The sequence below is a fragment of the Chitinophaga sp. genome, from assembly GCF_035761305.1.
Taxonomy (GTDB): domain Bacteria; phylum Bacteroidota; class Bacteroidia; order Chitinophagales; family Chitinophagaceae; genus Chitinophaga.
In genome coordinates this window covers 1-45,192 of sequence record NZ_DASTRI010000026.1, presented here as the reverse complement: position 1 = coordinate 45,192, position 45,192 = coordinate 1, and the positions used below count along the sequence as shown (strand labels likewise).

At 50.1% G+C, this 45,192-nt stretch carries 33 protein-coding genes and 1 pseudogene; 7 read left to right on the top strand and 27 right to left on the bottom strand.

The genetic code is table 11. The features are described 5' to 3' along the window. Both VFS25_RS02960 and VFS25_RS02955 read right to left on the bottom strand, forming a co-directional pair. Window positions 1–787 (bottom strand): nucleotide sugar dehydrogenase (locus VFS25_RS02960; protein ID WP_326460621.1); only part of this gene is annotated, 787 nt, incomplete at its 3' end. 8 nt (window positions 788–795) lie between these two features. Further along, window positions 796–3,252: an SLBB domain-containing protein gene (locus VFS25_RS02955; RefSeq protein WP_326460620.1), complete on the bottom strand. Its 2,457-nt coding sequence runs from the start codon at window positions 3,250–3,252 to the stop codon at window positions 796–798. A gap of 446 nt (window positions 3,253–3,698) precedes the next feature. Between VFS25_RS02955 and VFS25_RS02950 the strand changes: the two genes are divergently transcribed. Next, window positions 3,699–4,823 (top strand): acyltransferase family protein, encoded by a 1,125-nt coding sequence (locus VFS25_RS02950; RefSeq protein WP_326460619.1) that lies wholly within the window; start codon window positions 3,699–3,701, stop codon window positions 4,821–4,823. A 130-nt stretch (window positions 4,824–4,953) separates the two neighbouring features. Here the strand turns inward: VFS25_RS02950 and VFS25_RS02945 are convergent, their stop codons facing one another. The 7 genes from VFS25_RS02945 to VFS25_RS02915 all read right to left on the bottom strand — a co-directional run bounded on the left by VFS25_RS02945 (window position 4,954) and on the right by VFS25_RS02915 (window position 16,665). Then, entirely contained in the window at window positions 4,954–6,363 is a 1,410-nt protein-coding gene (locus tag VFS25_RS02945) for an RtcB family protein (RefSeq protein WP_326460618.1), read from the bottom strand. Between the two features lie 20 nt (window positions 6,364–6,383). Beyond that, complete coding sequence (locus VFS25_RS02940; protein WP_326460617.1) at window positions 6,384–7,442, bottom strand: AAA family ATPase; 1,059 nt, start codon at window positions 7,440–7,442, stop codon at window positions 6,384–6,386. 723 nt (window positions 7,443–8,165) lie between these two features. Further along, window positions 8,166–8,732 (bottom strand): DinB family protein, encoded by a 567-nt coding sequence (locus VFS25_RS02935; RefSeq protein WP_326460616.1) that lies wholly within the window; start codon window positions 8,730–8,732, stop codon window positions 8,166–8,168. Window positions 8,733–9,513: 781 nt separating this feature from the next. Then, entirely contained in the window at window positions 9,514–10,599 is a 1,086-nt protein-coding gene (locus VFS25_RS02930; RefSeq protein WP_326460615.1) for a PA0069 family radical SAM protein, read from the bottom strand. Window positions 10,600–10,753: 154 nt separating this feature from the next. Next, entirely contained in the window at window positions 10,754–12,532 is a 1,779-nt protein-coding gene (locus VFS25_RS02925) for a MutS-related protein (RefSeq protein ID WP_326460614.1), read from the bottom strand. 200 nt (window positions 12,533–12,732) lie between these two features. After that, window positions 12,733–14,166, bottom strand: a complete 1,434-nt coding sequence (locus VFS25_RS02920) for a glycoside hydrolase family 125 protein (RefSeq protein ID WP_326460613.1) — start codon at window positions 14,164–14,166, stop codon at window positions 12,733–12,735. A 60-nt stretch (window positions 14,167–14,226) separates the two neighbouring features. Next, window positions 14,227–16,665 carry a bifunctional YncE family protein/alkaline phosphatase family protein gene (locus VFS25_RS02915; protein ID WP_326460612.1) on the bottom strand — a complete coding sequence of 813 codons (2,439 nt, stop codon included), beginning with the start codon at window positions 16,663–16,665 and terminating at the stop codon, window positions 14,227–14,229. A 145-nt stretch (window positions 16,666–16,810) separates the two neighbouring features. On the opposite strand from VFS25_RS02915, the gene VFS25_RS02910 reads away from it, so the two are divergent. Continuing rightward, on the top strand, window positions 16,811–20,134 hold the full coding sequence (locus VFS25_RS02910) for a methylmalonyl-CoA mutase family protein (protein WP_326460611.1): 3,324 nt from the start codon (window positions 16,811–16,813) through the stop codon (window positions 20,132–20,134). Between the two features lie 563 nt (window positions 20,135–20,697). On the opposite strand, the gene VFS25_RS02905 is transcribed toward VFS25_RS02910, so the two are convergent. Further along, window positions 20,698–21,408 carry an NUDIX hydrolase gene (locus tag VFS25_RS02905; RefSeq protein WP_326460610.1) on the bottom strand — a complete coding sequence of 237 codons (711 nt, stop codon included), beginning with the start codon at window positions 21,406–21,408 and terminating at the stop codon, window positions 20,698–20,700. Between the two features lie 112 nt (window positions 21,409–21,520). Next, the gene (locus tag VFS25_RS02900; RefSeq protein WP_326460609.1) at window positions 21,521–23,173 is read right to left on the bottom strand and encodes an amidohydrolase; all 1,653 of its coding nucleotides are present in this window, start codon (window positions 23,171–23,173) and stop codon (window positions 21,521–21,523) included. Between the two features lie 49 nt (window positions 23,174–23,222). Between VFS25_RS02900 and ligA the strand changes: the two genes are divergently transcribed. The 3 genes from ligA to VFS25_RS02885 are packed head-to-tail and all read left to right on the top strand — an operon-like array spanning window position 23,223 to window position 26,646. Then, entirely contained in the window at window positions 23,223–25,388 is a 2,166-nt protein-coding gene (gene ligA / locus VFS25_RS02895) for an NAD-dependent DNA ligase LigA (RefSeq protein WP_326460608.1), read from the top strand. Between the two features lie 10 nt (window positions 25,389–25,398). Beyond that, window positions 25,399–26,202, top strand: a complete 804-nt coding sequence (locus tag VFS25_RS02890) for a class I SAM-dependent methyltransferase (RefSeq protein WP_326460607.1) — start codon at window positions 25,399–25,401, stop codon at window positions 26,200–26,202. Window positions 26,203–26,205: 3 nt separating this feature from the next. Further along, on the top strand, window positions 26,206–26,646 hold the full coding sequence (locus tag VFS25_RS02885) for a nucleoside deaminase (protein WP_326460606.1): 441 nt from the start codon (window positions 26,206–26,208) through the stop codon (window positions 26,644–26,646). Between the two features lie 395 nt (window positions 26,647–27,041). Here the strand turns inward: VFS25_RS02885 and VFS25_RS02880 are convergent, their stop codons facing one another. Next, window positions 27,042–27,983 carry an SPFH domain-containing protein gene (locus VFS25_RS02880; RefSeq protein WP_326460605.1) on the bottom strand — a complete coding sequence of 314 codons (942 nt, stop codon included), beginning with the start codon at window positions 27,981–27,983 and terminating at the stop codon, window positions 27,042–27,044. 341 nt (window positions 27,984–28,324) lie between these two features. Next, a complete protein-coding gene (locus tag VFS25_RS02875) occupies window positions 28,325–29,029 on the bottom strand; it encodes a LuxR C-terminal-related transcriptional regulator (protein ID WP_326460604.1) in 705 nt (234 codons plus the stop codon). 121 nt (window positions 29,030–29,150) lie between these two features. On the opposite strand from VFS25_RS02875, the gene VFS25_RS02870 reads away from it, so the two are divergent. Continuing rightward, on the top strand, window positions 29,151–29,312 hold the full coding sequence (locus VFS25_RS02870) for a hypothetical protein (protein ID WP_326460603.1): 162 nt from the start codon (window positions 29,151–29,153) through the stop codon (window positions 29,310–29,312). Between the two features lie 211 nt (window positions 29,313–29,523). Further along, window positions 29,524–30,132 carry a superoxide dismutase gene (locus VFS25_RS02865; protein ID WP_326460602.1) on the top strand — a complete coding sequence of 203 codons (609 nt, stop codon included), beginning with the start codon at window positions 29,524–29,526 and terminating at the stop codon, window positions 30,130–30,132. 83 nt (window positions 30,133–30,215) lie between these two features. On the opposite strand, the gene VFS25_RS02860 is transcribed toward VFS25_RS02865, so the two are convergent. From VFS25_RS02860 to VFS25_RS02795, 14 genes and pseudogenes are all read right to left on the bottom strand, one after another. Then, window positions 30,216–31,010 carry a DUF1080 domain-containing protein gene (locus VFS25_RS02860; protein ID WP_326460601.1) on the bottom strand — a complete coding sequence of 265 codons (795 nt, stop codon included), beginning with the start codon at window positions 31,008–31,010 and terminating at the stop codon, window positions 30,216–30,218. A gap of 19 nt (window positions 31,011–31,029) precedes the next feature. Beyond that, a complete protein-coding gene (locus VFS25_RS02855; RefSeq protein WP_326460600.1) occupies window positions 31,030–32,415 on the bottom strand; it encodes a Gfo/Idh/MocA family oxidoreductase in 1,386 nt (461 codons plus the stop codon). A 91-nt stretch (window positions 32,416–32,506) separates the two neighbouring features. Further along, the gene (locus tag VFS25_RS02850; protein ID WP_326460599.1) at window positions 32,507–33,316 is read right to left on the bottom strand and encodes an endonuclease/exonuclease/phosphatase family protein; all 810 of its coding nucleotides are present in this window, start codon (window positions 33,314–33,316) and stop codon (window positions 32,507–32,509) included. Window positions 33,317–33,330: 14 nt separating this feature from the next. Further along, the gene (locus tag VFS25_RS02845) at window positions 33,331–35,025 is read right to left on the bottom strand and encodes a RagB/SusD family nutrient uptake outer membrane protein (protein ID WP_326460598.1); all 1,695 of its coding nucleotides are present in this window, start codon (window positions 35,023–35,025) and stop codon (window positions 33,331–33,333) included. Window positions 35,026–35,033: 8 nt separating this feature from the next. Then, entirely contained in the window at window positions 35,034–38,540 is a 3,507-nt protein-coding gene (locus VFS25_RS02840; protein WP_326460597.1) for a TonB-dependent receptor, read from the bottom strand. Window positions 38,541–38,551: 11 nt separating this feature from the next. After that, window positions 38,552–39,598, bottom strand: coding sequence for a FecR family protein (locus VFS25_RS02835; RefSeq protein ID WP_326460596.1), 1,047 nt, complete (start codon window positions 39,596–39,598; stop codon window positions 38,552–38,554). An 85-nt stretch (window positions 39,599–39,683) separates the two neighbouring features. Further along, window positions 39,684–40,346, bottom strand: coding sequence for a sigma-70 family RNA polymerase sigma factor (locus VFS25_RS02830; protein ID WP_326460595.1), 663 nt, complete (start codon window positions 40,344–40,346; stop codon window positions 39,684–39,686). A gap of 213 nt (window positions 40,347–40,559) precedes the next feature. Continuing rightward, window positions 40,560–42,227: a S41 family peptidase gene (locus VFS25_RS02825; RefSeq protein ID WP_326460594.1), complete on the bottom strand. Its 1,668-nt coding sequence runs from the start codon at window positions 42,225–42,227 to the stop codon at window positions 40,560–40,562. Window positions 42,228–42,347: 120 nt separating this feature from the next. After that, window positions 42,348–42,578, bottom strand: a complete 231-nt coding sequence (yidD, locus tag VFS25_RS02820) for a membrane protein insertion efficiency factor YidD (protein WP_326460593.1) — start codon at window positions 42,576–42,578, stop codon at window positions 42,348–42,350. An 18-nt stretch (window positions 42,579–42,596) separates the two neighbouring features. Beyond that, a complete protein-coding gene (locus VFS25_RS02815) occupies window positions 42,597–43,001 on the bottom strand; it encodes a ribonuclease P protein component (protein ID WP_326460622.1) in 405 nt (134 codons plus the stop codon). Window positions 43,002–43,022: 21 nt separating this feature from the next. Continuing rightward, window positions 43,023–43,178: a 50S ribosomal protein L34 gene (rpmH, locus tag VFS25_RS02810; RefSeq protein ID WP_012788729.1), complete on the bottom strand. Its 156-nt coding sequence runs from the start codon at window positions 43,176–43,178 to the stop codon at window positions 43,023–43,025. 187 nt (window positions 43,179–43,365) lie between these two features. Then, window positions 43,366–43,875, bottom strand: a complete 510-nt coding sequence (locus VFS25_RS02805) for an OmpH family outer membrane protein (RefSeq protein WP_326460592.1) — start codon at window positions 43,873–43,875, stop codon at window positions 43,366–43,368. Between the two features lie 55 nt (window positions 43,876–43,930). Continuing rightward, on the bottom strand, window positions 43,931–44,449 hold the full coding sequence (locus VFS25_RS02800; protein WP_326460591.1) for an OmpH family outer membrane protein: 519 nt from the start codon (window positions 44,447–44,449) through the stop codon (window positions 43,931–43,933). Window positions 44,450–44,537: 88 nt separating this feature from the next. Continuing rightward, window positions 44,538–45,192 (bottom strand): annotated as a pseudogene (locus tag VFS25_RS02795) (outer membrane protein assembly factor); the annotation flags it as partial.

The following is a 45,192-nucleotide window of genomic DNA, read 5'->3' as shown; positions in this document are numbered from 1 at the left end:
CTGGCTTATACTTCAGAAAATTCCATTTTGTAGCTGCCGCATCAATCACGTCCATGGTATCAATTCCCATCCTGTCAAATATCAGCGCCAGCTCATTTACAAAACTAATATTTACATCCCGTTGGGCATTCTCTATCGCTTTTGATGCTTCAGCTACCTTAATGCTGGGAGCCTTATAGGTGCCGGCCGTAATGATACTTTTATAAAGTTCGTCTACAATTATTGCTACTTCCGGAGTAGAACCGGAGGTGACTTTCCTGATTTTTGTAAGGGTATTCACTCTGTCGCCAGGATTAACTCTTTCAGGAGAATAGCCGCAAAAAAAATCTGTGTTGAATTTTAGGCCCGAAGCACTTTCCAGTAGTGGCACACAATCTTCTTCCGTACACCCGGGGTACACTGTAGATTCGTAGATCACCAGATCACCCTTTTTCAGCACCCGGCCAATCATTTTTGAAGCCTGTAACAGCTGTCCCAGGTCTGGCGCTTTAAAGCGGTTCAGGGGCGTAGGCACTGTTACTATATATACATTGCAACGGGCCAATATGTCAGGGTCATTAGAAAAATTCAATCCCTTACTGCGATCTTTCTGCCCACTCTCAATTACCTGTTGCAGCGCTTCACTATCCGCTTCCTGTGTGTGATCTTTACCTGCCTTTAGTTCTTTAATCCGCTCACTATCAATGTCGAATCCTATTACCTCATACTGCTTTGCAAACTCAATAGCCAGCGGTAACCCTACATAACCTAATCCAATTACTGCAATCTTATAGGGCGCCGGTTTCATAGTTATCCTTATTTAATCTTATCCAACAACGTAACGATAATCAATGCCACAGATGCCAGTCCACTTGCCATGCCAATTGCCTCCGGCCCACTCAATCCCTTCCGTTCCTTTTTAGTTGGCACATATATCTCCGCCCCGGGTCTCACTTTAGGATAACTATTAAAGAAAAGCACCTTCCGCGTATTCTTCACCTCTCCGTTTGCATACACAATATAGCTACGCCTCCTGAGTGCCTGAGAAGTAAAGCCGCCTGCGCCCCTGATATAATCTCTAAAAGTGGTTCCTTTATCAAACCGCAGCTTCTTGGGGAAGTATATTTCTCCAAACACCTGCACGGTCTGCAGTTTCTTGGGAACCTTCAGCACATCTCCTTCTTCCAGCAGCAGGTCGTACTTGGAACCAGGATTTTTTATTATCTGGTCCAGGTTAATGCCTAACAACTGTTCTTTTCGCTGTACTGCGCTCCGCACCCTTCCAATATCTGTACTGTCCTGCAGCTTGTTGTAAAATACTTCCAGCTTATTGGTTAAAAAGGCACTGTCCGATTCGTTTACAAATGTCTTGCGTAATAATACCGCTCCCTCGGGATAAGCTTCAGGCCGCAGACCACCGGCCCGGCGCAGTACGTCGGAAATGCGCTCCTGCTTGGTGTTTATAGTATATAAACCCGGATATAGCACCTCCCCGCCTATTTCCACATTTGCCTGCTCGGTATACGAAGGCGACTTGCGGATGGACACCACATCAAAAGGTTGCAGGGCAAATGCGGCATCCGGGTTGCCGCTCAGGTCTGCATTAATGTCAAACTGCCGGATAATGGCCATCCGGCTGTCAGAAGAGTCTGCACTATTGTTACGTATGCGCCGGGCTATCTCCACGTGCTTCAGGGAGGCTGCATCCCGCAAGCCGCCGGCTATCAGTATCAGGTCTTCCAGGTGCATACTGTCGGCATAGGCATATTTGCCAGGCACATTCACTTCACCGTTTATAGTTACCTGGTATTGTTCCCGCAGATCTAGTTTAGAATATACCACCACGCTGTCTTCCCGCTGCAGCGGTACAGCTTCTTGTCCGTTCACGGCTGATTGTACATTAAAGCTGATCATGGCAGGTGTGTAGTCAGCCTGCAAACGGCGGATCACACCACGTGATAAAGCTGCTTCTTCTTTTACTCCATCTGCTTTTTTTATCAGGTCACTTACTGTCATTCCAGGTTCCAACGCGTAATCTCCCGGGTGGTACACTGCACCTGTGATGGTTACACGGTTGGTAAACCTGGTGGATATAGAGTCTATATAGAATTTATCGCCGGATTTAGGCTCAAAGCTGGCTATTTCGCCGGCTGGTATGTTCACTACTTTCAGCTGCCGTTCTGTAACGCGGGTGGCGCGTATGACATCATGGTAAGCCTTATCTGTATATCCACCGGCGTAATCCAGTATCTGCTGCAGGTGCTCGCCTTCTTTGGCTTCAAAAATGGCAGGCCGCTTCACCTCACCCACCAGTTCCACACGGGTTTTGTAGGGGTTCACTTTTACTATGTCCTGGTCACGCAATACAATATTATTGGTAAGGTCGCCGTGCGCCAGGAAATCGTACAGATCAAAAGTAGCCACGGGCTGCCCATTGCGGATCACCTGTATATTACGGAAAGAACCGTTTTCTCCCGGCCCGCCGGATACAAACAATGCATTAGCCACAGTAGCCAGGCTGGGCAGGCTGTAGGTGCCCGGGCGCTCTACCTCACCAATCAGCAATACCCGTATGCTGCGTATATTTCCTAAGGAGATTTGTACAAAAGTATTCCCGGTTTTAATGCCGCCGTATATAGTGGAGAGTTGCTTGGTAATGCGGTTACGGGCTTCCTCCATGGTAAGACCGTTCACATAAACAGGCCCCAGGTAAGGAATGCGGATATACCCATCGGGCGTAACCTTTAACTGGTGTTGTACTTCTGAATAACCGTATACATCTATGATCAGCTCATCGTTGGCTGCTATTGTATAGTTAGGCGGAGTAGGCATGCGCAGGTTAGGCTCAAAAGTAAGGTTACGGTTACTGAACAGCTCTGCCCCAAATATCTTTTTACGGCGCATTTCCCGTTCATACTCCTCCTTGCTGTTAATCCGGCGCAGCTTATCATTCCAGTAATCTGTAGTGTCATTCACCATCCGATCCAGCTCTTCTGAACTGCTGCTGGTGTCACTTTTCCCTCCCTTGCCGGATAAGGTAGCATCCAATCCCAGCTGCTGTATGCGCGCTTTCAGCTTCTCTACCTCTGTTGCCGGTATTCCGTTATCTGCCGCATACTCATCTATTTCGTCAAAAGTGATATTTTCCTGCTTCATCTTGGCCACCAGCTGCCGGATCTGGCTGTCTGACAGATCATCAACATGGATCTGTTTCAGCTGATCTTTGGATATAGTAGACGGGATTTGGGCCGCCGCACAAAAACCAACGAACAAACAGAGTTGTAACAGTAATATTTTCTTGAACATGAACTATCAAATGTACTTTCTTGGATGATTCTGTAAATGCCTCCTCCTAAATCTCACCGGGTTGCCAGGTCCTGGCAAATCAGGTGCAAATCTATTAAAAATAACATATTTGCATTACGTTAATGAAAATCAGCATAATTTCAAACCCATTTTGTTTATATTAGCTAAAACCAGGGGCAGATATAAATTGCCATTTTCCGGATGTACAAGCCTGTTGCAGGCAGACGCCTATCCCGCCGGTCAACCACGGTGATGGTGCGGAGGGTGCGACGGATCTGCATCTACCGGCTGGTCCGCAACGGGCAGTGGCAGCAGGCTTCAACGCCTGAAGTCCCGGATTAGCGTATTCACGCTAATCCGGAAGCCGCAAGTACCAATATTCGTGCCTGGCTTTTACTATACATCACCAATACATGTCCAATTCACAACGTTTCCTTTCCCTGGATGTTTTTCGTGGCCTTACCGTGGCCGGTATGATCCTGGTAAATAACCCGGGTAGCTGGTCTTATGTATACCCGCCGCTGGACCATGCCCACTGGCATGGCTGTACACCTACCGACCTGGTTTTCCCCTTTTTCCTGTTTGCCGTTGGCAATGCCATGAGCTTTTCCATGAAAAAGTACCAGCAGCAAGGTAACGCCGCTACTGTTAAAAAGATCTTAAAACGTACGCTGCTCATTTTCCTCATTGGCCTGCTCCTGGGCTGGTTCCCGTTTTTCCGGTGGAACCAGGAGGGCCAGCTGGTATTTAAATCCCTGTCACAGCTGCGCATCATGGGTGTGCTGCCCCGTATTGCCCTGTGCTATGGGCTGGCAGCGCTGATCATTCATTTTCTTGGGGACAGACGGGCTTTTGTAATTGCCGGCTGCCTGCTGTTTGTTTACTGGTGGCTGGTGTTGGCATTTGGTCAGGGCGATCCTTATAGCCTGGAAGGATATGCCGGCCTGCGGCTAGATAAATGGCTGTTCGGCGCACAGCACCTGTACCACGGGGAGGGAGTGCCCTTTGACCCCGAAGGGCTGCTAAGCACCCTACCTGCCATCTGTAACGTAATATTCGGCTACCTGGCCGGCGTGTACATTCAACAAAAAGGCAAAGACTATCCCATGCTGTGCGGGCTGCTCATTACCGGCTGCCTGTTGGTTTTCATTGGCTTATGCTGGAACATGGTATTCCCCATCAATAAAAAAATATGGACCAGCTCCTATGTATTATATACGGTAGGTATTGCCCTGCTGGTGCTGTCGGTGCTCATATATGCCATTGAGTTCCGGGGCTGGAGGCAACCCGCGCCCTTTTTTGAGGTGTTCGGAAAAAACCCGCTATTTATATACATCATGTCCGGCGTAGTCATAAAGCTTTACCTGCTGGCGCGTACTGGCCCGGGTGAAAACCTGTACGGCTGGCTATACCAGCATATTTTCCGTCCTGTTGGCGGCAACTATCCCGGCTCCCTGCTGTTTGCCTTATTCCATGTTATGCTATTCTGGCTGTTAGGATGGTGGATGGACCGGAAAAAGATTTACATCCGCGTATAAACAAAGGCGGGCAAAAGAATGCAAAATGTAAAATTTTAAATACTGAATGTAAAAGTACAATGCCGCAAAATCCGGTACAATTAACGCTTACTTTTAAATTTTACATTTAAAATTTTACATTTTACATTCCTTAATCCTCTTTACTGCCGTCATCCGCCATACGTACAATCTTTGGCTGAAAGCGGCCTATCACATCTACCAGGCCGGTTTGCGCGGCCATTACCTCATTAATGTTCTTATATGCCATGGGCGCTTCATCCGGCCCTCCGCCTACCAGGGTTACACCTTGCGCTTTCAGCTGTTGCTGCAGCTCGTGCCGGGTAATAGATTGTATAGCCCTGGAGCGCGACATTAAACGCCCTGCACCATGGGAGGCGGAGTGCAGCGATCCTGCCTCTCCCCTGCCTTTTACAATATAACCGGGAGCTGTCATGGAACCCGGTATAATGCCCAGCACTCCCTTCCCTGCCGGGGTGGCCCCCTTACGGTGCACAATTACCTCCTGCCCGTTATGGATCTCTTTCCAGACAAAATTGTGGTGGTTTTCTACCCTGGCCAGCAGCCGCGCATCCATGGCCTTTATAAGCCGCCGGTGTATCTGGTGATGACTGGCGCTGGCATAGTCACCGGCCAGGTTCATGGCAGCCCAGTACTCCTGCCCTGCTGCTTTATCCAGCTCCAGCCAGGCCAGGTGCTGCGCTTCTTTGGGCAGGGGGCACAGCTCCCGCGCCAGCCGGGTATAATGGGCGGCTATTTGCGCGCCTAATCCGCGGGAACCTGAATGGGATAACAACCCGGTATAGGTACCTGCGGGCAGGCCCAGCTCATTGGCACCGGTTATTTGCACAATACCCCACTCCACAAAGTGGTTGCCGCCGCCGGAAGTGCCCAGCTGCTCCACAGCTTTTTTATGCAGGTGCCGGAGCATGGGCAGCTCACGGAACAGGGAATGTTCCAGCACCGCGTCTTCTGTTTTGGCAGACCAGGTGCCTCCTGCGCCAAAGCAGGTTTGTGCTGTCAGCTCACGCCGGAACCTGGCCGCTTCCTTTTCCAGCAATGCTATCGGCAGGTCCACTATGCTCAGGCACATGCGGCATCCAATATCCACGCCTACGCCATATGGTATTACAGCATTGCGGGTGGCCAGCACACCGCCAATAGGCAGGCCATAGCCCTGGTGTGCATCCGGCATGAGCGCGCCGGTTACCGCTACCGGCAGTCTTACCGCGTTGTTCATTTGCTGCAGGGCGCCGGTTTCAATAAAACCGGCGCCGTATATTTCATACGGCACCGGTATTTCTTTTAGCGGAATATCCTGCTCCTCCTTTGTTTCCATCAGCTTACCCGCCACTTTCCGCAGGCCATCATCCGCCAGGTAGGCCATCGGATCTTGCAACACCTGCTTCAATATCTCAAGCGCTGCCTTTTCCGAATGATGTTTGAATTCTTTTTCCATGGCGGTAATGGCTACGCTGATAGCCGGCCCCTCAGGATAGCCTATGCTGCGCAGCGCTTTACCGGTAAGTCTTAATCTGGGCATATTACAGGTTTTAGAATGGTTTAGTTTGCCCTGAAGCCTATCAGGGATGCCTTTTTTTCAAACGACTTTTCATGCTGGTTGGCAATTTCCGCAATGCTCATTGGCTGATAAATATCTGTATCAAAGCCCAGGTGGCGCGACAACTGCTGCGCTTTGGGCACCGACAGCCGGCCAAACTCGTATTGCGCTATTAACCGTCCTTTGCGCAGCAGCGCACTGTCTATCATTGACAGGTCGCTGTTAAAGGTGCAGATGACCTGTACATTGAGGCAGTCTGCCAGCAGGCCGTCTGAAAGGTTCAGCAGGTTTGACACGGTAGATTTACCGGTTAGCTTACGGTCCATGATAATGTTCTCCGCATCCTCAATTACCAGTATGCTGTTCGGGTTTTCTATCAGCAGGTCTATGAAGCCCGGCTGTGTAATGTTGCCCGCCATACCGGGCGATACAAATAGCACCCGTTTTTTCAGGCGGCCTAACAGGTAGCGCAGGTAGGTGGTTTTACCGGTACCGGGTAAGCCATGCAGCAGCACAATGCCTTTGTCGTTTTGCTTGTTCAGCCGCTTCTGAATGGTAGCATCTATGGCTGCAAAATCATCTTCGTAATACAGGTTCAGGTCCAGCCGTGTTTTTTTGATCTCCATGTTGCTAAGCTCCAGTCCATGACCGTCATCAGTAATAAGACTGATGTTATTTTTCTTATGCTGTACGCGCTTCCTGTATTTCTTTAACAGGGTGGTTACCGCCTCAATAAAACCTGCGGCCTGCCCGTTGTGCAGTATTTCGCAATAGGTTTCTCCAAACTCCACCATACAATGATGATGCATTACCATCAGCGTTATATGACATTCGTATTGCTTTTGCTTATGCTGCAGTGTAGCATATTGATAGGTGTGCTGTATGCCTGCTGCAAAGGTTTCACGAAAAGCCTTCAGCGCCCTGCGGCCGTCTATATTAAATACCATGTTCACGCTGGGAATGGCGTTAAACCGGTACATGTAAAATGGTTTGGACTCCAGCAGCCGGTTGCTGAAAATGCTGTCGGCCGATATGATCCTTTGTTGTGTATAATTGTTCATGTGTTATTGTGTTAATAGGCCGGGCGCGGGCCGTATTCGGTTCTTTACCAGTGCACTGACAGCTTTAAATGCTGCCGGCCCCTGGTAAAGATGAATACATCGTAACGCACCTGGCGTTGTTAAAAGGGGTTAATGCAAGCAGAGATGAAAAAAATATCTTACAAAAAAGCCCTACTCGTATGCACGGGCAGGGCTGTATAACGTGAACGCTTTACCGTTACATTATCGCATACCTTGCCCTGCCGGCGTTGTTGTACACAACGCCGGCCCTGCCCGGGTTAGAGCTGTATGATTTACATACAGCTTTACCGGTCAATTGCCTGTGGCGGTATATGAATGTTTGTTGCTGAAGCATATCCGGGTAAAAAAAAGCCCGGCTTTTTACGAGCCGGGCTTTTGTTATATACACAAGTTACTTTATCTCATTGCTCGCTATAACATGCCCGGCATCCCTGATGGTCCTTATTGAAGGACATCGCTGGTGCTGCTGTATTTATAATGAAACGACGCATGTTAATATTGTTTTTGTGAATGAATTTGAACGGTGCAAAGATAAACGGAATATTGCGATACTAAAAATTTTTTACCTGCTTTTTTAAAAATTTCGTTTACCCGTTACTGTTAAAAAAGCGTGCCATCTTAAATACCGGATGGCACGCACAATAAATGAACTCGAAAGCAGAAAAAAAAGGATTAACACCAACAGATGATGCTGGTCGACCGTTATATTAATTCCATACTTGTTGAGAACTGTTTTTCCAACCGCTGCAGCTGACGGATATGCCGTTCAATATGCTTGGTAAGGAAATAGATGTACTGGTATATATCCAGCTTACCCAGGTTGTTTACAGACATGTTGGTAAACACCAGCCGCCCTTCACCATTCTTCAACAGGCTAAGGTTATACATACACTGTGCAAACTGTTGTTTCAGCAGGGTCCGTACTTCCTGCATATCTTTCAGGCCCGTAGGCTCCATGTGATCGGGGCGTATCCAGCCAAAGGACTGGCTGCCTATCACATCTATCTGGTCAAATTTGTTAAAGTAATCGCCCGGTAGTATTACCGTATGGCCGTTACTTTTACGATCCAGCGCGCGGCGGGTAGCTTTGTTGATGATCAGCAACAAAAAATAATTGGTCAGGCTAATGTGCTCCAGTACTTCCCGGGCGTTCCACTGATCCGGCCCTGGCTTAAAATCCAGCAGCACCGGGTCTTTTTCAAACCACCCATCCAACTCCCTGAAATTGGTCAGTAAAGCCTCTCTTACTGTTTGAATAATATTTCTCATGGTCTACTCTATTTTGGGGTTATGCACCTTCCTGATCCTTTTTGTACGGGCTAGCACATAACGTAATTAATATTTAAAAAACAAAAATCCCGGCGCGTATTCCAACGGGCCGGGATCCTTATAACAAAAACTGTACAGTTTTGCTATAACATACCTTGCCCATCAGGTTTTTTTAACACATTTAACAAATACTGCTCCCATTGCATAAATGCATCCACTGCCAATAGTGGCTCACTTATACATCCGACAGTTGCTATGCTACTTTTTGTCTTGTGTTCAGTCATCATTTACGAACTACCCTTATGCAAAAAGTCCCGCATCTTGTCTGCGGGACTTTTGTTTTATCACTTGATAACTAGTTTGTTAACAATTGGTGCAACTTGCCCGCAACCCGCTCCTGACCTGCTTCTTCAGCTTACAGGACACCGCAGTAATAATATGTTGAGAGTTGCGTGACATTATTTTTTTATTTGCTGTAGCAAAGATATTTTTATTTTTTTATTGTGCAAAATTCAAAAGATATTTTTTTTGCAGAATTAATAATTTTTTTATAAAAGCCGGTCAACAGTCCACGGATTACAGTCAACAACAGGTTATGAACATTGCTATTATACTCCGTCATGGGCGCCGTGGTGTCTGAAGGCGCCAGCGCTTTACCTGGCCCGGGGCATTATTAGCCGGCGGTGTATCATGGGGAACCGTTTGGTACAACCTTACCGTGCAATGCCCCGCGCCAAACCGCTCTGGCGGTCTGTAGCCCGTGGTCTGCGGACTGCCCGTATCAGAAAAGCCTCAGCTGCTGCTGCGGCCTTTGAAACAGTGATGTATTCAGCTCCAGCCGCTCCATGTTCAACCCGTTCTTTTTGGTGTGTATCTTAAACTGCTGGCGTATCAGGTCTGCTACATTCCCTTCTCCGCGCATACGGCGACCAAACTCGCTGTCGTTCACCTTTCCCCCGTGCATACTTTCTATCAGGTGCCATACTTTATCGGCCCGGTCAGGGAAATTCTTATACAGCCAGTCGTTAAAAATGATCTTTATCGCATCGTTTAACCGCACAATCGTATAGCCGGCAAACTTTGCCCCATTCTGGGCCGCCATTTCCAGCAGTTGCGGCATTTCATGCTCGTTCAGGCCGGGTATCATAGGGGCCGTCATTACCCCTACGGGCACACCGGCCTCACTTAACTCTTTGACTATACGAAAACGCTGGGCGGCCGTGGTGGTACGCGGCTCCATTTTCTGCCGCAGGTCTTCCTGCAGGCTGGTAATAGATACATATACGCATACCAGCTGGTCCTGCGCCAGCTTTTGCAGCAGGTACTTATCCCGCAGCACCAGTGCATTCTTGGTAATAATGCCCAACGGCTGCTTGTATTCCAGGGCTACTTCCAGCAACTGCCGGGTGATCCACATTTTACGCTCCAGCGGCTGGTAACAGTCGGTATTGCCGGAAAGGCTGATAGGCTTGGGTACCCAGTTCTTATTATCCAGGAATTTGCGCAGCAGCTCGGGGGCATTTCTTTTTACAATGATCTTGCGCTCAAAATCCAGCCCGGCGCTTAAGCCCCAGTACTGGTGGGCATTACGCGCATAGCAGTAAATACAGCCATGCTCACAGCCCTGGTAGGGGTTCATGGAGTACCACATGCCCACATCCGGGCTGTCTACCTTATTCACCAGGGTCTTGGCATGCTCCTCAATTACCTGGGTGGGCACATCGGCCTGCCACCACTCATCTATCCCCTCCGGGTGATCCTGCGCATATTCAGTTTGCAGGAATTTATTCTTTGGATTCAGTTGCGCGCCTCTTCCTTTGTAATACGGGTTTTCCGGTGCACCACCATCCTGGAAAGGCAAAGTCATAACTAATAATTTTAGTAAAAATACTAAAAATATTAGTTATGCTCCAAATAAATCAGTGTTGATGCGCAAATATGCAGATATGCAAATGTGAAGATGAGGGGAAACAGTCAGTATCAACCCATCTGCACATTTGCATACCTGCACATCCGCACATTTAGATTATTCCCATCTGCTGCATCAGAAAAGTGGCGTTCTTATTATGCGCAATGCCTTCGCGTATACGGTAATCAAAGTACAAATGGTTGTCCTGTATGGTGCTTTCAAAGCAGTAGTTCCTGATCTGCTCCGGGTACAGCTGCTCCAGCTGCCCCAGCTCAAGGTCATGGGTGGCTATCATGCCCAGGCAGCTGTACTGTAACAGGTGGGTAATAAGCTGCTGGGAGCCGGTAAGCTTATCAGCCGAATTGGTGCCTTTCAATATCTCATCCAGCAATATAAATACCCTGCCTCCTCCCTGCAGCATCTTTACAATCTGCTGCAGGCGCAACAGCTCTGCCTGAAAGTAAGAAGTATGCCGGGCAATAGAATCTTTAATACGCATGGAGGTCATAATATGCAAAGGCGTAAAGGCAAAGCTTCCAGCGCATACCGGCGCACCGCACATGGCCAGCAGCAGGTTGCTGCCCACACTGCGCAGGAAAGTGCTTTTGCCGCTCATGTTAGAACCGGTAATGATCAGGAAATGTTGCGGGTGGCCTATTGTAATACTGTTGGTCACACATTCGCCCACAGGTATTAATGGGTGCCCAATGGCTGTTGCCTGCAGCCCGCCCGCTTCATTCACTTCCGGAAATATATAGCCGGGATGGTTAAAGGCAAAAGTGGCCAGGCTGTTCCGGGCTTCCATGCCGGCAATTACCTGCAGCCAATCCGGCACCTGGCGCTGGTAACAGGCTTTCCATTTTTCAAGCTTAAAAATGCAGTGCAGGCTGTATAGCAGCAAAGAGTTCCCGAAGGTGGCTATTACCAGGTTCAGGCTTTGGTCCAGCGCATTGCTGATGCGCGCCAGCCGGTGCAGGGCTTCCCCTGCAACAGCTGCCTGCTGCTGTTGTGCTTTTAACAGGGCGGCATCATTAAACTGCTCCTGCTTTATCAGCTGCAGCAATGCGGCAAACTTGTGCAGCACCTGCTCTTTATTGCTTAACTGACCGTGCAGCGCCAGCATTTGTTTTGACTGTGATCCCAACAGCAGCCAGTTCAGGCATAAAAAGAAAAGGGCCGGGTAATAGGCATTGGTATAGATATATATAATAATGCAGGCGATTAAACAGGCAGGGCTTATCCATATAAGGGCCCGCAGCCATCTTTTTCCCCTGAAAACAAAGGGTTCCTGCAGCCATCGCAGCAAAGCTGCCCGGTCACCGGGCGCTTCATGCGACAGCATGGCCAGGGCAGTCAGCTGTTGGCGGAACGGCACTTTGGGCGCCAGCTCTTTTACGGCTGCCTGCATTTCCTGTATGGCAGCGGCTTCCTGTAAAGGGTATTGCAGGGCATGGGCCAGCGCCTGCCGCCCCATAAGGGTGCCGGTGCGGTTTATATGCTGGTATAAAGAGGCGGGACCAAAAACATCCAGGTCGGCGCTGAAAGGGTGCTGTTCATCCATGAAATCGTCGCCTGCTTCAAAGCGCGACTGGTTCGTGTTTTGCAGGTGCAGCTCTTTTTCATTGATGCTTTGTAATGTTTGCAGCAGCTGCAGGTGATCCTTTACCCGCTGGTACCTGGCCAGGGCATATATAAAACCGGCCAGCAACCCCAGTACAGGCAGCCACCATATGCTTTCAAAATTGCGCGCAATATACTGCCACGCGCATACCAGTATGCCTGTAAAGCACACCAGGCGCACCCAGCCCAACGCCTGCAGCTGACTGCGGGCCTGTGTAACCTGTTGCTGTAAACGGGCTAACTGTTCTGTATAAATCTTTTCCGGGGACATGGGCTAAGGATGATAAGCGTAGATAAAGCAGGTAAAACAAGGGGCTGACCAAAAAGAATGTAAAATGTAAAATCTTAAAAGCTGAATGTAAAAGTAAATGCCCGGCTACTGCATTATGTTAGTTGAACTTCACTTTTACATTTTAGATTTTACATTTATGATTTTACATTCTTTCCGTCAGCCCCTTGCTCATGATCTAATTATATAGCGTATTGTCTTTTCAACAGCTCAGGGTATTCCTGGCTTACTTTCATGATCAGCTCACCAAACAGCGTGTTGGCCCAGGCAAACCAGGGACGGGTAAATTTGCTGGGATCATCCTTCTGGTAAGATTCATGTATGAAGCCCTTATTATCGTCTGTATTGCGCAGGGTGCGTATACACTCCGCTATCTCCTCCTTATTATCTGTTGTAAGCGCTTTCATAATAATGCTCATCGGCCATATAAAGTCCACACCGGTGTGCGGGCTGCCTACGCCATCCCCGTACTTGCCCTGGTAAAACCACGGGTGGTAAGTGCTCCATACAAAACGGCGGGCCGTTTGGTATAAGGGATCATTTGCCGTTGTATAGCCCAGGTAAGGGATGGAAAGAAGGCTGGGCACATTGGTATCGTCAATGAACAACCGGTTGCCAAAACCATCTACCTCAAAAGCATACATATGGCCCAGCTGCGGATGCTCTACCACGGCATAGGCTTTAATGGCGCGGTCTACCTCATTGGCAAGGTCGGTACATTCTTTTGCAAAAGCCGCATCCTTCCATACGGTGGTGCTGATCTCTGCCAGCTGCCGCAGCGATACAACGGCAAACATGTTGGAAGGCACCAGGAAGGGGAACACCGTAGCATCGTCAGAAGGACGGAAGATAGATACAATAAGCCCTACCGGGGAAATAGGCGAGCCATAGCCGCTGTTGGCTACTGTATCTGACTGTACAGGCGTTACACGCTGGAACTTGTAAGGGCCTTTACCATCCTTACGCTGCTGTTCCTTAAAGGTTTTTACGATAAGGGCGGAGGACTTGCGGTAGTTATCGTCCAGCACTTTGGTATCGCCGCTGATCTTCCAGTAATGATAGGCCAGGCGTACGGTATAGCAAAGGGAGTCTATTTCCCATTTGCGCTCATGCAGCTCCGGCTTCATGTCGGTAATATCCTTATCCCATTCACTGCCGGTAGGCCCTTCATTAAAGGCATTGGCATAAGGGTCTATCAAAATGCATTTGGTTTGCCGGTTAATAACGCCTGCAATCAGCTGCTGCAGGGCATTATCTTCCTTTACCAGCGGCAGGTAAGGCCATACCTGGGCAGAGGAGTCGCGCAGCCACATGGCATGAATATCGCCGGTGAGCACAAATGTGTCCGGGCGGCCGTTAATGGTCTTGAAGTTCACCGTGGTGTCCAGCGTATTCGGGAAACAGTTCTCAAACATCCACGCCAGTTTGGGATCGGCAATCTGCTTTTTTATAGTGGTAATGGCCTTTTCCACTGCCTGGCTGGTAAACTTACGCTGCGCCAGCGGCGGGCGTTGGGAGGTATAACCATCCCAGCTTAAAACCTGTTTGGGAAAACCCAGTCCAATAGCGCCTGCCAGGAGGCTGCTGTTACGGATAAAATCTCTTCTTGCTACCATGGATTTGTTACTTATGGAAGCACAATATATAAAAATAGTTGGCAGGATAGACCCTGCCTGTTACTCATCGTCATCATCGTCGTCATCTGCCCGAAGCTTTACAAACGCGCTCCGCCGCGGGGCAGGCATTACCGCCTGCTCTCCGTGAACAGCTTTCCATACCACCTCATTCAGGTCAAGGTCCGGTGCACGGTCTTCATGCTCCAGGTCAAAAGCGGCAGAGCGCCGCGCGCTCTCGTTCCACACCGTATTACGTTCTTCCAGGTTCACATTGGCCGGCAGGCTTGTAAAAGGCGTAAGATCCGGCGTGGCGGTAAAGCATTCCCACAGCGGCATGGCGGCTGCATCGTACTGGCTCATAGGCGGCAGGCCCAGTATCAGCTCCATGGTACGTAATACGCCAGCTGTGGCATACATGTTATGTACCGGCGTTTTTCTTTTGGTATAGGGGCTTATCACGTAAACCGGGGAACGGTGCGCATCCACATGGTCGGCGCCATTCTGCGCATCATCTTCCAGGATAAAAACGGCGCTTTCTTTCCAAACGGGACTGCGCGAAAGATGGGCTACCAGCCGGCCTACCGCCAGGTCGTTATCAGCTACGGCAGCGTAGGGCGAATAAGCGCCTTTACGCATACCGCTGGTATGATCGTTGCCCAGGCGGATGGTATTAAAACGCGGCAGCGCGCCTGCTGCCACCAGCGAGTCAAAATCCTGCTCCCACAGCTTTTCGCGGTGTATATCCTGTATAGCAAGGTCAAAGCCGGGGTACCCTTTGCAGAAATGATCTTCCAGCGATTTCAGGCTGGCCTTGCCCGCATCTGCAAACTCGCCATATGTGCGGTAGCTCACACCTGCGCGCTGGCAATAGTCCCAGATGAAACCTTTTTTGGGATAGGCTATTTTGCGGCTACCCTCATAGTCGTAGGTACCTCCCCGTTTACCGTAGCTGGTAGGCCATGTTTTTTCCACGTAGTCGGTGGCATAAGCGGCCATAGACCAGTTATGCCCGTCGGCGCTTACTTCGGCATCCACGTAAAAATTGTCCAGCAGCACAAACTCCCTGGCCAGCGCATGCTGGTTGGGCGTAATCTTTTCCGGGAATATACACAGGCTGCTATCGCCGTTGCCTTCCGGCATATCGCCCAGCACCTGGTCGTAGGTGCGGTTTTCCTTGATCACGTAAAACACGTATTTAATGGGCGAAGCGGCCCCCGGCTGTTGTGGAATGGGATTGCCCGCAGCGCCCGGCGCCCTATTTTCCCGTGCTTTGCTATAAGGCGTGTTCTCGTACACCAGGCGCGACCAGCGGCTCAGCGTTGCTTCATCCGGCTCCCGGAAAACGGAAAGCGTGCCTTTGAACAGTGCAGCAATATATTGCACCGGCTTATCGGTGCGGGTATTGCCCTCATGCCGGCCGGCGGCATCCTGCCGGCGTACGGGATTAGGCCCCTGGGGGTTAGCCATGGAGGTAAATCCTTTGCCATTGGCTACCAGCACTTTTTTCCCGAGCAGCCTTACACAGGTGGGGTACCAGCCTACCGGAATAAATCCCCTGGAGCGGCTTTTACCTGGTGTTGATACATCAAATACCGCCAGGCAGTTATTGTCGGCATTGGCAATATAAAGCGTGCGGTTACTGGCAGACAGCGCCAGCCCGTTGGTGGTGGAGCCGGCTGGTGCATTGGGATATAAAGCCGTGTTCAGCGTTTCTATTACTTTTCCGGCCCTGGTATCTATCACGGATACGGTGTTATCGTTCGCATTGGCTACATACAGGTAGCGGCCGTTGGCAGAAAGTAACATCCCGTTGGGATGACTTTGCGTGGCAATGCTTTTTACAATGCCGTTCTGCTGTACGTCGTACACCGCTACCCTGTTACCACCCCACAGCGAAATGTACAGCTGCTTTGCATCCGGCGAAAGCACACAGGTATAGGCTTCAGCATCCAGGACTGTTTTTTGCAGCACTTTTTTAGCAGCGAGATCTATAACATACAAGCTGTTATTTTCCTTGGTAACCACGTACAGTCGTTGCCGTTTGTCGTCTATTGCCATGCCCGCAGGCCCTATTTTCTCCGGCCAGGGCTTGCCCAGCACAATACTGTCGGCCACCTGCAGCTTATTGTTACGGATAGCATACTGCCATATAAGATTATCATTACCGCCCGAAGCGTACAGGTACTTTTCATCGCTGCTGAAAGCAAGGCCCAGCCATGACTTGGGAATGGTTACCTCATCCAGCAGGGTTTCCCTTGCAGCATCTACCAGCTGCACGGTTTGGCGCCCCTGCCCGTTATTGGTAACAGCCAGGTATTTGCCGGAGCGCGACAGGATCATGTTCAGCGGCAGATCGCCCAGGGGCAGTGAACGCCCCACCGGTGTAAGTGACCAGCCATTAGGCAGGGTAATGCGGTGGGCCGCGGTGTCTTTTTTAGTGTGCTGTGCCCTGGCAGGTAGCGCAGCCAGGAGGGAAAGTATGAAACAGAGCTTTTTCATCTGTATAAAAATAGAAAGTACTGTGCAAAATATTTGGTCGTTAACGGGAAATTAATGTTCCGCCCCCCGGGGGGCCGCCCCGAAGGGCCGTAGTGCCTATTTTCGTATCTTGCAACGTTGGCATGCCAACAGGAAAACTGATAATATGAGTTATACACCAAAGCATAAAGTGCGCATTGTTACTGCGGCGGCTTTATTTGACGGGCATGATGCCGCTATTAACATCATGCGCCGTATTATGCAATCCAAAGGGGCAGAGGTGATACACCTGGGGCATAACCGCTCTGCCGCGGAAATAGTAGACTGCGCCATACAGGAAGATGCGCAGGGCATTGCCGTTACCTCTTACCAGGGCGGGCATGTTGAGTTTTTCAAGTATATGTACGACCTGCTGCAGGAAAAAAACTGCGGGCATATCAAGATATTCGGCGGCGGCGGCGGCACCATTTTGCCGGCCGAAATTGAGGAGCTGCACGCCTATGGCATTACCCGCCTGTACTCGCCCGACGATGGCCGCCACATGGGCCTGGAGGGTATGATAGAAGACGTGATACGGCAGTGCGACTTTTTAACCGTGCCTGTGCTGAACGGACAGTTACAGCAGCTGGCCGGTAAACAATATAAAACCATTGCCCAGGCTATTACCATTGCGGAAAACGACCAGCTGCCCGACTGGCAGCCGGACCGGCAAAAAACAAGGGCCGTACTGGGTATTACCGGCACCGGCGGGGCAGGCAAAAGCAGCGTAACAGATGAGCTGGTGCGGCGCTTCCTGTACAGCTTTGAAGATAAAACAGTAGCCGTTATTTCTGTAGATCCCTCCAAGAAAAAAACCGGCGGCGCCCTGCTGGGCGACCGCATCCGCATGAACTCCATTCACCATCCGCGCGCCTATATGCGCTCCCTGGCTACCCGCGAAAGCGACAAGGCAGTAGGAGAGCATATACAGGAAGCCGTGGATATATGCCGGCAGGCAGGCTTTGACCTTATTATCCTGGAAACATCCGGCATTGGCCAAAGCGATACCGCCATTACTGATTACTGCGATGTTTCCCTATACGTAATGACGCCGGAATACGGCGCCGCCTCACAGCTGGAAAAGATCAATATGCTGGACTATGCAGATGCCATTGCCATTAACAAATTTGATAAGGCCGGCGCGCTGGATGCCCTGCACGATGTACGCAAACAATATAAACGCAACCATAGCCTGTGGACCGCCAAAGATGAGGACCTGCCCATAGTAGGCACCATTGCCTCCCAGTTCAACGACGCCGGTATTAACCAGCTGTTTGAAAAGCTGATCCATATTATAGCAGCAAAGAACGGCGCGCACTTTGGCCAGGTAACCCATGAGCGGCCGGTAGATACCACTACCAAATCCCGGATTATTCCGCCGGCCAGGGTACGCTACCTGTCTGAAATCACAACCGCCATACGCGATTACGGCAAATGGGTAAATGACCAATGCGCCATTGCCAGCCAGCTGTACCAGCTGGAAGGAGTGCTGGCCATGCCCGGTGTAAAAGCAAAGGAGGAGCTGAATAACATAAAAGCGCACCTGCGGCAGCAGCTGCACCCCGCCTGCCTGCAGCTGGTTGAAAATTGGCCTTTGCTGCAGCAGCAATATGCCGCTGATCAGTACGAGTTCCAGGTAAGGAATAAAGTAATTAAGCTGCCATTATATACAGAAAGCCTTTCCCATTCCCGCATTCCGAAAATAAGTTTGCCGGCGTACAAAGACTGGGGCGATATACTGCGCTGGCAGCTCACCGAAAATGTGCCCGGTGAGTTTCCCTATGCCGCCGGCGTATTTCCGCTGAAACGGGAAGGTGAAGATCCCACCCGTATGTTTGCAGGCGAAGGCGGCCCCGAAAGAACCAACAAACGCTTTCACTATGTATCGCTTGACCAGCCCGCCAAGCGCCTGAGCACGGCGTTTGACAGCGTAACGCTGTATGGCGAAGATCCCGCGCACCGCCCGGATATTTATGGTAAGGTGGGCAACTCCGGCGTTAGCATTGCCACGGTAGATGACGCTAAAAAACTGTACAGCGGCTTTGACCTGTGCGATCCCAAAACCTCTGTATCTATGACCATTAACGGTCCGGCGCCCATACTGCTGGCCTTTTTCATGAATGCCGCCATTGACCAGCAATGCGAAAAATACATTGCAGAAAACGGGTTAACAGAACAGGTGCAGGCGCTTATAAAGGAAAAGTTCAGCCAGCATCCCCTGCCGCATTACAACGGGCAGCTGCCGCAGGGCAACAATGGCCTGGGACTGCAGCTGCTGGGCATTTCCGGTGATGAGGTGCTGGATAAGGCTACCTATGAAAAAATAAAATCCCATGCCCTTAACACCGTACGCGGTACCGTGCAGGCAGATATACTGAAGGAAGACCAGGCGCAAAACACCTGCATCTTCTCCACTGAATTTGCGCTGAAGCTGATGGGCGATGTGCAGCAATATTTTATTGAGCAGCAGGTGCGTAACTTTTACTCTGTAAGCATATCAGGCTACCACATTGCGGAAGCGGGCGCCAACCCCATTACGCAGCTAGCCTTTACGCTGGCCAATGGTTTTACCTACGTGGAGTATTACCTGAGCCGCGGTATGCATATTGACGATTTTGCCCCTAACCTCTCTTTCTTTTTCAGCAATGGCATGGACCCCGAATATGCGGTAATAGGCCGCGTGGCGCGCCGTATATGGGCCAAGGCCATCCGCGAAAAATACAAGGGCAATGAACGTTCGCAAAAACTTAAATACCACATTCAAACTTCCGGCCGCAGCCTGCATGCCCAGGAAATAGATTTTAATGATATACGCACCACCCTGCAGGCGCTGTATGCCATTTATGATAACTGCAACTCCCTGCACACAAACGCTTACGACGAAGCCATTACCACGCCTACAGAAGAAAGCGTGCGCCGGGCCATGGCTATACAGCTGATCATTAACCAGGAGCTGGGCACGGCCAAAAACGAGAACCCGCTGCAAGGCTCTTTCTTTATTGAAACCCTTACAGACCTGGTAGAGGAGGCGGTGCTGCTGGAATTTGACCGTATCACTGAACGCGGCGGAGTGCTGGGCGCCATGGAAAGAATGTACCAGCGTAACAAGATACAGGAAGAAAGCCTGTACTATGAATCGCTGAAGCACGACGGGCAATACCCTATTGTGGGGGTAAACACTTTCCTCAATAAAAAAGGCTCCCCTACTGTAATTCCTGCAGAGGTAATACGCTCTACCAAAGAAGAAAAGGAATTCCAGATAAATGCCTTACAGGCCTTTCAGCAGCGGCATGCCGGCAAAAGTGAAGCCGCGTTGAAAAAGCTGCAGCAGGTAGCTGTAAACAACGGCAACCTGTTTGCGGCGCTGATGGAAACTGTGAAGCACTGCTCACTGGGGCAAATCACCCATGCGCTGTACCAGGTAGGCGGGCAGTATAGAAGAAATATGTAAACATTGCTGATCATATACAGGTGGCCGCCATGAGCGGCCACTTTTTTTAATGAGCATAACCGGCAACAGGTGCAGGTAAAATTACTTTCCCCTGCGCAATAGCAATTGTGCAAGGGAAAGTAAAACAACAAGGCTTCCGGCTATTTACGGAGCAGACTGCTGGTTTTCACGACGTGGAATTGTGAATCAACTAAAGCGATCCTGGATTTTCAGAATTTATTACCTCAAATAAGTTGTGCTTAGTTTTTTAGAATGACGGCTTCAACAAAACGGTTTTCGTTCACAAAATGGTGATAACAAGTATCCCTTTAAAACAGAACAGCGAATTGGATTTAGATTTTTGGTTTCAATTATTATGGCTCAACAACTACAAATTCAAGATGTGTATCTTCTACACAATCTTAACTTAATTTTTTGTTAAAAAAAAATTTTGCGCTTACTTTTTTTGAAAGCGTATTTATTACGCTTTTCAATACATGCTTTGCGGCTCCTTGCCTGTGGCCTGTTACAGCGCTATGCATTATACGTTAAAACAATTTGTGTGTTGTAACCTGCAACAGGTATCAGAAGCCGATACCTAAATCGCGCTTCTTCTGCTGATCGTATTTTTCAAAGTTGAACTTATACAGGCGTGCGGGCCGGTGCGGTACGTCATCCTCCTCTTCATGCAGGTCTACCAGCAGGTCCATGGATAAAAATTTCTTGCGGAAGTTGCGCCGGTCCAGCTTTACATCCAATATGGCTTCGTACAGGTTCTGCAGCTCACGGAGGGAGAATTTTTTCGGCAACAGGTTAAAGCCTACCGGCTGCTCTATGATCTTATGCTTTAAACGTTCATGGCAGCAGTGTAAAATTTCCAGGTGATCAAACGCCATATCTGTTACGTCTTTCACGGTACACCAGTGCAGGTCATTACGGTGATTTTTCAGTGTATTCTGCTCTATATTCACCAGTGAATAATACGCTACGGTAACTACCCGGCCGGCAGGATGCCGGTGCACGCCGCCAAAAGTTCCTACCTGCTCCATATACACGTGATCCAGGCCGGTACGCGTTTTCAGCACACGGTAGGCAGCAGCTTCCAGCTCTTCATCCGGATGCACAATGTCGCCCAGCAGCGACCATTTGTCTTTAAATTCATGGAGGTCCGACGCTATCAGCAGCACCTTCAGCTGGTCATTGTCAAAGCCAAAGATGACACAGTCTACTGAAACAGCCATTTTAAAGTAGTTCCTGATCTCTGTCAGATGCCCATTGATGTTTTTTGCCTGCATAGCTACAAAACGTGGAATTGATGGCCGGCCGCTTATTGTATATTGATGATCTCAGTTTTTCTGCTGCGCTTCACTAATAAAAGTTATGTATTTTTTTAACACCAGGAACAAATTATTTTACCCCGCCGGCTTTATACACTTTTTCGCCCCCGCTAAAAGTAGCCAGCACCCTGGTGTTCAGCAGCGCATTAAAAGGCACCCCCATGAGGTCGTGGTCCAGTATTACAAAATCGGCCAGTTTGCCTGCCTCCAGGCTGCCACGGCTTTTTTCTTCAAAACAACCTTTAGCTGCCCATATGGTCATACCCTGCAAAGCCTGCTGGCGGGTTAATGCATTCTCTTTCTGGAAACCGCCCGGCGGGTAACCGCTGGCGTCTGTACGGGCCACTGCCGCCAGGAATGTTTTCAGGGGGTTTATATCTTCTACCGGGAAGTCGGTGCCCAGGGGCATCCAGCCATTCTGCTGCAGCAGCTGCTGGTTGGCATAGGCATGATGAATGCGCTCCGGCCCCAAGCGGGCGCCGGCCCAGTACATATCAGAGGTGGCATGTGTTGGCTGTACAGAAGGGATAATGCTGTATTGCCCGAACAATGGTATATCCGCAGGAGCTACCACCTGCGCATGCTCTATACGCCAGCGCCGGTCGTTCTTTCCTTTCAACACGTTGCCGTATATACGCAGTATTACGCGGTTGGCAGAGTCGCCTATGGCATGCGTGCATAGCTGAAACCTGGTGTTCGCCAGCTGTGCCGCACGCATGGCAAAGTGGCTGCTGTCGTGCAGCAAAAAGCCGCGCCATCCCGGTTTATCCGCATAATCCTGCAACAGGCAGGCCCCGCGCGATCCCAACGCACCATCCGCATAACATTTAAAGCCGGCGATGTTAATGTGATCGGTGCGGTAAGGGCCTTTGGGCAAAAAGTAATCGTAATTAACGGCGCTGTCTGTTAACAGCACGTATAACCGCATTTTCAGCAGCTGCTTTTGCTGCAGGCTGTCTATCAGCAATGCCGCATCTTTCATAATACCGCAATCGGCAATGGTGGTAAGGCCTGCGGCAAAACAATTGGCGGCAGCTTCCTGCAACGCCTTTTGCACATATGCGATAGTGGGCTGCGGCACTTTATCCTGCACCAGCCCCACGGCATTGTCAATGAGTATACCTGTTAGCTTTCCCTGCCTGGTTTCTATTACGCCGCCGCCCAGGGTTTGGCCTGTATGCACGCCGGCAGCATCCAGTGCGGCCTGGTTGGCAATAGCCGCATGCCCGTCTACCCGGCCCAGTAACACCGGCGTATGGGGAAACAGGCTGTCCAGCAGGGTTTTATCCGGGAAGCTTTTCTGCGGCCAGTCGTTCTGGTCCCAGCCGCGGCCCAGCACCCACTGCCCCGCTGCAGGGGGATGGCTGCCGGTAAAGGCCTTTACACGGTCTATTACCTCCCGCCAGCTTTGCGTGCCGGTAAGGTCGGCCTGCTGCAGGCTAAGGCCATATTCTACAAAATGGGCATGGGCGTCAATAAAGCCGGGGTATATAAAATGCCCCGCCGCATCTTCGATCCGCGAAGCGGTATAATTATCCAGGATGGTTTTATCATCTCCCACGGCCACTATCTTTCCGCCACGCACGGCCATTGCCTGCGCCCGGCTGAAATGCGCATCCACAGTATATATTACAGCATGATGGATAATGAGGTCTGCTTGTTTTTTACTGCTGCAGCTCCAGCAAAACAGGGCTATGCAGCAAACGGGCATTAATAACTTCATGAGGGAGTATTATGTATAAAAACTAAATTTACGCACAGTTTCGAATAATATGTACACCAAGGAAATAGAACGCACCCTGGCCCAGATGGGCAAAGACCTGCTGGCCAAACATGCCAAACAACAGCTGCTCAATAACCCGGAAGAAACAATGGAAGCGCTGCAGCGCGTGATCAGTTATAACGACTGGCGCTATTACGTGCAAAGCGATCCGGTGCTGAGCGACTTTGAGTACGACCAGCTGTTTGCCTGGCTGAAACAGCTGGAGCAGGAAAACCCGCACCTGGTAAGCCCCGACTCACCTACGCAACGGGTAGCGCAGGGGCTTTCTACCACCGCTTCTGCTACATCTGCCACAACAACCACCCGGCCTGCGCAGGGAGCAACCAAAGCTTTCCCCACCGTTCAGCACCTGGTGCCCATGTTAAGCCTTGATAATTCCTATAATCCTGATGATTTAAGGGAATGGGACCGGAAGGTTGTGGAGCTTTCCGGCTTAACAGACAACGAATACTGTATTGAACCAAAATTTGACGGCGCCAGCATCTCGCTGATCTATGAAAACGATCAGCTGGTAAGAGGCGCTACCCGTGGAGATGGCATTTCCGGGGAAGATATTACAGTAAATATCCGGCAAATAGGAAATATTCCCTTGTCTGCCAACTTCAGCGCCTATGGCATTCAAACCATTGAGATCAGGGGTGAGGTGCTGATAAACAAAACCACCTTTAAAGCATACAACGACCAGCGTATTGCAGATAACCTGCCGCCGCTGGCCAATCCGCGCAACGCGGCCTCCGGCTCGCTGCGCATGGTAGACCCGCGCGAAGTAGCCAAACGCGGGCTCGAAGCTTTCCTGTATCACATGAGCTACCATGTAATGGAAAAAGGAAAAGATGAGCCGGAAGCCATCAGGACCCACAGCAATACGCTGGACCTGTTGAGCCACCTGGGCTTCCGCAGCCCCGGCAAAGAGAAGAAAGTGGTAAAAGGCATACAGGCTGTAATTGATTACTGCCTGCAGTTTGAAACGGAACGCGATAACCTGCCTTATGAAATAGACGGTATGGTAATAAAGGTGAACGATTATGCGCTGCAGGACAAGCTGGGCATGACCACCCACCACCCGCGCTGGGCCATTGCCTACAAATTCAAGGCCAGGCAGGCCACCAGCAAGCTGCGTAAGGTTGAGTTCCAGGTAGGGCGCACCGGCTCCATTACACCAGTGGCTAAAATAGATCCCGTGCCTATTGGCGGTGTTACCGTTGGCTCCATTTCCCTGTTTAATGAAGATGTGGTGCGGGAAAAAGACCTGAAGATAGGCGATACCGTGCTGGTAGAAAGGGCCGGCGATGTAATACCCTATATTGTAAAATCCGTGGCCGACCTGCGCGACGGCTCGGAGCAGGATATTGTATTTCCGAAAAACTGCCCGGTATGCGACAGCAAGCTCGAAAAGCCCGAAGGGGAAAGCGTTTGGCGCTGCCCCAACATCAACTGCGAAGCGCAGGTGATTGAGCGCATGATCCATTTTGTAAGTAAAGACGCCATGGATATACGCAGCCTGGGCGAAAGCAATGTACGCAAGTTCTATACCCTGGGGCTGATGAAAGATATTCCCGGCATTTATGAGCTGGACTTTGACAAGCTGTCGCAGCTGGAAGGCTTTGGAAAAAAATCGCTGGATAACCTGAAGGCCGCCATTGAGCAATCCAAAACGCAGCCCCTGCACCGCCTTATATTTGGCCTGGGCATACGCTATGTAGGGGAAACCACCGCCAAAACACTGGCCAATGCCATTCATCACCTGCTTGACTATACGAGCTGGACATCCGAACAGCTTTTGGAGCTGGAAGATATTGGCCCCAAGGTAGCCGGCGCTATTACCCGCTTTTTTGAAAATGCAGATAACATCGCGGTGTTGAAAAAGCTGGAAACGTTAGGCGTAAACCTGGTTAACAACAAATCGTCGCAGTCCGGCGGCAGCAGCCTGGAAGGGCAAACCTTCCTGTTCACCGGCACCCTGGCCAAGCTGAAACGCAGTGAGGCAGAGGAAATGGTAGAGCAGCAGGGCGGCAAAATACTGAGCGGCGTAAGCAGCAAGCTCAATTACCTGGTAGTAGGCGAAGACGCCGGTAGTAAGCTGGAAAAGGCCAAAAAGATCAATACCATCAGCATACTGACGGAAGATGAATTTATAAAGATGATAGCACCGTAAAAAGATCACTATGGATGAGATAGAAGCCGGCAGGTACTGGAACGACAATGCTGTAGCATGGACAGCCCTTGCCCGGGCAGGGTTTGATATTTGCCGGGACGGTTTTAACACCCCCGCATTCTTTCAGCTGCTGCCGGAAATAAAAGGATTACAAGGCATTGACATTGGCTGTGGTGAAGGCGGCAATACCCGGCTGCTGGCCCAACAGGGCGCTACGCTGCAGGCAGTTGACATTTCGGAACGCTTTATTGCCAATGCCCGGGAAATGGAAAACCGGGCGCCGCTGGGTATTACTTATACCGTTGCCAGCGCTACCCGCCTGCCTTTTGATGACGGCTGTTTTGACTTTGCCGCTTCATTCATGTGCCTGATGGATATACCTTACCCGGAAGCAGCGTTGAAAGAAGCTTTCCGTGTATTAAAGCCAAACGGTTTTTTGCAGTTCTCCATCACGCATCCCTGCTTTGACACGCCGCACCGGGAAAATGTAAGATCTGCAAACGGTACAACCTATGCCGTTGAAATCGGCGGCTACTTCAACTATCAAAACGGTAAAGTGTCGGAATGGACCTTCAGCGCAGCACCCGATGAAGTAAAACAACAGTACGGCCGGTTTAAGGTTCCTTTGTTTAACAGAACACTGTCCCAGTGGATAAATGCCATTATTGATGCAGGGTTTACCCTTGAACGGATCAATGAACCCTACCCCGGCGCTGAGGCGCTTGAAAAATATCCATCCCTGCAGGATGCGCAGGTAGTGCCGTACTTCCTGCATTTTTTATGCAGGAAACCCGGCCGCAAAGATCATAAATAAGCTATGGACGATAACTATTTCATGCAGCAGGCGCTGAAAGAGGCGCGCAAAGCTTTCGATGACGGAGAGGTACCTATTGGCGCCGTAGTGGTTATAAACCAGCAGATCATAGGCCGCGGCTACAACCAGGTAGAGCTGCTGAAAGACAGCACTGCCCATGCGGAAATGCTGGCCCTCACGGCTGCCTTCAATTACCTGGGCAGCAAATACCTGATGGAAGCCACTTTATACGTAACACTGGAACCTTGCCTCATGTGCGCCGGCGCCCTGTACTGGAGTAAAATAGGCCGTATTGTATACGCTGCGCGGGACGATAAGCACAGCTATCGCCGCTCCACCGGCCAGCAGTCTCCTTTTCATCCCAAAACCAGTCTGGAGCAAGGCCCCTGCGAAGCCGAAAGCCTGCAGCTGGTAAAGGCATTTTTTGCACAAAAAAGACAGTAGGCAATTGACAATTACGAATTATCAATTACGAATTGGGCGGCGCCTGGTATATGATATGTGCTGCTAAGGAGCGCAACGCGTTCATTACCTATCTGCAAAAAGGGACAGCACAATTGGGGACATTCACAGGCTGCCCTACATTACACATTTCAGTTAACCACTGCCCTATAGTAACGCCGCACCTGCAGGTACCGGCGCAAGGACCTTGCCCGGCGTGCTACGACATTCCGGGCTTAATCAGAGCACGTGCGTAAATACGCTTGACAAGGCTCAATAGCCCTCCAAACAGGCGGGCGCAGTCCGGCGCCGGACCTGCAGGAAGGCACATTAATTAATAAGGGCAAAAAAAAGCGGTTACGCTAACGTAACCGCTTCAAAAATTTGCAATAAAACAATTAACGCTTCACATCATCCACTTCCATTAACCTGTTCATCGCCATCATTTGCTTCATTGTATGCTCCATGCCTTCTGACGAGCCATCGAGGAATATTACGTTGCCCCTGCCGTTTTCGGCAAAGTTCTTAATGGCTTCTGTCCACATGGAGAACAGGATCACCGAAGTGTCTAAATTAGCCTGCTGCATTTCCTTGGCAGCGGTGGTCATGCCTTTGGCTACTTCTTCGCGGAACAGCGCAACACCCTGGCCGCGCAGCTGGGCAGCCTGGCGTTCTGCTTCTGCGGCTATTTTAATAGCATTGCCCTCTGCTTCCGCGGCCTTGGTTTTGGTGATCAGCAGGGCCTGTCCTTCATTTTCAGCTGCTGCTTTCAGGTTGTTGGAAGCCACTACCTGCGCCATGGATTTCATAATGGCATCGTCAAAGGTAATGTCGTTCATCTGCAGGTCCAGCAGGTGATAGCCCCATCCTTCCAGTGTTTTATCGATCTGCTCCTTTACATTCTCGGTAATTTCCCGGCGCAGGCCCAGCACCTCAGACTGGCGTTTGGTAGCTACAAAGCCACGTATAGAGCCTTCAATGGTACGTATCAGCGCCTGCATAAAACTACGTTCATCCATAAACTTAAATGCCACGCTTTTAATGGTTTCCTCCTCCTGGTTCCATACTGCATACAGCAGCATTGCTTTAAAGTATACATTGGCCTGGTCAATGGTGATGGCCTGGAACTCCAGCTCTACAGAACGGTTCTGGATGGAAATGCGTTTAAATACCTTTTCTATAAGGGGTATTTTAAAATTAAGACCAGGGCGCATAATACGGCTGTATTTACCAAAAATAGTGGTTACCGCTATTGTACCTTGTTGTACGGTTACAAAGGAAGACAATACAACCCAAAGGATTAAAAAGAGGATGATGATGGTGAAAACAATATTCGGCATGTTACAGGGATTTGAATTCAGAAGCTAAATATAATCAAATTGCCGAATATATATGTTGTAGGAAAACAAACAATGGATGGCACTGTGGCTAAAAAATACAACGAATGAAGAATAAAATAGCTTGGTATTGATCTTATATCTGATCTCCTGTATATATAGTTTAATGGTATTGTTTGTTTCCGCTATGGCAGCAGGTTATATTCGCATATATTAATTCTTTTTCCCCGGTTTATCATAGCAGGGATGCAGGATGCTATTACGCTTACTAAAATAATCGTGTTTATTTGCCCATAAAATACCCAAGCTTGGGTATTTTTTTGAAAGTTTTGTTAATGTATAGCTTACTGGAAACCGATGTTGCGGGCAATGGTTACCAGCTCGGTAGTGTTGCGTACCTTCAGCTTCAGGCGTATGTTTTTGCGGTGTGTTTCCACCGTATAACGGCTCAGGTTCAGCTGCTGGGCAATCTCCTTATTGTTTAAACCCTTTACGGCCAGGGCCAGCACATCTTTCTCCCGGAAAGTAAGCTTATCCAGCAGGCTTTCATTCTGCCGGCGTAACAGCTCGCTCATGGCGTCGGCCAGCTGCGTGTGCGTATCAATGGCTACGGTCAGGTCCAGGAAAGCGCATATTACCTCCCCTACCTCTCCCTGCTCATCCTGGCTGAAAGGGATGGTTAGCCCTACTACCCATCGCCATTCACGCTGCCCTTTGGGCTTTACGCGTGCAACGCCGCCAAAGCTATTTTTCCTGTTCTGAAAAGATGTATCTGCTATACTGGTCAGCTCAAAATCATCGGGGTGCATGAACTGCCTGAAAAATTCCCGGCCCAGTGTATGCATTTCATTTAGGGTAAAGCCCGTAAAGCGCTCCATGTATGCATTACACCAGCTTATACGGTTAACATGCCTGTCGGCGGTAAACACCATGGCCGGTGTATGATGCAGTATGCTTTCCAGCCACTGTACACGTTCTTTTAACCGCTCATGTTCCTGCTGTAATGGTGTGATTGGGTTTGATCTCATGCCCGGGTCTTCGGTCTGCATACATTAAGTTTTAAACAAACAATAGTGAAACCTGCTGCTCACGTGCTGGCATATACGAAAAAAAAGGTATATAAAACAGCTGTTACAACACTTATTCTGTAAATTTAGAATAAAATCCCATATGTGCAAGCTTAATTTACAGCTGCAATGCGCGCCTGCTACTTACAGCCAACATGCCGTACAGGAACAGTATGGCGGCGTGGATGACCTGCTTCGCATTGGCATGCCGGCGCAGCATAGCATGTATAGCCTGCTATGCAGGCTTACGGCTTATAACTTTTAAGCAATGTTTTGTATTATTTAAACATCATTTAACCACCGCACAGCTTACTGCTTTCTTTGCCAGCTGCCTGGTACGGCGGTATGCACACTATGCTGTACCTTTAATACGCGTATGCGCACCTTACACGATTGTTTGATATTTCCCCTATTAGGCAGTAAATTTGAAACCCGTAAATTTTACAACTTATTCATTAACCAATAAAAATTGAGTTATGGCATTTACACTTCCGAGCTTACCATATGCTGCCGATGCATTGGAACCGCATATTGATAAAACTACCATGGAAATACACCATGGCAAGCACCACCAGGCTTATGTAGATAACCTGAACAAAGCTATAGCCGGCACAGAGCATGAAAATAAATCACTGGAAGAGCTGGTTGCCAGCGCCGGTAAAATAAGCCCTGCTGTAAGAAACAATGGCGGCGGCCACTGGAACCACAGCTTTTTCTGGAAAATACTGGGCCCCAACGCAGGCGGCGAACCCAAGGGCAAGCTGGCTGATGATATTAAGAGCACTTTCGGCTCTTTTGACGCCTTCAAAGAAAAGTTCAACAATGCAGGCGCTACCCGCTTTGGTTCCGGCTGGGCCTGGCTTATTGTAAAAGACGGCAAGCTGGAGGTAACCTCTACCCCTAACCAGGATAACCCGCTGATGGATGTTGCCGAAGTAAAAGGCACCCCCATTTTAGGCGTGGATGTATGGGAACATGCTTACTACCTGAAATACCAGAACCGCCGCCCGGAATACCTGAAAGCTTTCTGGAACGCTGTAAACTGGGATGCTGTTAGCCAAAACTACGAAGCTGCACAGAAATAGTGCATGCAGCATAAAACAAAAAAGAGGACGTATGTGATACGTCCTCTTTTTTTATGCACGGCCATCAGCCGTAAAGCAACCGGTTACTTCAGCTGCTTAATCTTAATATTTTTGAACCATATTTCGCTGCCATGGTCCTGCAGGTCTATATGGCCTTTCTTGGTGGCGCCATAGCCCGGCGCATCTTTCCATTTGCCGCTGGCTTTGGCTTTCTTCCATTCCGGTGAGCCAATGGTGTATTCCGCTGTTTTTTGTCCGTTCAGCCAATGTTCCACATGCCCGTGATTTACAACAATACGGGTATTGTTCCACTCTCCTATAGGTTTGGCTGCTGCCACCAGCGGGTCGCTCATGGCATAGTTAGCGCCGGTTTTTTGCCAGCCTTCCAGCTTTTCAGGAAAATTTTCATCATCTATCAGCTGGTACTCCGGACCGCTTTTATAGGCGGCTTCATATTCTTCAGAGGCCAGGTAAATAATGCCGCTGTTGCCTTTGGGGGCCAGCTTCCAGTCAACCTGCAGCTCAAAGTTTTCAAAAGTGCTGTCGCTGGTAAGGTCTGCCCGCTTATCGCTCTTGTCTTTTTCGTTGCCCAGGCAATGCAGTGTGCCGTTATCCGCTACCCAGCTGTTAGAGGTTCTGCCTTTGTAAATATGCCAGCCGTCCAGGTTCTGGCCGTTGAACAGCAGCTGCCAGCCTTCTGCCTTTTCAGCATCCGTAAGCGTGTTGGCGTTACTGTTATCTTCCACAGCTGCCATGGCTGCGGTAGTATCTGCGCTGATGCTGGTTGAGTCGGTGCTGCTTTCAGCCGTACTGCCGCTGTTGCACGCCATAGCCGTTACTGTTAACAGCGATAAAGCCGGAATAACTAATTTTCTCATGATCTATGCTTTTTACTGGTTAAATCATTTTCAGGTGCTCGGGATCCCATTGGATGATCCTGTTCTGGAAATAGCTGTCGTTGCACAGCAGGGCCGGCGCAGCTGCGCGGTAGCCGAACAGCGCATCTTCATGCACTTTGCCGCCGGTGCGCATGGCGTTGAACAGGTTGTAAAAGTGGTCAAAGTGCGCGCCTTTATAACCTTCATCTGCCACATACTCCAGCTTTTCGGGCGGCAGCATGCTTTTGCGGTTATATACATATTGCTTGCCATTGGCGGCAGCGCCTTCTCCCTTTTTGCTTTTCAGCAGGGGATCTTCTTCCGGCTTCTGGTTACGGTACAGCGTTACCTTATCCCACTCTACCGTCATAGAACCTTCGCTGCCTACCATACGCAGGTAGTTGGTGCCGCCGGTACCGTCTACAAAATTTACGCGTAACGAAAGGTTAAAGGCAGGATGAGCGGCTGTTTCCGGGTAATCGAACATGCCCAGCATAACATCCGGCACCTCACGCCCGTCTTTCCAGTAACGCAGGCCGCCGGTAGCCATTACCTTGTTGGGGCCTATGGAACCGGTTACAAAATGCAGGCTGGAGAACAGGTGTACAAACAGGTCGCCGGAAACGCCGGTACCATAATCCCTGTAATTGCGCCAGCGGAAAAAGCGCAGCGGGTCAAACTCGCGTTTGGGCGCATTTTTCAGGTAGGTTTCCCAATCTACCGTTTTGGGCGATGCATCTGCCGGTATGGGGTATTGCCAGGCGCCCAGGGGCGACATACGCGCCCAAAAACCTTCGGCATAATTCAGCTCGCCGATAGCGCCATCCTTCAGCAGCTGGCGGGCTTTTTCATTGCCCAATGAGCTCATACCCTGGCTGCCTACCTGGTACACTACCTTCCCGTTCTTTTGCTGGGCTTCCACTACAGCCGGCCCTTCACCGATCTCGTGCACCATCGGTTTTTCGCAGTATACGGATTTGCCCTTGTTCATGGCGGCTACAGAAATATCCTTATGCCAGAAATCCGGCGTGGCAATAATTACCGCATCCACATCTTTACGCTCCAGTATCTCCCGGTAATCGCGCGTGGTGTAAATATCATTGCCCCATTTCTTTTTTGCATCTGCCAAACGGCCGTCGTACAGGTCGCAGGCAGCAATCAACTTAACACCAGGCACCGTAATGGCGGTATTGGTATCGGAGGTACCCATGCCGCCCGCGCCTATCAGGGCAATCTGTATCTGGTCATTGGCGCTGTATTTTTCATGTATGCGTGACAGTGAGGCCAGGTGGCGCTGCCTGTCTGCAGCAGTAATAATATTAGGCAGTAAAGACGCGCCTACTACGCTTTTGGCTAGTTTGCTGATAAATCCCCGGCGGGAATTTTCCATCGAATTTTCAGACATGTGTTTTCTGGTTTGCGTGTTTAATAACGTGATCTGGTTGAAAGCAACAGATTTTAATTTAGCACTTAAATAGCGTAAATCATAATTTAATTCACTGCAGCAGCACCAGGGTAGCCGCTACCGGCAGGTGGTCCGATGCATAACGCTCGGGTATTACCGTGTGCGCCGTTACTTTAAAAGCATTTGCCGGCGCATAGGCAATATGATCTATGGTGCGGTTGGGCTTATCAACCGGGATAGTGAACGCGCAATTGCTGCAGGTGCGCGTAAAAGCGCTGTCCAGCACCTGTATGGTAGCGCTGCCGGGCTTTGAATTAAAATCGCCGCCCAGTATTACCGGCATGCCGGCCGTACCCAGTATACCCGCAATGGCGCGTATCTGCAAAAGGCGGTCTGTTTCCGGCTTTAATACATCCAGGTGCGTGCTGGCCATCATTACCTGCCGGCCATTAGGCAGCTTTACCGTAACAGTGCACAATGCACGCGGCTCTCCCTTTGATCCGGGGGCCGATGGTAATGCATAGGCATGCCCCTGCTGTATGGGATAGCGCGAAAGTACGGCAATGCCATACTCGCCACCACCATACGGGATGCCTTTTGCAAACCGCGCATGCATGCCGGTTTTTTCGGCCAGCACCGCTGCTTCATCTACATCGCGGCCGGAGCGGCCGGTATGTACATCTACTTCCTGCAGGGCTACAAAATCCGGCTGCTGCTGCTTTATAACATTCGCAATAGCATCCAGGTCTATCACATCTTTCTTTGATGGCGGGTTGGCATGGTGAATGTTATAGGTTAATACCTTAATGGTATCGGCCGCCATGCCTTGCGTGCCTGTAACTGCTTTATGTGTGCTGCAGGCACATAGCAAAGCACACAGGGTTATCAGGTAATGTTTCATCTCTTATATATCATTTATTCCCATCCGGGGTTTTGTCCCAGGTCGGGGTTCCGCTGGTACTGTGTTAACGGCACAGGCCACAGGTAATTCTTCGGATCTATGAACCGGCGGCCGGTATTCACGATCATATACCCGTCTGCATCTACCTTTACGCTGGATACATACTGCTGCATGTAGTCCGGTACAAAAGCTTTCTTCATTCCTTTTGCATCTGCCGCCAGCAGGCTGCCCTGTTTCCAGCGCAGCAGGTCAAAATAACGCTGACCTTCCAGGGCCAGCTCTACGCGGCGCTCCCGGCGTATTTCCTGTCGCAGGTCCATGCCCCAGGCATTCAGCTCAGAAATAATCATGTGGTGCATGCCCACGCGGTCGCGCAGCTTGTTAATGGTCATATCCAGGTCGGCCTGTGTAAGCTTACCCTGCATTTCACGTGCTTCTGCATAGTTCAGCAACATTTCTGCATACCGCATAATGTGAATGTCGTTCGGGTCTTTATTATAGGTGGCTACCGCCGATACCTGCACGTATTTGGTAAAGTAATAGCCGGTGGCCGTTACGCATCCCTTTTTATCGGAGTTGAATTTGGGCAGGTTAAAAATAGTGGACGGGCTGGCGTCCTGGTCCCCATCGTCTTTGCCGCCCCAATCGGCGCCGGGCGCCAGTATGGTTTGCGACATGCGGGGATCGCGGTTCTTAAATACATCGCCGTAAGCCGTTTGCGCGCCTTCGTTATACAAAGGTGATTTTTCAATAGGCATACCATCTGTGCACAGGTAAGCATCCACTAACGATTTGGTAGGATTAAAGCGGGAGGTTTGGTCCGGCACCTGGCACTCGCGGCTCATGTTATGCATAGACACGTCTATGAGGTACAGGCGGGCCAGCATGGTTTCCTTATTGGCGCCATTGGCCAGCTTGCCTTTATGCGTAAACAGCTCGTTATAGCTGTTGGTGCCGCCGGCGGTATACAGCTTGTACACATTCAGGTCCATTACTGCTTTGGCGGCTGCTTCGGCTACATCATACTTGCCGTAGAACAGCGCTACCCGCGACTTCCAGCCCAATGCGGCCCCTTTGGTAATGCGGCCCAGGTCACCCGATCCGTAGGTGGTAGGCAGCTCCATGGCTGCAGAATCCAGCTGCTGCAATATAAAGTCCACCACCTGCGCGCGCGGCGTACGGGGGCCGTACACCAGGTCATCGCTAATGTTCAGTGTGTTGGTGGCCAGCGGCACATCGCCAAAGAAAAAGCTCAGGTAGCTGTACAGGAAAGCGCGCAGGAAACGCACCTCACCTGCATACTGGTCCAGCTTGGCCTGCTGTACGCCCGTGGCTTTCTGATAGTTTTCCAGGAAGTGGTTGCAGCGGCGTATGCCTTTAAACTGGTTCACCCATTCGCTGTTAAGCGTGCCCAGGGTAAAGTCATAGTTGCCGGTGGAAATAGCCAGGTAATCGCTCATGGGCGGGTATATGGTATTATCGCCCATGTTTTCCATATCCACTACATTCTTGCCTTTCAGGTAATCGTAGCAGGCATTCACCGCCAGCTTCAGCTGGCCTTCTGTTTTCCAGAACTCGTCGTTGGGAATAGCATCCAGCGCGCCGCGGTCGAGAAAGTTCTTGGAGCAGCTGTTCAAACAGCAGGCGGCTACTACCCCTGTTATGCCCCATATGGCTATACGTATAAAACGGAATATATGTTGCTGCATGGCAGTGGTTATTTAAAGTTAATGTTAAGACCAAACACAAAGGTTTTTACCTGCGGGTACGTACCGCCGCTGGTGGTAACGGTTTCGGGATCGTATGCGTAAAAGAAATTGGTTTTGGTGAACAGGTTGTCCATTGATACGTATGCGCGTAACCGTTGTATGCGCAAACGGCTGGTCCAGTTGCTGGGCAGCGTATAACCGATCTGTATGTTCTTCAGGCGCAGGTAAGAAGCATCCTGCAGCCAGTAGTCCGACTGGCGGGCGGTGGTATTACGCGTGTCCAGGTAGGTGAAGCGGGGGTACCAGGCATCCGTATTCTCCGGCGTCCAGTGATCGCGGTGCACCTCCTGCGGGTAGGAACCATACGCCTGAAAGGTGTGAATGGCAATACTGTTAATATACCCGTTGCCTTTGCCTACGCCCTGTATGAAAAATGAAAAGTCAATGTTCTTCCATCCGAAATTGCCGCGCAGGGAGTAAGTGTAGCGCGGAAAAGCATCGCCTATTACTTCACGGTCCTTATCTGCCGTAATAACGCCGTCACCGTCCAGGTCGCGGTATTTAATATCGCCCGGCGCTACCTTGCCCTGGTCCGCGTCAAAAATGGGGAAGTTGGGTATCAGCTTGCCGCTGGCGTCTTTGGTAAAGTCGCTTTCCTGCGCCAGCCCGTCGGTACGGTAGCCGTAAAATGCATTAATAGGATAGCCTACCTGCAATATACGGTTGCCTAATACGGGCGGTGCGCCGCCCAGGTTCAGCACTTTATTGCGCACATCCGACAGCTGCGCGTTAAAACCGTAGGTAAATTCGTTCACGTTGTCTGCCCAGCCCAGTGACAGCTCCCATCCTTTATTGGACACATCGCCTGCATTCTGGTCCGGCACTTCCAGGCCCAGTATGTCTGGCTGCGGTACTTTCAGCTGTATGTCCTTGGTGCGTTTGTCAAACCAGTCGGCGCTTACGCTCAGGCGGTTATTAAAGAAGGCCAGGTCTACACCCAGGTTCAGCATATTCACTTTTTCCCAGCGCAGTAACGGGTTGGCCAGGTTGGTTTGCGCTACGCCGCGGGTGAGTATGTTGCCTATAGGCATGGTGCCAACGCCGGTGAGCACCTGCATGTAAGGGTACCATTCGGAATAAGCTGAGCCATCGGCGCCATACTGGTTACCCAGGCTGCCGTAGGAAACGCGCAGCTTACCTTCGTTCAGCCAGCGGCTGATGCTGCTTTGCTTTATAAAATTCTCCTGCGTAAAGCGCCAGCCGGCAGAGGCGGAAGGGAAGGAGCCATAGCGCAGTTCGGGCGCATAACGGGAAGACCCATCGTAACGGAAGTTCAGCTCCAGCAGGTATTTTTCATTAAAATCATAGTTCAGGCGGCCAAACCAGGAACGCAGCGCATACTGGTAGCCATCGCCGGTGGCATTGGGATTGTCGGAGCCCAGGTTAAACACCGGTACATCATCACTGGGAAAATTCTGCTTGCTGGCGTACCATGACTCATACCGGTACGACTCCTGCTGGTAACCGAGCAATACCTTAAAATGATGCTTGTTCAGCGCAAGGGCATAGTTCAATAAACCGGACAGGTTTTCCATGCGGCTGGTATAGTCGCGCATTTCCAGCTTGTTGCTGGTGGCATTGGAGTACCACAGGTCGCCACTGTCGGGGTAGTAGTAATCTATTTTACGGCTAAAGGTAGCACGGCGCTGGTTGATGATATTGGTGCCATACTGCCCGGTGAAATCCAAGTTTTTCCAGATGTGTACTTTGGCAGATACATTGCCGGTTACTTCCTGTGATTTAAAGTTGTTATAGCCGCCATCCGTTGCAATGGCTACCGGGTTGCTGGAGCCGCCGCCATACCCCCAGGTGCCGTTGGTAAACTTCACGGGGTTCAGGGGCGACATGGTGAGTGATGTGTAAATAGGCCCGGAGTCTTCGTCTGTACCGCCGGCCGGCTGGTTCTGGGTACGGTCTATATACCCCAGGTTACCGTCAATATCAACAATGTCAAACAGGCGCATAACATTCATACGGGCGCGTACATTGTTGCGTACAGCGCTGTACTGGTCGCCTACTACCAGGCCGTCCTGGTTCTGGCGGCCATAGGAAAGATAGTAGGTCATGTTCTGCGATCCGCCGTTCACGCTCAGGTTATGCTCCTGCTGCGGGGCCGTGCTTTTGATCAGCGCTTTGGGCCAGTTGGTGTTGGCGAAATAATCCGGGTCTGTACCGTCCTTTGCCTTCTGTATATCTTCGGGTGTATAGGTTTCGGGCAGGTTCACATTCCGCTGCGCCTCATTCAGCATTTCCATGTATTCGGGGGCGCTTACCATTTTAGGCAGGGCATACGGCTTTTGTATGCCGTAGTAGCCGTTGTAGCTCAGCACCGGCTTCTGGTTCTGCTTCCCTTTTTTGGTGGTAACCAGTATAACGCCGTTGGCTGCACGCGAACCATAAATGGCGGCGGATGCCGCATCCTTTAACACAGATACGCTTTCAATATCCGTGGGGTTCAGGAAGTTGATGTCGCCGGGTATACCGTCTATCAGTATAAAAGGGTTAGCGTTGTTGGTAGTACCGGTACCGCGCACACGTAAAGTAGCGCCGCCCGCACCGGGGAAGCCGGTATTATTAATGGCGGTTAAGCCGGGCAGCAGCCCCTGTAAAGCGGTTGACATGGAGGTAACCGGGCGGCCAGCCAGCTCTTTCTCCCCTACCATGGCTACAGCGCCGGTAAGGTCTACCTTCTTTTGGGTGCCATAACCTACTACCACCACCTGGTTCAGCAGTCGCGTATCTTCATTCAGCACTACATCTATTTCCTGCTGGTCATTCACCATAATTTCCCTGGGCAGATAGCCCACGTAGGAGAACAGCAGGATGGCGTTATTGCCGGTTACATTGATCTCGAACCTGCCATCGGTATTGGTAACGGTACCATTACCGGTGCCTTTTACCGTAACGGTTACGCCAGGCAGCGGAATGTTGCCGGCGCCCCTTACAGTGCCGCTTACGCGCTTTACCTGTATGTAGCTTAAATAGTCGGCATTAAACGCCGGGTTGTGCACGGCATTAATATTTTGCCCTACCAGCGCTGAGGAAACGGGAATATTCCTGTTATTGGCCGCTTCTCCTGTATTGCCGGCTTCATCATTTGACGATGAAATGGCAAACTGCTGCGCAGTGATCTGCTTCAGCTCCAGGCCATAGGGCCGGATCACGGTTACCAGGGAATAGGCAAATGCTTTTTCCTTAAAGTCTTCGTTACCGGCGTTAATTTTCATTTGCAGCAGCTCTGATCTGCAGATGAAGCTTACATTATGCTGCTTTTCTATTACCTGTAATATATCTCCCAGTGTTTGCAGCTGTTTGCGTGCAACCTGGTAGCGGTACGCGCCGTGCAGCGGTTGGGCGGCGGCCAGGTCCTGTGCATGCAGGGAAGGCCCTACCAAACAGGCAGCGCACAGCAATGCGTAGCTGCCCATCAGTTTTAACGGTACATTTGTCGGCATATCAGGGAATTTTATTTATTAGTTTTTGGTTGAATAAAAAGTGTATCGGCGCTTTTGGTGATTTTTACGTTCAGCGCAAAGGAGAGCGTTTCCAGCAGCAGCTTTTCATCCTTTACCCGCAACCCGCCGGAAAGCTTTGTTTGCGCCAGCCCGGCGCCGCTGATACGTACTTTATAGCCGTAAATATCTTCTATGTACGCGGCCAGCTCCTGCAGCGTTACGTTTTGCAATTGCTGGCTTTCCTCCTTCCATACAGCATACAGGTCGGCATTCACCTTTTTCTTGATGATCTTGTTTTGTTTTGCGGAGTATTGTACAAAATCGCCGGGAGAGAGCACCAGCGGCTGATTTGGCAGCTCATTGCACTGCACCTTTATTTTACCCGTGTTCAGGGTTACATTGGTGAACGTGCGGTTTGCCTTTACATTAAAAGACGTGCCCAGTACATCAATATCCAGGTTATTGCTATGCACTACAAAAGCATTGGCTGTGCGCAGCCCCGCGGTTAGCGGCCTTACGTCAAAAAAAGCCTCACCGTTCAGCCATACTTCGCGTTTGCCGCCCTCCAGCCAGTTGGGCCGGAAAGACACGGATGCATGCGCGTTCAGTATTACGCGGGAGCTGTCGGGCAGCCAAATAGTGCGCACCCCGTCTGCCAGCCCGTTATACTGTACTTTGCCGGCCGGCATAAGCGTTAGCTGCCGCCCGATGAGGGCCATGCCGCCTGCTACCACGGCCGCCGCCGCCCACCACCACAGCCTGCGCAAACTTTTTTCTTTTACTGCCACCGGCTGCTGCTCCAGGGCTGCTATGCGGTGCAGGCTGCGCTCCAGGGAGGCAGCTGCCATCAACGGCGCAGGCGCATCTTCCTTAAACTGTAAACCCAGTATAAAGGCGCGGGCAGCCATTATTTGCGCCTGCTTATGCGGATGCGCCGCCAGCCAGTTTTTCCAGAATGCATTGCTTTCCGCATCGGGAAATTTCACCCATTGCAGAAAGGCATCATCGGCAATAAAATCATTGGTATCAAAGTGTTCGTAATCTTTTGGTTGCTCCATTTTGTGGTGTTACAGTAACAGGAGCGGCGGGGAATACATTTTACCCCACAAACACGAAACTTTTTTTTAAAAAAATTATAAGGGCTTATAAAGATGGGGGAATCTGCGTTGCGCATATCATGGCCGAAAGCTGCAGGCTGCCCAGCGCAGCGGCCAGCGGCGCCAGGGTAAACAGGGCTTTTACCAGGGGAGCGGTATTATACGCATCACGCAGCATTAATATGGCGCGTGCTACCAGCTTATAGGTGGCTTTAACGGATATGTTCAGGATGCCGGCAATCTCCTCATAGCTCATGTTCTCATAAAAGCGGAAAAATACAGCCTCTTTTTGCCGGGGCGTTAACCGGCGCATGGCATTGCGCAGCACCTGCAGCTGCTCCTGCTGCTCTTCCGCTACCACGCGCTGCTGCTCGGCAGATATTTCCAGCGCAAAGGCATAATTATCCGTAGCCGCAATATCTTCCTGTATCTTTTTATGCCGGGCAAGCAGGTTCAGTAAATAGTGCCGGAACGATACAAACAGGTAGCTTTTCAGCTCCCTTACAGCGGCCAGCTTCTCGCGCTGCATCCAAAAGCGCACAAAAATCTCCTGGATGCTGTCCTCCACCAGGGCAGCATCTACCGTAAACTTGCAGCCGTAATTATACAAACGGGGATAGTATATCTTATAGATATACGCATACGCATTTTTATCGCCCCCTTTGCAAGCTTCCCAGGTTGCAGGATCTATATGTGGCTGATCATTCATTCACATGAACAGGAAAAACGTAAAATTATTAATATTGACCGCGCTGTTGTGTTATCATTCAATTAAGAAAAATCCCCTTGCTGCAGTATTCCATAACGTTGAATGGGAACAAGCTAATAAAAAAAATACAATTCCAATAGTAAAAACAACAATGCCGCAAAACCCTGCGGTACTGCGGCATTGCCTGCATTCATGTATTGTTACAACAAATATTTATTTCAGCAGCTGCTGGTACTCCTGGGGGTTATGGAACAGGCGTATGGCTTCATTTACCTCATCATCCCAGGCCAGGGAACGTTCTATACGGCCTTTCTGTAAATAGTAGCGGTTCACGATCTCCTCTTCCAGCAGGCGTTTGATCTCGGTTTTATGCTTCAGCAGGTCTTGCTTTTTATCATGCCGCATTTTCTGCTGCAGCGCTTCAAACTCCGCGGCTACGGCATCGTAATATTTTTCCTTGCGGGCGGTGGACTCAAAACTTTCCAGCGCTTCCTCACTGTGTGTTTTATAGCTGTAATCCTTACCGTCAAGAAACCGCACAAAATCCGCAAACTCATCTTCACCCAGCTTAAAGCTGCCCGCCGGGGCAATTTTAGGATGGGCGTAATAATACCTGGTGGCATAGTCAAAAATGTATTGCTTGCGCAGCAGGGTAATGGCTACCTGGCTAAGGTACTGCGGGTCTACCGGCGCATCGGGCTCAATACCGCCCCCGTCTTTCACCTTGCGGCCGCCCAGGGTAGTAAAGGAGCGGCGCAGGGAGTCGGGCACATAATCTACTTCGCCTTCCTGGTTGCGGTGGCTGTAATCAATGGCTTGTATGCAACGGCCGCTGGGCGTGTAGTATTTGGCGGTGGTAACTTTCAGCTTGGCGTTGTATGGCAGGGGGCGCGTGGTTTGCACCAGCCCTTTCCCGAAGGAGCGCTGGCCTACCACTACCCCGCGGTCCAGGTCCTGCACGGCGCCGGCTACAATTTCAGATGCGGAGGCGGAGGAGCGGTTGGTAAGCACGGCCAGGGGTATGTTCACATCGGCTGCCGCCTGCTGTGTTTTGTACTCCCGGTCCCAGTTTTTCACCTTGCCTTTGGTGCTTACGATCAGCCGGTTCTTGTCAATAAAAATATTGGCCACATTTACCGCTTCATCCAGCAGGCCGCCGGGGTTGCCCCGCAGGTCCAGTATAACGCCTTTCATGCCCGGGTGCTCCTGCTTCAGCTTTTCAAAGGTCCATTGTACCTGGGCGCCGCTGTTTTCCGTAAACTGCACCATTTTAATGTAGCCTACATCGTTGCTTACCATGCCGGCATAGCTTACCGGCATTACATTAATTTCTTCGCGTACTATTTTTTTAGTGGTTTCAACGCCGGTAACCGGGTTTTTCAGCAACATATCCAGGGAGGTGCCTGCGGTGCCTTTCAGCAGGCGGCTTATCTCTTCCTGGTCCATTCCCCCGGTGGGTTTGCCATCGAGCTGCAGCAGCAGGTCGCCGGGCTTAACGCCGGCGCGGTCCATGGGGCTGCCCTGGTAAATGTCAGTGATTACGGTACTGTCGCCGCTGGTATTAATGGAGGCGCCTACCCCGCCGTACCGGCCGGTGGCCATAAACTTCAGGTCGTCCAGGTTCTCTTCCGGTATAAAATCGGTATAAGGGTCTGTTTCCTCCAGCATAGACTCTATGCCTTTGTGCATTACTTTTTCGGGCGACAGGTCATCTACATAATAGGTGTTCAGCTCCCGGTAAAAAGCGGCAAAAATGTCGAGGTTTTTGGCTATCTGGAAGTACTTGTCGTTTTCATTAAAGGCCAGCAGGCCCGCGCCGGCGCCCAGCAGTACCAATACCAGCAGCAGTAATTTTCTTCTTTTATGAAAGATGTTGCGCATAAACAATAAATAAAAAGTAAAAAATTAAAAGGAAAAAGTTAAAACCGGGCATCTCTTTCCCGAACATAAGGCAGCTTTATACACAGCCCAGCTGTTTTTTATTTTTAACTTTTTACTTTGTCAGGGCACCGGGTCATAACCATGCCCGCCCCAGGGATGACAGGACAGGATGCGTTTGGCAGTGAGGTAGCCCCCTTTAAAAAGCCCGTATTTTTTTAATGCTGTAATGCCGTATTGAGAGCAGGAGGGCGTATAGCGGCATTTTGCGCCCAGTAGCGGCGATATGATCCATTGATATACCCTGATTAAACCAATAAACGGATACCCCAGCCATCTTAACAACTTCTGCATAATCCTGTATTGTATGGTTTACCGGCTTGCGCCATCACTGGCGGTTGCCTGCTGCAAACGCTCTAAAATTACCGAAATTTTGTGGTGAAGGGTAGCGAATGGGGCTATTTTTTTATCGGTATAAATGAAGAAAACGGCCAGCTGCAGGGAGTGTTGCTGCAGGTGGTCATATAAAGCCTGCTTTTGCAGGCGCCAGGCTTCGCGGCCCAGGCGTTTTACGCGGTTACGGTCCACTGCGCGGGGAAAGTGCCGTGAGGAGGCGCTAAAGCCGGCCTGAACGGGCGGTGCGCCCGCCGGCAGCTGCACCGGCAGGTATATGATGCGGTATGGAAAAACAGAAAACGCTTTTCCGTCCCGAAAAAGCGTTTCAATCAGTTTCCTGCTTTTTAACCTTTCTTCCCGTTTAAAAGAATAAGTTTTTATAGCGCATTGAGTTTTACGATCTTATTTCAGCTTCCGCTCATCAGAAACCGTCAGTTTCTTACGACCTTTTGCCCTGCGGGAAGCCAATACTTTACGGCCGTTAGCAGTTTCCATTCTCTTTCTGAAACCATGGACGCTCTTTCTGCGTCTGTTATGCGGTTGAAAAGTACGTTTCATTTTAATTTTGTTTTACCTGTACTACTATACTAAATCCGCCCGGGACGGATATCCTGTTTTCAAAATGGAAGGCAAAGGTAGGAATTTCTTTTAATAAAATTATAGTTGGTGGTATTTTTATTTGCCTGCCTTAAAAGTAAAAGCCTGCCCTATATTCATGCAGGGCAGGCTTTACCGTATTATTGGATTATTTTATACCCAGCTTGGTCTTTACAGCGGTCAGCAGGTCATCACCGGAAGGTGATACCAGCAGCACGCCTACTGAGCTGTCCATTACATAGTTGTAACCTTTTTCCTTGGCTACATCTTCAATGGCTTTGCGGGCTTTGTCGTAAATAGGCTTCAGCACTTCCTGGCGCTTGGCGTCTATTTTCTGGTCGGCGGCGTTGCGGTATTCTTCAATGCGTTTCTGAATATCCTGTATTTCCTTTCCTTTGATCTCTTTCATGTTCTCGGTCATGCTGGCGGCCTGCGCGTCAAAATCCTTCATCTTCTTGGTATACTCGTCTACCAGACCTTTACCATCCGTTTCCAGTGATTGTGCATAGGTTTGGAGGGTAGTTTGCGCTGCTTTGGTTTCAGGCATTGCATCCAGCAAAGCCTGGGTATTGATGTGTGCTATTTTAGTTTGCGCCATTGCATTTACGCCGAATAAACCGGAAACAGCTACAAAAGCAATAATTACGTACTTCTTCATGATGTTGTCTGTGTTTAAAAAAATTTTAAGTCTTACTTATTGGTTAAAAAATGGTTTACTGCTTCTTTACGCCCAGTGATGCTAAAATATCTTCGCTTTTGTCCAGCTTGGGATCTGAAAAAATTACGGTGATGCCTGCGGACTTATCCAGCACAAAATCATACATGCGGCTGGCCGCCAGTTTCTGCACCGCATTGTAAATCTTATCCTGTATAGGTTTTATCAGCTCTTCCCGCTTTTTAAACAAATCGCCCTCATAACCAAAACGTTTCCGCTGCAGCTCTTTGGCGTCCTTTTCCTTGGCCACTATCTCATCTTCCCTTTTCTTTTTCAATTCGTCTGTAAGCATTACCTGCTCTGCCTGATAGGCTTTATACATCTTGTCTATCTCCTGGAACTTGGCGTCAATCTCTTTCTGCCACTGGTCTGCTATTGCATCCAGCTTGGATTGCGCTTCTTTATAATCCGGTATGCTTTCCAGGATATACTTAGTGTCTATTACACAGTACCGTTGGGCGTTTGCCGCATATGCCGCAAACAGGATAACAGCTAATGTGATGAATAATTTTTTCATCTTAGTTCGCAATTTTTTAAGAAATGCAATATAAAATTTATAATCTATACAAACATCAATCTAACACATATCTAACACGCTGCCTGTATTATTCCGGTTCAAAGCCCAGCATAAAGGTGAACTTAGCTGCATCCTTTATTCCATTGCCGGGGGTCAAACGGTCAAAACCTATGCCATAGTCAAAGCCCAGCAGGCCGAACATGGGCAGGTAAAAGCGCATGCCCAAACCGGCAGAGCGGCGCAGGCGGAACGGATTGTATTCATTAAAGTCGCGGTAACCGTTAGCGGCCTCCAGGAACGCCAGGCCAAAGATGGTTGAGCTGGGGTTGAGGCTGAACGGATAACGCAGCTCCATTACATACTTGTTAAAAATGGTAAAGCCCTCATAACCAACCGGCTGCCCGTTTTCGGGGTTCACCTTGGGATTGCTGGTATAATATACCGGGTAACCACGCTGCGAGATAATGTCGCGGTCATAAATCGCAAAGTTGCTCAAACCATCGCCACCCAGCTCAAAACGGCCAAAGGGCGATAACGTTGTACGGGTGTTATACCGGCTAATGTAGCCGAACTTGGCGGCCACTTTCAGCACAAAGGTTTTATTGTCAGTGCCTTTGGGCTTGCTCAGGGGCACATACCATTCTGCGTTAAAGCGGTATTTCTGGTATTCTATGAAGTTGAACTGATCGGCAATAGACTCCTTGGTGTAATCCTTGTCGGGATTGAACAGGGAGTAGGGCGGC

What these genes read in the sequence shown, in the direction of transcription:
- VFS25_RS02825 (WP_326460594.1), bottom strand. Translation starts at nt 42,227, where the DNA reads ATGCGCAACATCTTTCATAAAAGAAGAAAATTACTGCTGCTGGTATTG.
- VFS25_RS02855 (WP_326460600.1), bottom strand. Translation starts at nt 32,415, where the DNA reads ATGTCTGAAAATTCGATGGAAAATTCCCGCCGGGGATTTATCAGCAAA.
- rpmH (WP_012788729.1), bottom strand. Translation starts at nt 43,178, where the DNA reads ATGAAACGTACTTTTCAACCGCATAACAGACGCAGAAAGAGCGTCCAT.
- VFS25_RS02925 (WP_326460614.1), bottom strand. Translation starts at nt 12,532, where the DNA reads ATGTCCCCGGAAAAGATTTATACAGAACAGTTAGCCCGTTTACAGCAA.
- VFS25_RS02945 (WP_326460618.1), bottom strand. Translation starts at nt 6,363, where the DNA reads ATGCCCAGATTAAGACTTACCGGTAAAGCGCTGCGCAGCATAGGCTAT.
- VFS25_RS02830 (WP_326460595.1), bottom strand. Translation starts at nt 40,346, where the DNA reads ATGAATGATCAGCCACATATAGATCCTGCAACCTGGGAAGCTTGCAAA.
- VFS25_RS02805 (WP_326460592.1), bottom strand. Translation starts at nt 43,875, where the DNA reads ATGAAGAAGTACGTAATTATTGCTTTTGTAGCTGTTTCCGGTTTATTC.
- VFS25_RS02840 (WP_326460597.1), bottom strand. Translation starts at nt 38,540, where the DNA reads ATGCCGACAAATGTACCGTTAAAACTGATGGGCAGCTACGCATTGCTG.
- VFS25_RS02915 (WP_326460612.1), bottom strand. Translation starts at nt 16,665, where the DNA reads ATGAAAAAGCTCTGTTTCATACTTTCCCTCCTGGCTGCGCTACCTGCC.
- yidD (WP_326460593.1), bottom strand. Translation starts at nt 42,578, where the DNA reads ATGCAGAAGTTGTTAAGATGGCTGGGGTATCCGTTTATTGGTTTAATC.
- VFS25_RS02880 (WP_326460605.1), bottom strand. Translation starts at nt 27,983, where the DNA reads ATGCCGAATATTGTTTTCACCATCATCATCCTCTTTTTAATCCTTTGG.
- VFS25_RS02900 (WP_326460609.1), bottom strand. Translation starts at nt 23,173, where the DNA reads ATGAAGTTATTAATGCCCGTTTGCTGCATAGCCCTGTTTTGCTGGAGC.
- VFS25_RS02885 (WP_326460606.1), top strand. Translation starts at nt 26,206, where the DNA reads ATGGACGATAACTATTTCATGCAGCAGGCGCTGAAAGAGGCGCGCAAA.
- VFS25_RS02930 (WP_326460615.1), bottom strand. Translation starts at nt 10,599, where the DNA reads ATGACTTTGCCTTTCCAGGATGGTGGTGCACCGGAAAACCCGTATTAC.
- VFS25_RS02905 (WP_326460610.1), bottom strand. Translation starts at nt 21,408, where the DNA reads ATGCAGGCAAAAAACATCAATGGGCATCTGACAGAGATCAGGAACTAC.
- VFS25_RS02920 (WP_326460613.1), bottom strand. Translation starts at nt 14,166, where the DNA reads ATGGTAGCAAGAAGAGATTTTATCCGTAACAGCAGCCTCCTGGCAGGC.
- VFS25_RS02875 (WP_326460604.1), bottom strand. Translation starts at nt 29,029, where the DNA reads ATGCAGACCGAAGACCCGGGCATGAGATCAAACCCAATCACACCATTA.
- VFS25_RS02800 (WP_326460591.1), bottom strand. Translation starts at nt 44,449, where the DNA reads ATGAAAAAATTATTCATCACATTAGCTGTTATCCTGTTTGCGGCATAT.
- VFS25_RS02950 (WP_326460619.1), top strand. Translation starts at nt 3,699, where the DNA reads ATGTCCAATTCACAACGTTTCCTTTCCCTGGATGTTTTTCGTGGCCTT.
- VFS25_RS02845 (WP_326460598.1), bottom strand. Translation starts at nt 35,025, where the DNA reads ATGCAGCAACATATATTCCGTTTTATACGTATAGCCATATGGGGCATA.
- VFS25_RS02865 (WP_326460602.1), top strand. Translation starts at nt 29,524, where the DNA reads ATGGCATTTACACTTCCGAGCTTACCATATGCTGCCGATGCATTGGAA.
- ligA (WP_326460608.1), top strand. Translation starts at nt 23,223, where the DNA reads ATGTACACCAAGGAAATAGAACGCACCCTGGCCCAGATGGGCAAAGAC.
- VFS25_RS02850 (WP_326460599.1), bottom strand. Translation starts at nt 33,316, where the DNA reads ATGAAACATTACCTGATAACCCTGTGTGCTTTGCTATGTGCCTGCAGC.
- VFS25_RS02870 (WP_326460603.1), top strand. Translation starts at nt 29,151, where the DNA reads ATGTGCAAGCTTAATTTACAGCTGCAATGCGCGCCTGCTACTTACAGC.
- VFS25_RS02910 (WP_326460611.1), top strand. Translation starts at nt 16,811, where the DNA reads ATGAGTTATACACCAAAGCATAAAGTGCGCATTGTTACTGCGGCGGCT.
- VFS25_RS02860 (WP_326460601.1), bottom strand. Translation starts at nt 31,010, where the DNA reads ATGAGAAAATTAGTTATTCCGGCTTTATCGCTGTTAACAGTAACGGCT.
- VFS25_RS02935 (WP_326460616.1), bottom strand. Translation starts at nt 8,732, where the DNA reads ATGAGAAATATTATTCAAACAGTAAGAGAGGCTTTACTGACCAATTTC.
- VFS25_RS02835 (WP_326460596.1), bottom strand. Translation starts at nt 39,598, where the DNA reads ATGGAGCAACCAAAAGATTACGAACACTTTGATACCAATGATTTTATT.
- VFS25_RS02890 (WP_326460607.1), top strand. Translation starts at nt 25,399, where the DNA reads ATGGATGAGATAGAAGCCGGCAGGTACTGGAACGACAATGCTGTAGCA.
- VFS25_RS02940 (WP_326460617.1), bottom strand. Translation starts at nt 7,442, where the DNA reads ATGAACAATTATACACAACAAAGGATCATATCGGCCGACAGCATTTTC.